The sequence below is a fragment of the Streptomyces sp. NPDC026394 genome (assembly GCF_055567735.1).
On the sequence record NZ_JBVHPX010000018.1, the window covers coordinates 57,672 to 115,342 of the forward strand.

Genomic DNA, 57,671 nt, shown 5'->3' on the forward strand with positions numbered 1-57,671 from the left:
CAACTACGCGACATCCATGTTGCTGCCGCACCTGGCGCGGCGCGACAGCGTCGCCTTGTCGGCCGTGGTCACCACGACGGCGCTGTCCGCGGCCAACGCGAAGCGGAAGTTCGGCTTCGCCGAGGCGACCACCGATCTCGACGCCGTGCTCGGCGACAAGTCGATCGACGCGGTGTTCGTCGTCACCCGGCACAGCTCGCACGCCGAACTGACCCGGAGGGCACTCCTCGCGGGCAAGGCGGTGTTCGTGGAGAAGCCCCTGGCCCTCACCGAGGACGACCTCGCAGGTGTGCTCGCCGCGGTGGAGGAGTCCGGCAACGACCGGCTCCAGGTGGGCTTCAACCGCCGGTTCGCGCCGCTGCTGCGGGAGGCCCGGCAGCGGTTCGGCGCCCGGAGCGGTCCGGCGACCCTGCGCTACCTGGTCAACGCGGGCCGGCTGGAGCACGGCAGTTGGTACCTGCGGCAGGGCACCGAGGGCTCGCGGTTCGCCGGGGAGGGCGGGCACTTCATCGACACGGCGAGCTGGCTGCTCGGGGCCGACCCGGTCTCGGTGTACGCGGTCGCCACGTCCGGCAACCAGGACCTGCAGGCCGTGCTGCGCTACCCGGACGGATCCACGGCCACCATCAGCTACGTCACCACCGGACCGGCCGGCCTCCCCAAGGAGACGCTGGACCTGGTCGCGGACGGCAAGGCGCTGCGGCTCGACGACTTCGTCCGTGCCGCTGTCTACGACGGCCGGCACAAGCGCTGGGTCGGCTCCAGGCTCCCCAAGGCCCGGGACAAGGGGCAGAACGCCGAACTGGCGGCGTTCGTCAAGGCCGTACGGACCGGCGGGCCCATGCCGGTGCCGCTGGAGTCGCTGGTCACCACCACGGCGGCCACCCTCGCCGTACAGGCCGGCCTGGCCGCCGGCGCGCCGGTGACCCTGGCGAGGACACCGTGACCATCAACGCGGGCTGGTACCTGCGCCGTCTCTCCCGGATGGGGCCGCGGGAGGTCGGCGGCCGGGTGGGCGACGCGGTGCGCAGACGGCGGTGGCGTTCGGTACGGCCGGGGCACCCGGGCGTGACCGGCGCCCGGTTCACCGCGGTCCTGCCCGCCGGGACGCTCGCCGCGCTGCCGCCGGACGCCGTGAAACGTCTCCTCGCCGAGGCGGACCGGCTGCTGGCCGGGCACGTCGAGTACTTCGGGGTGGTCCGCGACGACCTGGCCGACCCGGACTGGTGGGGCGACCCGAAGGCCGGGCGCCGGGCACCGGGGGGCTACGCCTTCGACGTGCCGTACCGGGACGAGGAGGTGACCGGGGACATCAAGCAGATCTGGGAGCTGTCCCGGCACCAGTACCTCACCGTGCTCGCCGCCGCCTACGCGGTCACCGGGGACGAGCGGTACGCCGAGCGGGTGGCGGGGCACCTGCGGTCGTGGTGGGCGGCCAACCCGCCGCTGCGGGGCGTGCACTGGATCAGCGGCATCGAGCTGGGCATCCGGCTGATCTCGTGGGTATGGATCCGCCGGCTGCTCCACGGCTGGCCCGGCGCGGCCGGGCTGTTCGAGGACAACCCGGTGGCGCTGCACCAGATCTGGCACCACCAGCGCTGGCTGGCCGCCTTCCCCAGCCGGGGGTCTTCGGCGAACAACCACGTCATCGCCGAGGCTGCCGGGCAGTTCGCGGCGGCCTGCGCGTTCGGGTGGTTCCCCGCCTCGGCGCGTTGGCGCGCGGGCGCGCTGCGGTCGCTGGAGCGGCACCTGCGCGGCAACACCTTCGGCTCCGGTCTCAACCGTGAGCTGGCCACCGAGTATCACGGGCTGGTGCTGGAGCTCGGCCTGGCCGCGGTGGCCGAGGCGGATGCCGCCGGTGTGCCGGTCCCGCCGTCCGTGCGGCTGGTGCTGCTGCGGATGACCGACGCGCTCGCGGCCGTCGTGGACAACCGGCTGCGGCCGCCGCGCCAGGGGGACGCGGACGACGGGCACGGTCTGGTCCTGGACGGCGCGGGCACCGGCCGCTGGGGCTCACTGCTGGCCACCGGGGACGCCGTCTTCGGCCGGCTCGCCTGGTGGCCGGCGGTGACCGGCACCGATGTGCGCACCCCGCTGCTGGCCGCGCTCGTCCGGCCGTACGCGAAGCCGGGAACCGCCCCGGCCGTGGCCCGCCCGGCGAGCCGGCCCGGCCACTTCGCCGACGCGGGCATGACCATCCTGCGCGGTCCGGAGGAGATCTGGTGCCGCTGCGACGGCGGACCGCACGGTTTCCTGTCCATCGCCGCGCACGCCCACGCGGACGCGCTGTCCGTGGAGGTGCGGCACGACGGGGTCGACGTGCTCGCCGACCCGGGGACGTTCTGCTACCACGGGCAGCCCGAGTGGCGGCAGTACTTCCGCTCGACCCTCGCCCACAACACGCTGCAACGGGACGGCCGTGACCAGTCCGTCTCCGGTGGTCCGTTCCTGTGGACCCGGCACGCCCGCAGCCGCGTCCTGGTCGCTGACCCGTCCGGCGCGTCCGGCGGGGGTACGGCCCGCTGGTGCGCCGAGCACGACGGTTACCGGCGTTCCGTGCACCGGCGCCGGGTGGAGCTGACCGCCGCGCGCCGGGAACTGCGCGTGGTGGACGAGGTACGCGGCGATCGCGGGACCGTTCGGCTGGCGTTCCATCTCGGCCCGGAGATCACCGCGGATCTGGCGGGGAACCGGGCGGCGCTCACCTGGACCCGGGACGGCGAGGACCGGTCCGCGGTGCTCGACCTGCCCGGGCGGCTGAGCTGGCGGGCGCATCGCGGCGAGACCGGTCCGCCACTGGGCTGGTACTCCCCCGGCTTCGGGCGCAAGGAACCCAGCACGACGCTGATCGGCACCGGTAGCGCCGACGGCACCGCGGAGTTCACCACCGTGCTCGGGTTCCGCGGCTAGGGGGGCGTGTGGGGATCAAGTGGCGGAATCGGGCATTGCCGGTGGCGGCACTGGCACTGCTGGCCTCCGGCTGCGTCGGCACGCCGGGCGCCGGGTCGAAGCCGGACGTCGCGCCTTCCACGTCCGGGGCCCGGTCGGCCGTGGCCAAGGTGTGCGCCCGGCCCGCTGCCGGGCCGGCGAAGGCACCGGCGGGCGCGGTGACGGTCGATCCCGCGGTGGTCGGCGACCTGGCGGCGAAGACCAGGAGCAACCCACCGGGCACCACGTTCTGGCTCCGGCCGGGCACGCACCGGCTCGATCCGGACCGCTACGCCCAGGTCGTCCCCAAGCAGGGCAACCGCTACCTCGGTGCTCCGGGCGCGGTGCTCGACGGCCGGAAGAAGAACCAGTACGCGTTCAGCGGTACGGCCCGCGACGTCACCGTCCGCCACCTGACCGTGCAGGGTTTCGTCGCGCCGCACGACGAGGGCGTGGTCAACCACGACTCGGCCGACGGGTGGGTGATCGAGCACACGACGATCCAGCGCAACTCCGGCGCCGGACTGATGGCCGGTGCCCGGCAGCGGGTCCGCGCCAACTGCCTGCGGGACAACGGGCAGTACGGCATGAACGCGTACAAGGACGACGGCCCCATCAGCGGCCTGGTGGTCGAGGGCAACGAGATCACGGCCAACAACACCGGTGACTGGGAGCGGCGGCGGCCGGGCTGCGGCTGCACCGGTGGCGTGAAGTTCTGGGCCGTCAACGGTGCCGACGTACGCGGCAACTGGGTGCACGGCAACCACGGAACCGGACTGTGGGCGGACACCAACAACAACGACTTCCGCATCGAGGACAACGTGCTGGAGGCCAACGACGGTGCCGCGCTGATCTACGAGACCAGTTACAACGCGGTCATCCGGAAGAACACGATCCGGCGGAACAACTGGGTCGAGGGCCGGCGGTACGCCGACCGCGGTGACAGCTTCCCGTTCGCGACCGTCTACCTGTCCGAGTCCGGCGGCGAACCGCGCATCACAGCCCGCACCGACAAGATCGAGGTCTACCGGAACGTACTGGAGAACAACTGGTCCGGAATCACCCTGTGGGAGAACGCCGACCGGTTCTGCAACAGCCCGGCCAACACGTCCTCCGGTGACTGTACGTTGCTGGTGCGGCAGGCCGACCGCTGTACGCGTCCGGCGATCGCCACCGCGCCGCTCTACGCCGACTGCCGGTGGAAGACCCAGCGGGTGGACATCCACGACAACCGCTTCGTGCTGGACAAGTCCGTCGTCGGGTGCACGGCGAAGTGCGACCGGATGGCCGTGCTCGCCAACTACGGCACCTACCCGGACTGGTCGCCGTACCAGGGTGAGCGGGTGGCCGAGGCGATCACCCTCAAGCAGCACAACCGCTGGCACGACAACACCTACGTCGGCCCCTGGACCTTCGTCGCCCACGACCCGAGCCGGGTGCTCGACTTCCGGCAGTGGCAGGGCGCTCCCTACGAGCAGGACGCGGGCAGCACCCTCGCCCCAGGGGCCGGTGACTGAGATGGGCGGGGACCTGCGGCACGGTGGGCTGCCGGGCGGTACGGACACGGACAGCACCCGGACCGGCGCCGAAGCGCGCACGGCCGGCCCGCCGAAGGCCGTGGGGGTCGTCTGGGGACTGCTGATCCTCAACACGCTCGGCTCCGCCGGGGCGCAGACCATCATCCCGCTGCCCCGCTCCCTCATCCAGCTCGTCACCATGGGCGCGCTGGTCGCCGCGTTCACGCTGGCGCTCGCGCTCAACCTCCGGCTGCGCATCCGGGCCAGCGCCTTCCTGCTCCTGCTCACCCTGCTCCTCGTACCGAGCGTGCTCTCCAGCCTGCAACTGGAGTCCGGGCTCGGCGCGCTGTTCCGCTGCGCCCGGCTGGCCCTGTTCATCGGCACGCTGTGGCTGCTCAGCCGCTGGTGGGGCGGTCTGACGTTCGTACGGCACCACATCCGCATGTACTTCGCGGTGCTCGGATCGGTCGCCGTCGGCCTGGCCGTCTCGCCGGGCGCGGCCCTGCCCGAACTCTACGGCGGGCGCCTGGTCGGCGCGTTGTGGCCGCTCACCCCGCCGCAGATCGGGCAGTACGCCGCAGTGATCATCGGGCTCACCGTGCTGCTCGTCCTGGGCCGCCGTACCGACCGGGCGAGCGCGGCGGTCGTCATCGTGCCCGCCGGGGCCCTGCTCGCGTTGACCCATACCCGGACGGCCACGCTCGGCCTGCTCGTCGGGCTGACGCTGGCGATCGGCTCACTCGTCCTGACCAGCGCCGCCGCCCGCCGGTTCTTCACCTGGGCGGTGCTGTGCGCCGCGGTGGCGGCGGCGGGGTTCGCCTCCGCGCTACGGACGTGGTTCCTGCGGGGCCAGAGCCAGGAGTACCTGACCAGCCTCACCGGCCGGGCCACGGTCTGGGACGCCCTGCTGGCGGCGCCCCGGACGACCGTGGAGACGCTGTTCGGCGTGGGGCTGGGCGACAAGTCGTTCGGCGGGCTGCCGATCGACAACAGTTGGCTGGCCGTCTACCACGAGCAGGGGCTGACCGGCGTCACCCTGGTGGCGGCGATGATCCTCGTACTGGGCGGCGTCGCGTTGCTGCGACCGCCGTCGCTGCCGAGGGCCTGCGCGATCTTCCTGATCAGCTACTGCGCGATCGCGTCGTACACCGAGGCCGGACTGGGCGACGCCTCGCCGTACCTGCTGCACCTGACCTTGGCCGCCGCGCTGCTGGCGGCGCCTGCCACGGCCACGCCGCTCCCGGCGCCCGAACCCCCCAGACGACATGTCCCGCGGTGGGCCCGGGACCGGAGGTGACCCCGCACATGCACGTTCTCGTGGTGCACAACCGCTACTCCTCGGCGCAGCCGAGCGGGGAGAACAACGTGGTCGACCAGGAGGTGGAGCTGCTGCGCGCGGCGGGCCACCGGGTCGAGGTGTTCGAGCGGCGCAGCGACGACATCGCCGGCCGGTCCCTGCCGGGCAAGGCCGCGGTGCCACTGCTGGTGCCGTGGAACCCGGCGGTGCGCACGGAGCTGGCCGCCCGGCTCCGCGCCGAACGGCCGGACGTGGTGCACGTCCACAACGTCTTCCCGCTGCTGTCCCCCGCGGTGCTGGCCGCCTGCGCCGACGTCGGTGTGCCCGTCGTCGCCACGCTGCACAACTACACCCAGGTCTGCCCGCCCGGCACCTTGCAACGGGACGGCCGGCCGTGCACCGAGTGCGTCGGGGCGGCGCCGCTGCCCGCCGTCCGGCACGGCTGCTACCGCGGTTCCCGGCTGGCGACGGTGCCGCTCGCGGTCAGCCTGTCGGTCAACCGGCGGCGGTGGTGGACCGGCGTGGACCGGTTCTTCTGCATCTCCGCGGCGCAGCGCGACGTCCTGGTGCGGGCCGGCATGCCGGCCGAGCGGCTGGCGGTGAAGCACAATTTCGTGCCGGAGCCGGGCATCCGCCGGTCGGGCGACGGCGAGCAGCTGCTCTACCTCGGCCGGCTCGCGGAGGCCAAGGGCGTGCGGCTGCTCATGGCCGCGTGGGACGAGATCGCCGCGGACGGCGGGGTGGGCGTGCCGCTCGTGATCGCGGGGGCGGGGCCGCTGGAGCGGGAGGTGCGGGCCTGGGCGGCGGGCCGGGACGACGTGCGGTACGCCGGGCTGTACGACCCGGCGCGGTGCCGGCAGGCCGTCGCGCGGTCGGTCGCCGTGGTGGCTCCCTCGACGTGGCTGGAGGCGTTCGGCCTGGTGGTCGTGGAGGCGATGGCGGCCGGGGTCCCGGCGGTCGCCGCCGGTCACGGCGCCTTCGTCGAACTCGTCGAGGACGGGGTGACCGGGCTGCTGCACCGGCCCGGCGAGTCCGCCTCGCTCGCGGACCGCCTGCGCCGGATCACGGCCGAGCGGGCCCGCAACCGGGAGATGGGCCGGGCGGCCCGGGACCGTTACGAGCGGGGCTTCAGCCCGGCCGTCGGTCTTGAGCGCCTGGTGGAGGGGTACCGCACCGCGATCGCGGGTCGGTCGGGCGGCGGGGACGGCCCGCCGCCGGGGAACACAAGCACTGGCTCGCGGTGGGGGCACCGTGCGAGCAGAAATGGGGGCAGTACATGACACGATGCCGACTCTGCGGCTCGGCGGCGCTGGCCAGCGTCGTCGATCTCGGGGCGACCCCGCCGTGCGAGAGTTTTCTCGCCGCGGACCAGTTGGACGAGCCGGAGCCGACGTACCCGCTGCACCTGCGGGTCTGCACCGACTGCTGGCTCGCGCAGATCCCGCCGCTGATCACGCCGGAGGAGACGTTCACGCAGTACGCGTACTTCTCCTCCTACTCGACGTCCTGGGTGGAGCACGCGCGCGCGTTCGTCGCCGACGCCGTAGGGCGGGCGGGTCTCGGCCCGGACGCCTTCGTGGTCGAGGTCGCGAGCAACGACGGGTACCTGCTCAAACACGTGGTGGACCGCGGGATCCGCTGCCTCGGCATCGAGCCGTCGGTGAACGTCGGCGCCGCGGCACGGGAGGCGGGTGTGCCCACCGTCACGGAGTTCCTGGACCCCGCCACCGGCTCGGCCGTCCGCGCCGAGCACGGTCCGGCGGACCTGGTCGTGGCCAACAACGTGTACGCGCACATCCCCGACGTGACCGGGTTCACCCGGGGGCTGCGCGCCCTGGTCGCCGACGACGGCTGGGTCTCCATCGAGGTGCAGCACCTGCTGACCCTGATCGAGCAGAACCAGTACGACACGGTCTACCACGAGCACTTCCAGTACTACACGGTGGCGTCCGCGATCCGGGCGCTGGCGAGCGGCGGACTCGCGCTCGTGGACGTCGAGCTGCTGCCCACGCACGGCGGCTCCATCCGGCTGTGGGCCCGGCCGGAGGGAGCGGCCGGCGAGCCGTCCCGCCAGGTGGCCGACGTGCTGGAGCGGGAGAAGGCCGCCGGACTCCAGGAGCTGTCCGGGTACACCGAGTTCTCCGCCCGGGTGGCCAAGGTGCGCAGGGACCTCCTGCGGTTCCTCGTCGAGGCGGCCGAGCGCGGCGAGACGGTCGTCGGCTACGGCGCCCCGGGCAAGGGCAACACCCTGCTCAACCACTGCGGCATCCGGCCCGACCTGCTCCCGTACACCGTCGACCGCAACCCCTACAAGCACGGCCGCTTCACCCCGGGCACCCGCATCCCGATCCTGCCGCCCGAGCAGATCGCCGCCGACCGCCCGGACTACGTACTCGTCCTGCCCTGGAACCTGCGGGCCGAGCTGACCGAGCAGTTGTCCTTCGTGCACGCCTGGGGCGGCCGGCTGGTCTTTCCCATTCCGGAACTGAGCATCGTCGAGGTCTCGTCGTGAAAGAGGTCGCAGCATGAAGGTCGTACTGTTCTGCGGCGGTTACGGGCTGCGGATGCGCGCCGGCGCGTCCGACGACGTGCCCAAGCCGATGGCGATGGTCGGCCCGCGGCCGCTCATCTGGCATGTCATGCGCTACTACGCGTACTTCGGGCACACGGACTTCATCCTGTGCCTCGGCTACGGGGCCGACCACATCAAGAATTTCTTCCTCACCTACGAGGAGACGGCGTCCAACGACTTCGTGCTGCGCAACGGGCGGGTCGAGCTGTTGTCCACCGACATCGCGGACTGGAACATCACGTTCGTGCAGACCGGCATCGAGTCACCGATCGGGGAACGGCTGCGCCGGGTGCGGCACCACCTGGACGGCGACGAGATGTTCCTCGCCAACTACGCGGACGTGCTCACCGACGCTCCGCTGCCGGAGATGATCGACCGGTTCGCCCGGCGCGACGCCGGCGCGTCGATGATGGTGGTGCCGCCGCAGTCCTCGTTCCACTGCGTGGACCTGGGCGAGGACGGCCTGGTGGGAGGCATCACCGAGGTGAGCGAACTGCCGCTGTGGGAGAACGGCGGCTACTTCGTGCTCCGCCAGGAAGTCTTCGACCACATCCCGGAGAACGGGGACCTGGTCGCCGACGGCTGCGCTCAACTGGCCAAACGGGGACGCCTGGTGGCGCACCGGCACCGCGGCTTCTGGAAGCCCACCGACACCGTGAAGGAGCGGGCCGCGCTCGACGCCGCCTACGCGCGGGGCGATCGCCCGTGGGCCGTGTGGGAGCGGGACAGCGCCGGAGTCCGGGCGTGATCCGGCTCGGGGCCGGGCGCCTGGAGCGGGTCGTCGCGGTGGGCGCGCACTGCGACGACATCGCCATCGGCGCCGGCGGCACACTGCTGACGGTATGTCAGGCGCGGCCGGGTGTCCGCGTCGACGCGCTGGTGCTCTCCGGCGGCGGCAGCGAGCGGGAGCAGGAGGAGCAGGCCGCGCTCGCCGCCTTCTGCCCGGGCGCCGACCTGCGGCTGTCCGTGCTCAAGCTGCCGGACGGCCGGCTGCCCGCGCACTGGGACGAGGCCAAGGCCGCGGTCGAGGAGCTGCGCGGACAGAGCGAGCCGGACCTGGTGCTGGCCCCTCGTACCGAGGACGCCCACCAGGACCACCGCGGCCTGGCCAAGCTGATGACCACCGCGTTCCGCGACCACCTCGTACTCGGCTACGAGATCGCCAAGTGGGACGGCGACCTCGGCCGCCCGGCGGCGTACCAGCCACTGTCGCCGGAGGTCGCCGAAGAGAAGGTGCGGCTGCTCCAGGAGCACTACCCCTCGCAACGGCACCGGCCCTGGTACGACCGGGAGGCCTTCCTCGGGCTGGCGCGGATCCGCGGCATCGAATGCCACGCGCGCTACGCCGAGGCGTTCGCCGTCGCCAAACTCACTCTCGATCTGGGGGACTGAAATTTGCGCGTGCTGCTGACCGGACACCAGGGCTACCTGGGCACCGTGATGGCCCCGGTCCTCGCGGCCGCCGGGCACGAGGTCGTCGGTCTCGACGCCGGCCTGTTCGCCGACTGTGTGCTGGGCCCGCCGCCCGCGGACCCGCCGGGGCACCGGGTGGATCTGCGCGACGTCACGGCCGAACACGTCGCCGGGGCGGACGCCGTGATCCACCTGGCCGCGCTGTCCAACGACCCCTTGGGGTCGCTGGCGCCGGAACTCACCTACGACATCAACCACCATGCGTCCGTACGGCTGGCCCGCCTGGCCCGCGACGCCGGGGTACGCCGCTTCTTGTACGCCTCCACCTGCTCGGTCTACGGTGCCGCCGGCGGCAGCGACCTGGTGACCGAGGACGCCCCGCTGCGCCCGGTCACCCCGTACGCGGAGTCCAAGGTGCGGGTGGAGGACGACCTGCACGCGCTGTCCGACGGCGACTTCAGCCCGGTGTTCATGCGCAATGCCACCGCCTTCGGCCACTCGCCCCGACTGCGGGCCGACATCGTGCTCAACAACCTGGTGGGCCACGCGCTGCTGTCCGGTGAGGTGCTGGTGCTCTCCGACGGCACGCCCTGGCGCCCGCTGGTGCACGCCGCCGACATCGCACGGGCCTTCACGGCCGCGCTGGCCGCGCCCCGGGAGGCGGTGCACGACCGGGCGTTCAACATCGGCAGCGAGACCAACAACGTCACGGTCGCCGAGATCGCCGAGCAGGTCGCCGAGGCGGTGTCCGGCTCGAAGGTGGTGATCACCGGGGAGACCGGTGCCGATCCGCGCTCGTACCGGGTGGACTTCTCCCGGTTCCGCGCCGCGGTGCCCGGCTTCGACTGCGAGTGGACGGTGAAGCAGGGCGCGCTCGAACTCGCCGACGCCTACCGGAAACACGGGCTGACCCGGGAGGACTTCGAGCAACGCTTCACCCGGCTGGCCGTGCTGCGCGCGGCGTCCGACGCCGGTGCCGTCGACGACACCCTGCGGTGGCGCCGATGACCGCAGTCGGTGAGGAGATGCACGCACTGGTGGAGCGGCTGTACCCGCTCTGCCGGAGCATCACCGGCGACGGTGTGCGGGCCACCCTGGAGATCGTCGGCGAGTACGTTCCGCTCCAGGTGCACGAGGTGCCGACCGGGACGCAGGTGCTCGACTGGACGGTACCGCAGGAGTGGAACATCCGGGACGCGTACATCGCCGACAGCACCGGGCGCCGGGTCGTCGACTTCGCGGCGTCCAGCCTGCACGTGCTCGGCTACAGCGTGCCGGTGTCGGCGACCATGCCGCTCGCCGAGCTGCGCGGCCACCTGCACACCCTGCCGGAGCACCCGGCCTGGGTGCCGTACCGCACCAGCTACTACCAGCCGGAGTGGGGGTTCTGCCTGGCCCAGGAGACCTTGGACGCGCTGCCGGACGGCGACTACGAGGTGCGCGTCGACTCCACCCTCACGGACGGCCACCTCACCTACGCCGAGCACGTGGTCCCCGGGCAGGTGCCCGACGAGGTGATCGTCTCCTGCCATGTCTGCCACCCGTCGCTGGCCAACGACAACCTGGCCGGCATCGCGGTGGCGACGTTCCTGGCCCGCGCGCTGGCGCGGGAGACGCCGTACCACACCTACCGGTTCATCTACGCGCCCGGCACCATCGGGGCGATCACCTGGCTGGCCCGCAACGCGGAGCGGATCGACCGCGTGCGGCACGGCCTGGTGCTGGCCTGCGCGGGCGATGTGGGCCACCTGACGTACAAGCAGAGCAGGCGCGGCGACGCGGAGATCGACCGAGTACTGCGGCACGTACTGTCCGCCTCCGAACGTCCGCACCGCATCACCGAATTCACTCCGTACGGTTACGACGAGCGGCAGTACTGCTCCCCCGGATTCGATCTCGGCGTGGGCTCGCTCAGCCGGACCCCGTACGCCGGCTACCCCGAATACCACACCTCGGCGGACAACCCGGACTTCGTCTCCCCGGACGCGATGGCGGACACGCTCGCCGTCTGCCGCGAGGCGTTCTCCGTGCTGGACCGCAACCGCCGGTACGTCAACCTCAGCCCTTACGGCGAACCTCAGTTGGGCCGTCGCGGCCTGTACGACGCGCTCGGCGGCCGCAGCGACACCCAGCAGGCCCAACTGGCCATGCTCTGGGTGCTCAGCCTCTCCGACGGCGCGCACAGTCTGCTGGACGTCGCCGAGCGGTCCGGACTGCCGTTCGACACCGTCGCCACCGCGGCCGATGCCCTGCGCGGCGCCGGACTGATCAAGGCATGACGCCGGTGGCTGCGGAGCGGGAGGAGCGGACCGCCAAGCGGGCCGTCGTCGGCCGGCTGTCCTGGGGGCTGGCCGACCAGGCGGCCTCCAGCATGACCAACTTCGCCGTGGGGATCTACGTGGCGCGCTCGCTGGGGCTGACCGCGTTCGGCGTGTTCAGCCTGGCCTGGGTGACCTACGGCGTGGTGCTCAACGTCTCCCGCGGAGTGGCCACCGACCCGCTCATGGTGCGCTTCAGCGGCGTGCCGGACGCGTCCTGGCGCGCGGCGGTGGCCCGGTCGTCGGGTACCGCGCTCGGCGTCGGTGGCGCCCTCGGCGCGGCGTGTCTGGTGGCCGGGCTGGGGCTGGGCGGCAGTGTGGGGTCCGCCTTCGCCTGCCTCGGCGTCGTCCTGCCGTTGCTGCTGTTGCAGGACGCCTGGCGGTTCGCGTTCTTCGCCGCCGGCGCCGGGCGCAAGGCGTTCGCCAACGACCTCGTCTGGGGTGTCGCGCTCGTGCCGGCCATGGTGGTGGCGGCCCACGTGGGCAGCGTGACCGCCTTCGTGCTCGCCTGGGGCGGGTCCGCCGCGGTCGCCGCGGGGTACGGCTGTTTCCAGTCCGGCATCCGGCCGCGCCCGACCGGAGTGCGCGCATGGCTGGGCGAGCACCGCGACCTCGGCTACCGGTACCTGGTCGAGAACGTCAGCAACAGCGGCGCGAGCCAGCTCCGGGCGTACGGGCTCGGCGCGATCGTCGGGGTCGGTGCGGTGGGGGTGATCCGGGGCGCCGAACTCCTGCTCGGCCCGTTCCTCGCCCTGCTGATGGGGCTGTCGCTGGTCACCGTGGCGGAAGCGGCCCGGGTGCTGCGGCGGGCCCCGCACCGGCTGGGGGCGTTCTGCCTCCTGCTGGGCGGCGGGCAGGCCGTCGCCGCGCTGCTCTGGGGCGGAGCGCTGCTGCTGATGCCGGACCGGTTCGGCGCACTCGTGCTCGGCGGGGTCTGGCACTCCGCCTCCGAGCTGGTCGTGCCGGTCACGCTCGGCGTCGCGGGCGCCGGACTCGGCACCGGCGCGGCGGCCGGGCTGCGCGCACTCGCCGCGGCCCGGCGCAGCCTGCGCAGCCAGCTGATCGCCTCCGCCTGCTACGTCGTCGGCGGGCTCGGCGGAGCGGCCCTGGCCGGCACGGCCGGCTCGGCCTGGGGCGTCGCCGCCGCGACCCTCGGCAGCTCGGCCGTGTGGTGGCTGCAGTTGCGGTCCGCCCTGCGCGAGCGCCGCCACCACCCCCTCCCCGAAGTGAGGACGTCATGACTGCGTTTCGGAGCATTCCCCGGCTGAGCATCGGCCTGCCCGTGTACAACGGCGAGGAGTACCTCGCCGAGTCGCTCGACGCCCTGCTCGGCCAGACCTACGAGGAGTTCGAACTGGTCATCTCCGACAACGCCTCGACCGACGGCACCCAGGACATCTGCCGCGCGTACGCGGCGAAGGACTCGCGCATCCGGTACATCCGGCTGCTGCGGAACGTCGGCGCCGCACCGAACCACAACTACGTGTTCACCCAGTGCCGCGGCGAGCTGTTCAAGTGGGCCTCGCACGACGACCTGTACGCCAGGGACCTGCTGCGCCGCTGTGTGGAGGCGCTGGACGAGCGGCCGGACGTGATCCTCGCGCACTCCGGCCAGGCGGTCATCGACGGCGACGGCAAGGTCAAGGTCCCGTACGAGTACCGGCTCGCCACCGACTCGCCGCGCGCGCCGGAGCGCTTCCGCAGCCTGCTGTTCGAGCCCGGCGGTGACGACTTCTACGGGGTGATGCGCGCCGACGTACTGCGCCGGGTGAAGCCGCACGACAGCTACCACCACGCGGACCGCACGTTCGTCGCCGAGCTCACCCTGCACGGTCCGTTCCACCAGGTGCCGGAGCTGCTGTACTTCCGCCGCGACCACCCCACCCGCGCCGAGCGGGCGAACCCGTCCAAGCGCTCCCGGTGCGTCAACCTGGACCCGCGCCGGGCAGGCCCGCTGCACCCGACGCCCCGGCTGCTCGCCGAGTACGTCTGGGGCTTCGTCACGGCGATCCGGCGGGCGCCGTTGTCCCCGGCCGACCGGCGCGCCTGCTACCGCCACCTGGTCGCCTGGATGACCAGCCGGACCCGGCCCGGAGCCGGCGAACGGGTCGAGGACCGCGCGCCGGCCGGCCCGGGGCCGTCCACCGTCTCCGTGGACGACCTCGTCGCCGGACGTGAAGGGCGACAGACATGAGGTCCACGGGCAACGCCCCGGCACGCGTGGGGGTGTTCGGCCTGCTCGGCTCCGGCAACCTCGGCAACGACGGCTCGCTGGAAGCCGTGCTCGGTTACCTCCGCGCCGAGCGTCCGGAGGCGGTCGTGGACGCGCTGTGCGGCGGTCCGGAGGTCGTCGCGGCCCGGTACGGCATCCCCGCGACGCGGCTGCACCGGTACCGCGGGGAGTACCGGACCGCCTCACGTGCGGGCGCGATCGCGGCGAAGGGCCTGGGCAAACTGGCCGACGCCGTCCGCACCGCTGCCTGGGTCCGCCGGCACGACGTGGTGATCGTGCCGGGCATGGGCGTCCTGGAGGCCACGCTGCCGCTGCGGCCGTGGGGCTTCCCGTACGCATTGTTCCTGCTCTGCGCGTCCGGCAGGCTGTTCGGCACCCGGGTCGCGCTGGTCGGCGTCGGCGCGGCCCCGATCGGCAACCGGGCGACCCGTGCCCTGGTCCGCTGGTCGGCACGGCTTGCCACGTACCGCTCGTACCGGGACAGCCCGTCCCGCGACGCGATGCGGGCGATGGGCGTGGACACCGCGCGCGACGAGGTCCACCCGGACCTCGCCTTCGCCCTGCCGACGCCGCAGGCGGACACGCCCCCGGGCCCTCCGGGGACGGTCTGTGTCGGCGTCATGGCCTTCCACGGCGGCGACGACGACCGCGCCCGCGCCGACGCGATCCACCGGCGCTACCTCGACGGGACAACCCGCTTCGTCCGTACGTTGGTTGCGGAGGGGCGGCCGGTCCGGCTGCTCACCGGCGACGCGTGCGACGCACCGGTGGTCGCCGCGATCCTCGACGCGGTGGACTCGCCGCTGGTCACCGCGGCCGAAGCGGCCTCCCTTTCCGACCTGATGAAAGAGACGGCGGCCGCCGGCACCGTCGTGGCGACCCGGTACCACAACCTGATCTGCGCCTTGAAAACCGGCACGCCGACGCTCGCGCTCAGCTATGCGGCGAAGAGCGACGCGCTCATGGCGCAGATGGGCCTTGCCGCGTACTGCCATCCGGCTCGCGAGGTCGACACCGACCGGCTGCTCGCCCAGTTCCGGGAGCTGGAGCGGCGGTCGGCGGAGCTACGGCAGACCCTCACCGAGCGGAACCTGACCGCTGCTCAACGCCTGGAGCACCATTTCACCGCCTTGACCGCGGCGCTGTTCCCGACGACCGGCCACACGCACCACGACGTCCCCGCCCACGCCCCCGCCCACGCGCAGCAGGAGAACCCATGAAAGCGACCGAAGTCCCGGCGATCGACGGCGCGTACCTCTTCGAGCCGACGCCGTACGCCGACGAGCGCGGCTTCTTCTGCCGTACCTTCGACGCCGACGTGGTCCGCTCGGTGGGCCTCGACCCGGAAGCCTTCGTCCAGGACAGCCTGTCCCGTTCGGCCCGGGGCGTGCTGCGCGGCCTGCATCTGCGCTCCGGCGACGGTGAGGCGAAGCTGGTGCGGTGCTCGTACGGGAGGATCTTCGATGTCGTCGTGGACCTGCGGACGGGCTCCCCGACCTACCGCAACGTGGCGTCCTTCGAGCTGTCCGGCGAGACGCAGGTGACCCTGTACGTCCCGGCGGGGTGTGCGCACGGCTTCCAGGCGTTGTCCGGGACCGCCGACACCGCGTACCGGATCGACCGCCCGCACGATCCGGCCGAAGACGTGACGATCGCGTTCGACGACCCGGAGCTGGCCATTCCGTGGCCGCTCCCGGTCACCTCGATGTCACAGCGGGACCGGGAGGCGCCGAGCCTCGCCAAGGCCCTGTCCCACCAGGAGAGCTGAGGTCGCCGTGGACAGCGAAGAGTTCCCCCTCCCCCTGTCGCGGCTGGCGAACGAGCGGCTGCACGCCATGGTCCCCGGAGGCGCGCACACCTACGCCAAGGGCGACGACCAGTACCCCGAGAACCTGGCGCCGGTCATCAGCCACGGCCAGGGTGCCCACGTGTGGGACATCGACGGCAACCGCTACCTCGAATACGGCTCCGGCCTGCGGTCGGTCAGCCTCGGCCATGCCCACCCCCGCGTGATCGAGGCGGTACGGCGGGAACTGGACCGCGGCAGCAACTTCGTCCGGCCGTCCGTCGTGGAGGTCGAGGCGGCGGAACGCTTCCTGGCCACCGTGCCGACCGCCGAGATGGTGAAGTTCGCGAAGAACGGCTCCGACGCCACCACCGCAGCGGTACGCCTCGCCCGCGCCGTCACCGGGCGCCCGCGGGTGGCCGTCTGCGGCGACCACCCGTTCTTCTCCGTCGACGACTGGTTCATCGGCACCACGCCGATGGCCGCGGGTATTCCGGCGGCGACCACCGACCTCACCGTGGCGTTCCCTTACGGGGACCTGCCCGCCACGGAGGAACTGCTCACCCGCCACCAGGGCGAGGTCGCCTGCCTGATCCTCGAACCCGCCACCCACACCGAGCCCCCGCCCGGGTATCTCAAGGGCCTGCGCGACCTGGCCGACCGGCACGGCTGCGTACTGGTCTTCGACGAGATGATCACCGGCCTGCGCTGGTCCGAGGCGGGCGCCCAGGGCCTGTACGGCGTCGTGCCCGACCTCTCCACGTTCGGCAAGGCGCTGGGCAACGGGTTCGCCGTCTCCGCACTGGCCGGGCGCCGCGATCTGATGGAGCGGGGCGGGCTGCGCCACTCCGGTGACCGGGTGTTCCTGCTGTCCACCACGCACGGCGCGGAGACACACTCCCTGGCGGCCGCGATGGCCGTACTCACCACCTACGTCGAGGAGGGCATCACCGCGCGGCTGCACGCCCTCGGTGAACGGTTGGCCGCCGGGGTCCGCGACGCCGCGGACAGCATGGGAGTCGGCGACCACCTCGTCGTCCGGGGCCGGGCCAGCAACCTGGTCTTCGCCACCCTCGACGGGAACCTGCAGCCGTCACAGCAGTACCGCACCCTGTTCCTGCGCAGACTCATCGCGGGCGGAATCCTCGCCCCGTCGTTCGTGGTGAGCAGCGCGCTGGACGATGCCGACATCGACCGCACCGTCGAGGTGGTGGCCCAGGCATGTGCGGTGTACCGGAAGGCACTGGACGCCGGGGATCCCACCCCCTGGCTGGCCGGCCGACCGGTGAAGCCGGTCTTCCGGCGCTTGGCGTGAGGTCAGGTGACGTGTCGTCAGCTACGCTCCTGGCGATCGGTTTCCGGCCGTCCGAGCGCCCGGCCGGTCGCCCACCCGGTCGGCCGCCCGATCGACCAGCCACGCGGTCGCCGGAATCACCGCCAGCGCGGTGCACCAGCCGCCGAGGACGTCGGTCGGATAATGCGCGCCCAGCGCGACCTGCGCCCAGCCCATGGCGGCGCCGGCAACCACCGCCGCGCCGAGCACCAGTAACGTGCCGCCCGCCCTGCCGAGGCCGAGCCTGCCGGCCGTGAGCAGCGCCACCACGACGGCGAGCGCGGTGACGAAGGCGGTGTGCCCACTCGGGTAGGACAGGTTGTCACCGTGGATGGTGCGTCCCACCAGGAACTTGAGCAGCGTCGCCGTCCCCACGGCGACGCCGGCCCCGGCAACGGCCAACACCGCCGCACGAGGACACCGGAGCAGCAGACAGCCCACCACGGCGACCACCACCAGCGCCACCGCTCCCCCGGGCTCCCCCAGGAAGTCCGTGGCCAGCGCCACGCCCCGCCACGGCGGCCGCACGCTGTCCGCCGTCGGCGGGACGAGCCACCCGTCCACCGTGCCCGGCCGGCTGTGACCGGCGTACAGAACCCCGAACACGACCACCGTCAGCGCGGCGAGAGCCGCGATCGAGCCGAGCCACGCGCGCAGCAACGGGGGCAGCACCGCAGGCACCGGCCGTCCGGTCACACGCTCACCCCGTACGGTCGGCCTGCGGCAGCTCGCACGGTGGCTTGCCGCGTCCGGTAGCTGGTCTTCCGGATCTTTGGCCAACACCGGGTCAGTGTACGTTCCGAGGTGCCGCGGACGGCAGTGTTCTTCCTCCCCGAAGCGGAGCCGTACGGGATGCGACGACGTATCAGCGCATGCCGCGTCAGGCGGTGATGCGTGCCGCTGTGGCGGCCGAGGAGCGCCGCGGGAACACCTGATGTCGCCCCGTACGGCAATGAGAGCTTCACCTTCTTCGCCGCTCACCCCCTTGAAACCAATACAATACAGAGCTGTGCTGTATCGTATTGGTGTGAAGCTTGAAGACGATCCCGAAGAGCACCCCCTCGCCACGTCTGCCCCGCCGACGAGAGCCCCCGGCCGGCCGCGCAGCCGGGAGGCCGACGAGGCGATCCTCGCGGCCGCGCTCGATCTGCTCGTCGAGCGCGGCGTCGGCTGGGCGAGCATCGAGCAGGTGGCGCGCCGCGCCGGAGTCACCCGTGCCACCGTGTACCGGCGCTTCCCGACCCTGACCGAGCTGCTGGTGTGCGCGGTCGAGTGGGAATACCGGGACGTGGATCCCGGCTCGATGGACTGGCCGGACATCGACAGCATGGTCACGGCCTGGGCCGAGCACCTCGGCAGACCCCGCGCACGCAGGCTGATCCGCCGCCTCTACGGCACGGTCGACGACCTCCCCGAACTCCTGCACGCCTACCACAAGGCGCACGGCAGCCACCGTGGCCTCGCGGTGCGTACCACTCTGGAGCGGGCTCGCGCGGCCGGGCAACTCCCTCCGGACAGCGACCCGGAGATCCTTCAGCAGATGCTCAGTGGCGCGGCTCTGCACCACCTTGCCGCGTACCCCGACACCACCGGCGCAGAAGAGGTCAAGTCCTACTTCCTCGCCGTGCTGGGACAGGCCGGGCTGCAGACCGCCCCCGTACCCCGAAGGAGCACCGCACGATGACCGAGACCATGGCATGGCTCGGGCGGGACGCCCGCAGGGCCCGCAAGGAGGGAATGCCTGCCGTCACACGGCGGCAGCGCGACCGGCTGGCCGACATGGTCGCCCACGCCCGGGCCGCCTCCCCGTACTACCGCGGTCTCTACCGCGGCCTGCCCGAGCGGGTCGAGGACCCGGCGCTGCTGCCGGTCACCGACAAGAAGAAGCTGATGGGGCACTTCGACGACTGGGTGGCCGACCGTGCCGTCACGTACGAGAAGGTGCGTGCCTTCAGCGACGACCCCGACCGGATCGGGCAGCGGTTCCGCGGGAAGTACATGGTGGCCACGACCTCGGGCACCAGCGGCCGACGCGGGCTCTTCCTCCTGGACGACCGGTACATGGACGTGGGCGCCGCGCTCACCTCCCGGGCACTCGCCTCGTGGCTGGGCCCCGCCGGGCTCCTCCGGGCAGCCACCCAGGGCGGCCGCTTCGCCCAGCTCGTGGCCACCGGTGGGCACTACGTCGGCTTCGCGGCCTATTCCCGCACGCTCCGAGCGGGCGGATGGCGCAGCAAACTGCTCCGGGCGTTCCCGGTACACACCCCGATGGCGCAGCTGGTGGCCGAACTCAACGAGTACCGCCCCGCCTTCGTCATCGGTTACGCCAGTACGATCATGCTGCTCACCGCCGAGCAGGAAGCCGGCCGCCTGCGCATCAACCCGGTGCTGGTCCAGCCGGCCGGCGAGACGATGAGCACGGACGACACCGCCAGGATCGCCCGCGCCTTCCGCACCACGGTCCGCGCGATGTACAGCGCGACCGAGTGCACCTACCTCAGTCACAGCTGCGCCCACGGCTGGTACCACGTCAACAGTGACTGGGCCGTGCTCGAACCGGTCGACGCCGATCACCGGCCCACCCCGCCCGGCCAGTACTCGCACACCGTACTGATCAGCAACCTCGCCAACCGCGTGCAGCCGTTCCTGCGCTACGACCTCGGTGACAGCGTCATGCTCCGGCCCGACCCGTGCCCGTGCGGCAACCCGCTGCCCGCACTCCGCGTCCAGGGCCGCTCAGGTGACATCCTCACCTTCCCCACCCGAAGCGGCGACCCCGTCCAGCTCGCTCCCCTGGCCTTCGGCACCCTCTTCGACCGCACTCCTGGAGTCGAGCTGTTCCAGGTCGAGCAGACCGCACCGGCAACCCTGCGGGTACGCCTGCTGCCGGCCGCCGACGCCGACCCGGACCGCGTGTGGCAGGCGGCCCACTTGGAACTGACCCGTCTTCTCGCCGACAACGAGCTGGGCCACGTCACGGTCCAGCGCGCCGAAGACCCTCCTCGGCAGACAGCCGGCGGCAAGTACCGCACGGTCATTCCCTTCGACCGGTCGGGCGCTCGCCCCTGACGCGGCAGGGCGACGGCCGGGCGTCTCGGAGCTACGTATTCGGCCCGCCCGGACATCGCTCCCCGGGAAGGGCGTTGCCGTCCAGGAGGAGGTCGAGGTGCTGGCGCAGCCGGGTGAGCTGTTCGGCCAGAGCCGCGGCTGTGGCCGTCTCGCCGGCCGGGGCGCGTGGTGAGGGGAGTTGGGCGAACAGGTCGCGGGCGCTGTCCTCGACGGTCTGCAGCCGGGCGTCCAACTCTGCCAGCACCGGGCTCGCCGCCTCTGGCATCGCCGCCGGCCGCTCACCGCTGCTGCGGCACAAATCCTCGGCCTTCAGCGAACCTTCGGCCTGCAACAGGGCGTTCTGGTCGTGCAGACGCCGGTTGACGCGGTAGAGGTCGACGAAGACGTTGACCTTGGCGCGCAGCGCCCACGGGTCGAACGGCTTGACCATGTAGTCGGAGGCGCCGGCCGCGTAGCCGCGGAAGGCGTGGTGCGGGCCATGGCTCGCGGCCGTCAGGAAGATGATGGGTACGTGGCGGGTACGGGCGCGCCGCTTGATGTGGGCCGCGGTCTCGAAACCGTCCATGCGCGGCATCTGCACGTCCAGCAGTATCAACGCGAACTCCTCGACGAGCAGGGCCTTGAGGGCCTGCTCGCCGGAGGTGGCGCGCACCAGGTCGTAGCCCAGGGGCGCGAGGACGGCCTCCAGGGCCAGCAGGTTCTCCACCCGGTCGTCGACCAGCAGGACGCTGACCGGTCCGGTGCGCTCCGGTCCCGGGGCTGTCCCGGTACGGACGGCCGCGGGTGCGGAGGTCTCCGGATTTGCGGGGGACTCCGGGGGTGCGGAGGTCTCCAGGGGTGCGGAGGGGGCGGGGATCGAGGCCGTGTAGGGCGCTGGGGCCGGGGCAGCCGCAGTACGCCGTCGGGCCGCACTGTGGTGCACGGCGCTGGTGGTTTCTGGCATGGCCGACGCTGCCTTTCCCTGCACTTCCCGAACCGGGGGTTGGTGGTGCCGTAATACTGATATGGCCGCAATGGTGCGGCTGCCGTTCCACGGGGGCTTTTCCCACTGTGTTTCACGGGTTCCCCGCGTGCCACAGCTAAACGGCCACCACACGGCTTCGCGGCCCTGACCGTGGCGCACTGCGGGCTCACGGTGTGAATGTCATGTGAAGTCACTGGTACGGAGCGCGCATCGACTCACGATCGGGTGAAATGCCGTACGGATGTCGCATCGGCCTTGTGCACCCAGGCCGAGCCCTCGGGCCATGCCCATGTGGTGAGCCTCCTCGCCGAGGCAGGCTCGGGTCTGGAATGTGCGGTGGGGGCGTACCGGGAGACCACACCGCTGTGCCTGGCAGCGGCCTGGGGACAAACCGCGGTCGTCAGCGCTCTCCCTGATGCCCGCGTTCAGAGCAGGACGCTCATACCCGCCCTGCCTCTGGAGCCCCCAGGGCCTGACTCACCGGGTCGGCCGACCGGCCCCCGGCCCCTTTCATCTTCGACCGCTTCTCCTACCCCCACGACTACCGGAACCGGGAGTTTCTCCGGCACCGAGCAGTTCGGCCAGAGCCTGCACACGATCACCGGATCCCGCTCGCATACGCGCAGTGGGAGGAGAAGGCGCCGTCCGATGCGCAGGAAGAGCCCAGCACATCGAGCCCTGGCGGTACTTCCCGCCCAAACTGGAGCACAAGCAGAAGTCGCGGCCCTGAGCGCGGCACCGCGTCGCTTCCCTCCTCGGGGCTTCTTCGGGCCTCCTGGACTACCGGTTGCGACATCGCCACCTGCCGGCCCTTCCCGATGGCTGTGCGGACCCGTGCCGTCGGCGAGCACTATCCACCGGCCGTCGCCGAGGGCGCAGGTAACGACGGTCCGGGGTCCCGTGGCGCATTGTGAAACGAAACGACGGACATCACCAGAGCCGCGATCACAAGAGCCACCGGCACGAGGAGGACCACAAGGACTCCGATCAAAACCTTGCTCCCCCACGGGAGCGGTTCCTTCGCCGCCATCGTCTTCTCCCCACTCCTTCTCCCCCGTTCCTTTTCTCCCCTCCTTCTATCTCCTCTTCGCCCCGCGCGCTACGCTCACGCCGCGCTCCGGAGCCCGTCCGGTGTCCACTGTCCTGCCGCTGTGAGCCACTCTGGAGCGAGCTCCGGGAGGTGTGCCGCCAGCGGATCACAGGGCACTGTCAGTGGTGGATGGCAGCATCGGACGCATGACGCATACGACAGCATTCAACTGGCGGCCGTTCCTGCTCAGATGGAGCGGGGAATGGGCGGGTTCCCTGCCCGATGACGCGACACGAAGTGAGGAGGACGAAGCCGCCCGGCAAACGCGATGGCTGGGATTCCCGCCCGCGTCCGAGAAGCGGATCACTGCCATGGAGGAGCGTCTCGGCCGACGGATGCCCCCGTCGTACCGGGAGTTCCTCGCGGTCAGCGACGGATGGCAGCACGCCGGCGGGTTCGTCCGGCTCTTGGCCGGGACCGCGGACGCATGCTGGCACAACAACGAGTCCGGACTCGCTGACATCTTCGAGGAGTACCTGGACGACGATGCCGGACCCGACGAGCGGCGGGAGGCGGACATCTGGCGGCGCGGGCTCCAGCTCGACGTCGAGTCCGACATCACCTACGTCCTGCTGGACCCCGAGGCCGTGGACGAGGACGGTGAGTGGGCCGTGTACACGTGGGCGAGCTGGCGAGCCGCCGCACCCGGACGGTACGCGAACTTCGCCGAATTCATGCAGGCCATGTACCAGGAGTTCCACAGCCTACGGGCGAGCCCGGCCGACAGGGAGCCGGAGTTCGTCAACGACACGACGCGAGAGCTGGACGCCCAGGTGGAGCAAGCCCGGCTGGAGGCGCTGCGCGGCGACTGGGAACGGGCCGAGCACGCGCTGGACGAGGCGAAGAAGTACGGCAGACCGCGGGCCGCCGGGCTGGGAGACCAGATACGCCGCCTTTTCGGGCGGACTTACATGGTGTATTTCGAGGGCTTGGTGATCGACCCACGGTACGCACCCGAGCTCCTGCCCCCGCTGGTCGCCGAACACGCGGCGCACTCGTACAGGGACGACTCCACGTTGCAGTTCCACCTGCGGGGAGCTGGTGACGACGTGGTGTCGCTGGCCCACGCGACGCTGGAGCAGGTGCGCAACGGCACGTACCGGTACGCGGCGGCCGGACCGTTCGGCGCGGCGGTCGAGCGGGCGCGGGAGCTGGCGCGGTGGGGCGACACCGACGGGGCATGGCGGACGCTGACGGACGCTCTGCCGGCCTGGCAGCCGCCGGGACCCGGCCTCCTGGCATCGCTGGGTTGGGTGGCCGACCCCTTGCTCGGTCCCTTGCTGACTCCGGAGCGGGGCCGCGAGCTGCTCTCCACCCCCAGGGGCGGAGAGGCGGGTGAGGCACCGAGCCGGGTGGCCGGCCTCGACCCGGGCGGCCTGGCATGGCTCGCGGACCCGGACGGCCACGAGCCTCACACGTCCTACCGGTTCGTCCCGGTCGAAGCTGTGGAACCGGAGGACCTGCCCGGACGCCTCGCGGACGCGGACGAGGCGACGCTGGACGATCCCATGACCACCGACGAAGCACGCCACCGCTTGCTCAGCGGACAGCGGGAGTTCTCGTCCTAAGACGACAAAGCCCCCGTGGCGGTCGGCCGGGCCGGCCGTGGTTGGAGCTTCGCCTTCGACGGCGGTCCCGCGCCCTTCGACCCGCAGCGATTCATCTCCCCGGCCGCGGCCGCGGCCGCGAGCGCGGGCACCCGCGCGGTCGTCGTGTGGAGCGGCCTGAGAGCCCACCACGGGCAACCGTTCTTCCACCTCTCCGTAGCGCAGGACGGCACCGAGCAGTACGCCTTCACGTACGTGGATGGCGAGACACATCGCACCGGACGGACACCGAGGGCACTGGACCCGGACCGGTTCTTCGCCTCCCGGGAGGAAGCCACCGAGGCGGAGCGGCCGCTGCTGGAGGTCGTGGCCGACGAGTTCGGTGCCCGCCTGCCGCGTCACGCGATCACGAACGGACGGCTGCACACCTTCACCACCCGTTCATGGACACGGCCGCCGGAAAACGGGGAGACCTACGCCGTGATCAGCTTGGGTGGGGGCGCGGGGCACTGACTGGCACAGCCTCCGTAGCCCCTCCGTACCGCCACTGCCCCATTGCCGTCCCATCTCTCTGGCCGCTGTGACCGACACAATGGGCGGTGCGCTGCCGTTCTACGAGAAGACCACGCAGCGGATCAGCAAGCGCACCGCAGACCAGCAGCACGACAAGCAGTGCCCGATGCGGGCCACGCGGTACCAGGATGTCGACGGGGACCGGAAGGACGATCTGATCGTCGGGCCCGGAGCGGCCAGCCCCGATCGCTCCCTCAAGGCCCGGAACGGTGTGATCCGACCTCCGCCCTTCCGCTTCCGGCCGCTTCAGCCACTCACGGCCGTCCCCCCACCCGCCGGCCCCGAAACCTGGGCGCGTCATACCCGTCCGGACAGCATGCGGGCACCGGAACGGGCGCGGCGGACACCCAGTCGGGTACTCCGGGCACCGGCGCGGGCGGCCGAGCCGCCCCATGGCAGGTCAGCGTACTGAGCGGGCGCGAGCAGCCTCTCGGACTCGGGCGCGCTGCCCGCCCACACGGGCTCCGCCCTCGGGCTCTCTCGGCGATACAACGTCTTCAGGGGCGCGTTCGCCTCGCGCCCAGCGCAGACACCTCAGCTCAGAGGCACTTGTGAGGAGACGCAACGTGAAGACATCGCCGACGCCGGCCGGGCGCGCCATGCATTCCCGTACCGCACCGGGCCGTTCGGCGCAGCAGGCCGACGGGTTCCTCGGGGCTCTGTACGAGCGTCACGGGTCGGTCTTGTTGAGGTTCGCGGCCCGGCTGCTGGACGGCGACTGGCACCGTGCGGAGGACATCGTGCAGGAGGTGGCATTCCGTGCTTGGCAACGCGCCGACGAACTCGATCCCACAACGAATGCACTGCGTCCATGGCTGTTCACTGTCGTCCGCAACCTGGTCATCGATGTTCATCGCTCGCGCAAGGCCCGGCCCCCGGAGGCCGATGCCGCGGACATTCCCCTTTCGCCCGTTCCCGACGGAGTCGACCGTACGCTGACCCGGCAGGTGGTGGTCGCAGCCATGCGGGAGCTGGCACCGTGCCATCGCGAGGTCCTGGTCCACGTGTACTACATGGGCCGCAGCCTGCCCCAGACGGCGAGGCTGCTGGGGGTGCCGCCAGGCACGGTCAAGTCGCGCATGTACCACGCGACACGTGCACTCCGCGAGGGGCTCAACAGCCGTGGGCTGACAGCGGCGTGACCACTCATGTCCCCACGTCACCAGGTTCTGCTCGCCCGCCCGGCCGCTTCACGGCTCCGCCGCCGTGTGCCGCCGTACTTCCCGTACACCGCCGTACGCTGCTCCGCATGCCGTCATCAGACGCGCAGGACCTGCGGGCCCAGCAGGGAGTAACGGTGTGCCTCGCTCTGCGGCAGCCGGGTGTCGGTGACGATGGCCTCGAAGTCCGCCGCCTCGGCGAAGCGGCACAGGCTCACCGCGCCGAACTTGGTGTACACGCCCGAGAAGATCCGGCGTCGGGACGCTCGTACCGCCTGCTGCTTGACCTGACTGACCGCCGGGTCAGGGGTGGTGAGGCCGTACTCCCGGGAGATGCCGTTGGCGCCGATGTATGCCAGGTCGACGACGAATTCGGACAGCATGCCCGCCGTCCAGTGGTCAGCCGTGGCCACGGTGCCACCCCGCACCCGGCCGCCCAGGAGCACCACCGTGACGTGGTCCCTGGCGGCCAGCAACGCCGCGGTGGCCAACGAGGCCGTGATCGCGGTGAGCGGACGGTCGGCAGGCAGTGCCGCAGCGATGAGCTGAGGCGTGTACCCCTCGTCGATGAAGACGCTCTCCGCATCACCGAACAGCGCCGCCGCGGCCTCCGCGATCCGCAACTTCTCCGGCAGGTGCATGGTGGTCCGGAACGCCAGGGTGGACTCGTAACCCGCGCTCTCCACCGGATACGCGCCCCCGTGCGTACGCCGCACCAGTCCGTGCTCCTCCAGCACGCGCAGATCCCGCCGTACGGTCTCCTTGGCCGCACCCAGGTCCGCGGCGAGCTTGCCGACCTCCACCGATCCCCCCTGGCGAGCGGCCTCCACGATGCGGCGCCGGCGCTCCTCGGCCTCCACTGCACACCCACCCCGATCCCGGATGCCGGCGACACGGCGGTGATCATCCATCCCGGCTGATCAACCGCCGTTCAGCGACCGCCATTCATCACGCCCGCACGGTCCTCGGTACCCTTTCTTACCGCCGCCCGGGCCGAGTGGCCAAGCCCGGCACATCACACCACGCATCGTGACCGCGCTACCTCGATCCCGTCCGGCCAGGACTTCTGCTCAGCACCATGCACCATTTCGACATGCCGCTGCACGGCGCTGACGTGGAGAATTCGGCAGGACTGCTCGCGGTCGCCCCGGCCCTGGCCGAGAGGAATTCTCCCCCTCCCGACAGGCATTCACCCGGGGCGCAGACGCTTGCGCAGATTGCCTCATGTCGGGAGTAGGCCCCGGACGACCGCCGGCAGCTACCGCTTGGCACTCGCGTCCCACTGACCGTTTTCAACAGTGCGCGGCATAACGGATGCACCCGGGCGGGGTATGGCTGCTATCCCACTGGTGCTGCACGATCAACAACACTCCGCCGGCCAGGAGAGCCACCAACAGGTGCGCGATCGCCATCCAGCGGGCACGGAATACACCCGCGAGAGCCGCCATGACGAATGCGGCAATCAGCAGCACCTGCACCCGCCCGATGTGCGCGAGAGCAGCCGCGTCAATCCGGTCCTGCTTGCCTTGCGCTGCCCATACCTCCAGGCCGAGGCCGAGCATCCAGTCCAATACGAGCCACGCGGTCTCCAGGAGGAACAGCGGGATCGCAATGGCCAGATCCACGCCCCAATGTGCCGGCTGCGCCCAGGGGCGCCAGCGCTTCGGTTTCGGAGCGATGTTCGTCATGGCCGCAGGGTGCCGAGCCTGACCGTGCGTGTGCATGAGTACGCGTACTCAACTGTGGCCTCAAACTGAGCTGAGCCTCGATGGCGACTCCAAATCGGGCCACTGAGCCGCTTCGCTCGGCAGCGCGCGTCGGTCGCCATGGCAGTCGGGGCCATGAGTCCCCTGAGCGAGCCGCGCCGCTGAGTTTCCGGCCGGACGCATCTCCATCTGACCCGGCCCTCCGCCGACCGACAATGCAGCCCAACCGCCCCGACTTGACGCAGTAGTGAAGTGGCCGGACCGAACTCTTCTCCAGCGCAAGCTCTCATCGGATGATCGGTCCTATGGCGCTCCTCTCCTCCCCCGTCCGGCTATGGCTGCTCCCCAATGCCGCCCTGCTCCTCGCGATGACGATCTGGGGCGCGCTGCGCTATCCACACCTACCGGGGCGGATACCGGAGCACATCGGGGACGGTGGAGTGGATGCCTGGACGGACAAGTCGATCGGCAGCGCGTTCTTGCTGGTCTTCGTGTACGTAGGTGTGACGGTGCTGATGGCCGGCTCCGCAGAGCTGACGTTGCGGCAGACACCACGTGATGAGCTGGCGAACACCGATGCCACGCCGTTCGCTGCCGCCCGGGTGACGTCCCTGACGAACAGGCCAGGCAGCCGAGCCTCGGCACGCCGGCTCGCACGCGCCCTGCTACTGCTCAACACCTGCACAGGCATCTCTCTTCTTGTGGGCTGCGGAATACTTTGGCGTGCCACGCCGGACCCGAACCTGCCGGCATGGCTCCTTCCGGCGATGATCCTGCCGTTCCTCGCCGGTACAGCGGTGACGATCGCTGCGGCGGTGAAGGACCGGAAGCGGTGAATCAACGCGGGCGGACGCGGACGCCGGGTCGGCCGCATCACAGTCGTCACATCGGCGCGGGACGTCCGCTGGGCCCAGACAGTGACTCAGCCTGAGTGACGACAACTTGCCGCCGGCCGTGTGAGGCATCCTTCGTGTGGCCCACACCGTGGCGTACCGCCAGCACGGAAGTGGCGCTGGGACAACGATGTTTTCGGCAGGCTCCATGCCGTGGTCCTGGCCGGCGGTGTCGTCCCGCTGGAAACGGGAAGCGGAACATCGCTCTCCGGAGCCGTCCGGGCAGAAGGGCTCTCCCGGCGAAGACGGAACCGACGCCCAACAGACAGCCTCCGAAGCGGCGCGGCCTGAGGACAGCCAGCCGATCTTGTTCTCATCGGCCAGTCTGCTGTGCCCGCGGCGAAAAAGAAGCCCAGCAGGCAGACCGTGCTGATCAAGGCGTACCACCATCGAGGAACCACCGGTCACCTCTGCATGCGCTGTGAGGTGGCCGCGACCGCCTGCCATTTCGGACGTTGGCAGCGAAGATCGTGTTTGGCCCTCGTCCGCCGTGCTTCCCCTGCTGAGCCCGGCCATGCCGGCGGGCGCGTTCTCGGTGGTGGGCTGTCCACCCGTCGTCCGTTTCGCGCGCTGACCGAACCTCCGCCCGTGACATCTTCATGCAACGATGGGCACGCCTGTCCGCCTACCGCTCGGGGAGTGCCGCCTGTGACCAACCGTAGAGTCCCGCGCGCCTCAAGCGCCCACTCCCCCGCCGCCGTGGTGCTCGGCGGCGGCCTCACCGGCATGCTGGCCGCCGCCGTCCTGGCGGATCACGCCGAGGTTCAGATCGTCGAACGCGACCTGCTGGCCACAGCCCCCCGCTCCCCGCTCCCCGCAAGGGCCTGCTTCAAGCCCAGCACGCACACCTGCTGTGGTCCGGCGGCGCCCGCACCGTCGAAAGCCTGCTACCCGGCATCACACAGCGATGGCTGGCGGCGGGCGCCCGCCGCATCCCTCTGCCCACCGGGCTGGTGTCTCTCACCGCGGCGGGCTGGCTGCGCCGGTGGCCCGAAATGCAGTACTTGATTGCCTGTTCCCGCGACCTGCTCGACTGGGGCGTACGCCGGCAAGTCCTGGCGCACCCGCGCATCCACGTACTGTCCGGCACCGAACCCGTCGGGCTGTCCGGCAGCGCCGACCACGTCACCGGTGCCGAGGTGCGCGACACGGCCACCCGGGACGTACGTCAGCTCGATGCCGACCCGATGATCGATGCCACCGGCCGTGGCTCCGCAGCGGCCGCCTGGTGGGCCGCACTCGGCCTGCCGCCCGTGCCGGAGGAGCACGTGGACTCCGGCCTGGCCTACGCCACCCGTGTCTTCCGCGCTCCCGCCGGTACGGCGCACTGGCCCATCGTCCACGTCCAGTCCGACGCGCGCCTGCCCGTCCCCGGCCAGACGGCGCCCCTCGTTCCCATCGAAGGCGCGCGCTGGCTGGTGACTCCGTCCGGCACCTGCGGTGGCCAGCCGACCAGAGAAGCCAGTGCCTTCCTGCCGTTCGCCCGCAGCGTCCGGCACCCCGTCGTGGCCGACCTCATCGCCGACGCCGAACCGCTCACCGACGTCCGTCTCTCCCGCGGCGGGCCCCGCCGTTTCATGGTCCAGTAGCACGAGGAAGTGCCATGTCTCCACATTCCGCACCCGTCCTGGTCATCGGCGCCACCGGCAGGCAGGGCGGGGCCACCGCCCGCGCACTGCTCGCGGAAGGCGTTCCCGTCCGCGCCCTGGTGCGCGACCCAACCGCCGACCGGGCCAAGGCCGTCGAAGCAATCGGCGTCGAACTGGTCACCGGCGACCTTCACGACCGCGACTCCGTGATCCGGGCCGCAGAGGGCGCTCGCGCCGTTTTCTCCGTGCAGATGCCCGGCATCACCTCGGAAGGCTTCGATTTCGAGGGGGAGGTGGCTCAGGGCGTCAACCTCATCGAGGGCGCGAAAGCCGCCGGAGTGCCACAGTTCGTGCACACATCTGTCAGCGGCGCCGGTCGGCACACCAGGACTCCCGGCTGGTCCGAAGGCCGCTGGGCTTCGATGGAACCCACCCTGGGCGCCAAGAGCGCGATCCAGGACCGGGTCCGTACGGCAGACTTCCGCCATTGGACGCTTCTCAAGCCGGGATTTTTCATGGAGAACTTCCTCCCGTCCATGGCGTTTCTGTTTCCGCGAGGCATAGAGGGCGGCCTGGTGAGCGTCCTGAACCCCGGGACGAGGCTGTCCCTGGCCGCAGTGGACGACATCGGCAGGGCCGCCGCCGCGGCCATCACCGCGCCGGAGCGGTTCGACGGGGTCGAACTGGAGTTGGCGAGCGACCACCTGTCGATGACGGAGATCGCCGAGGTCATCTCCCGCGCTCTGGGGACGCACCTGTCCGCGCCAGAAATGACCGAGGACGAAGCCATCGCCGCCGGGATGCCCGCGATGGGCGCCAGCCACGAGTGGCTGAACGTGGCCGGCCAGCCGGCCCGCCCGCAGTACGCGAGGGACCTCGGCATCCCGCTCACCAGCTTCGAGGAATGGGCGCAGAAACACCTGCGGCCCACCGCCTGAGCGTCCACACAATTCGGGGCGATTCCGCCAGCGCCACCGCACAGGAGACACTCGGCGGCCGTACGCATAAAGAGTGACCAGAAATCATCTCGGCTGCCACCATCAGCCACGAAAACGGACCGACACAACGCACAACACACCACGGCGCGTCACTGAAATACTCGAACAGCCGCACAGCACGGATCCGCCACCGTCGTAGGCTGAGATTCCGTGCGTGAGGACAGGAGGCCGAAAGTGGCCGATACGGTGTTGGCTGAGGTGATGGCCGAGCTGGCCGCGCTTGAAGACCCCAGAACGCGCGCCGTGAACGAGAAGTACGGTGACGATCACGGTGTGAACCTCGGTAAACTGCGCGCACTCGCGAAGCGGCTCAAGACGCAGCAGGAACTGGCCTGCCGGCTCTGGGAGACGGGTGACACCGCAGCAAAGATGCTGGCCACCCTGATCTGCCGACCGAAGGCGTTCGGCCGTGACGAGTTGGACGTCATGTTGCGCTCAGCGCGCACACCCAAGGTGCACGACTGGCTCGTGAACTATGTGGTGAAGAGGAATCCGTATGCAGAAGAGCTGCGCCTGGCCTGGTCCACCGATCCTGATCCCGTGGTCGCGAGTGCCGGCTGGGCGCTGACCTCCGAACGCGTGGCGAAGAAGCCCGAGGACCTCGACCTCACGGAACTGCTCGACACCATCGAGGCGAAGATGAAGGACGCCCCCGCTCGCCTGCAGTGGGCGATGAACCAATGCCTGGCCCAGATCGGAATCGAGCACGCCGAGCACCGCTCCCGCGCCATCGACATCGGCGAGCGCCTGCAGGTTCTCAAGGACTACCCGACTTCGCCCGGCTGCACGTCCCCGTTCGCGCCCGTCTGGATCACCGAGATGGTGCGACGCAAGGAGCGTACGTAGGAATTCCGCGAGTACGTTCACGCCGCTCCTGCCTCAAGATCCGGCACCTGGTACACACCGCAGCCGGAGGCCCATTCAGAGGCCCACGGGGAACGCGCGGCCAGGTGGGGGGCGGCGAATGCTGCATTCCCACTTGCGCGGCATGGTTCAGCCGTGGACACCCCACCCCGTGTCAGGACTTTGACATGACGTTGACGCACACCTAGCGTGACCCATGTCAGATGCCTGACATCAAAGGAACGAGTGACGCCATGCCGAAGTCCCCCATCGAGGGCCCCGAGGGCTACTCACTCACCGCACACGGAGGCTGACCGTGCCGACCGTCTCCCTCATCCCCACCGGCCCCTTCTCGCTCGCCTCCAGCGTGCGGTTCCTGATGAGCTTCACGCCCGCGAGCTACAACCACGCACCGGACGGCATCCTCCGCCTGGCCTTCCCCGCCGACGACGCGACATCGGTGCTCGCGGCCACCGTCCGACGGGAGAGGGGAGCAGACGGCGTGCCGGGCGCAGTGCAGGCCGAACTCACTGTCCAATCCGGCGCTCCGGCCCCGGAGAAGCCGGCCGCCGCCGGGCCTGCGATCGACACGGCCGGGCGTGTCCAACTCGCCCGTATCCTCTCCCTCGATGTCGACGGCTCCGGATTCCCGGCTCTTGGCGAGGATCCCGTGATGGCCGGGTTCATGGCGGACTACCCGGGGCTGCGCCCGGTGTGCTTCCACTCGCCTTACGAAGCCGCCGCCTGGGCCGTCATCGGGAACCGGATCCGCAAGTCCCAGGCAGCCGCCGTCAAGGCCCGCATCGCCCGTGAATACGGCCAGCGCATCCATGTCGCAGGCCAAATTCTGCATGCCTTCCCCACGCCCACCGTCCTGCGCGCCATCCCCCACGTTCCCGGCCTGACCAGCCTCAAGGTCCAGCGGCTGCACGCGCTGGCCGAAGCAGCCCTCGGCGGGCAACTCGACGCCACCCGTTTGCGCGGCCTGCCTGCCGACCACGCCCTCGCCGAACTACGCGCTCTGCCAGGCATCGGCCCCTTCTCCGCCGAGCTCATCCTCATCCGGGGAGCCGGCCACCCCGACGTCTTCCCCCGCCACGAACCTCGGGTCCACCAAGCCATCGCCGCCGCATACGGACTCTCCGCAGTATCAGCCGCCGACATCGCCCAACTGTCCAAGGTTGCCGATCGGTGGAAGCCCTACCGCAGTTGGGCAGCCTTCCTGCTGCGCGTCCGGCTCGGAGACGCGCTCCCGCGGGGCGTCGCGCCCCAGCAGCGTTCAAGGCACATCGCCCCACCAGACGTTCGCGAGCCCACTGAGCGGCACGCCAGGCTTCGGTCCGCTTCGCAGCTGATGCTCGGGCAGTGAGCAAGGCGCGCCACGCACAACCGGTTCGGACCACGGACAACGAACCTCATCGTGAAAGGACGGGAGGATGGCGTGGGAGGACAGCCCACGTAACAAGTCGGTTCGAGACAGCGGGCGGGCATGCTCTGATCGTGAGGGGCATGGCCGATCGGGCGGTCCTGGCGCATCCGTTGCTCACGGGCATCTCGGCGGGACACCTGGCGCGTCTGGTGGAGGAACTGGCCCATGTGTGGGCTGGTGGGGCCCGGAGCGCCGTACGCGGCGGTGCTGACCCGTTGTCGGATCGAGGGGACGTACGGCGCTGCCGGCCCTCTGCGAACTCGTCCAGGCCCTGGACGCCGCGGGTGTCGGCTCAACCTCCGAGGTCTGCTCCGGCACCGTCCACGGCTTCACGCCGTCCGGCACCGACGCCTTCAGCCTGCCGCGTCGCAGCGCCATGGGGCTGCCCGTTGCCCCCGGCCAGCGCACCTTCACCCACAACTGAATGCCGGTGACCAGTACGGCCTGTCGCGAAAATGTGCGCGCAGGTGGTTCGGCCGTAGTACTCCTTGGGAGTTGCAGGAAGCCAACTGTTGCCACTGGGAGTCTTTCGATGGCCGTTCGCCGTGTCGTACCCAACGTCCAGTCAGTAGCTGTGCAGGAAAGCCGGGACTTCTACGGCCTGCTCGGGTTCGAGGAGGTCATGAATCACGGCTGGATCATGACCCTCGCCTCCCCCACCGACCCCACCGCCCAGGTCAGCTTCATGGCCGAGGACCAGACCGCGCCCGTCACCCCGGACATGAGCGTCGAGGTCGATGACGTGGACGCGGCCTACGCACTGATGCGGGAGCGCGGTGCGGAGATCGTGCATCCCCTGCAGGACGAGGAGTGGGGTGTTCGGCGGTTCTTCGTCCGCGATCCCAACGGCCGAGTGGTGAATGTGCTGGGCCACCGCTGACACCGTCTCGGAGGCGCCGCTGGTCGCAGTCACTTTTCGGGAGCTGCGGCCGGCGACGGCGGCTCCGGGTGGAGGACGTTGGGGAAGGCCCTCTGACATCGCGATGGGCATCGCGATGGGCTCGGTTGCCGAACCGAGGGCCCGAGGCCATGAGCCGTGACAGCCGCGGCAGCTCATCGGACCCCCGGGCCACAGCACGCCCCCACAACCCTGTATGACTTATCCCTACCTAATGCAGTTCAACGGGGAAGGACCCATCATGCCCGTCATACCCGCTATGCCCACCCCCAGCAGACGCACCCTGCTGGCCGCCGCGACGGCCACCGCCGCGACGCCCTTTCTCACCGGGCTCACCACGCAGAACGCCTACGCCGCGCCGGCCGCCGCGAGCAAGGACCACTGGCTGACCAACACCGCCCTGTACGCGGACCCCTCCGTCGTAGAGGGCACGGACTACGCCCGTCGCTACCGCCGCCACGCGATGCTCGACGACGACCGCGGCCGGCGCCACGACTTCGCCAGGTCGGTGATCCTCGCCCCGCACGGCGGCGGCATCGAGACCGGCACCTCCGAGCTGTGCCTCGCCATCGCCGGGTACCGCCCCAAGGACCTCGCACCCACCCCGGCCCAAGGCCCGGTCTACGACTACTGGATGTTCGAAGGCATCCTCAAGAAGGACAACGGCAAGCTCCACGTCACCTCCACCAACTGCGACGACCACGTCGCCCGCTCGCTGTGCGCCGGGAGCCTGAACGCCCTGAGCCTGCACGGCTGCAAGCCCGAACAGGCCGGGCTTCCGGCCGGCACACCGGCCGTCCTCGTCGGCGGTCTCCACACCACGCTGCGGTCGTACCTGATCGCCGAGTTCAAGGCGGTGGGCATCCGCGCCCAGGACGCCACCGGCATCCCCGCCCTCTCGGGCACCGACCCGGACAACATCGTCAACCGTACGATGCTCGGCAAGGGCGCCCAGCTGGAGATCACCACCTCGCTGCGCGCGTCGATGTTCCAGGACAACTCCGCCACCGGTCGCCAGAAGGAGCAGACGGACATCTTCCGGAACTTCGTCAGCGCCGCCCGCACCGCCCTACAGCGCCTGGAAGCGGGCCAGAAGATCCTGTAGGCCCCGCACGCGCCCCGCTACGGCCGGCCCCTGCCCCGGGCGGCGCCCCACGCCCCGCTACGCCTCCTCCCACTCCGACTCCGAGTCCTCCGGGCGGTGCTCGGCGCTCGACAGGCGGGACGTCCCGGACGTCCGCTCCTGCTCCGCGCCTTCCTCCGTCTGCTCCAGGACCCGGCCGCGGAACTCGTAGCCCCGGGGCGCCGCTGCGGCCGCCACCTGCTGGAGGGCGGGGCCGGTCAGCCAGTCGGGCGCCCGCCAGCGGAACATCTCGCGGTGCGAGCCGGACGCCACCACGCGGTAGCCGTACTCCGCACCGAACGTGGCATTGGCCGCGTCGAACGCCATCTCGCAGGCGCCGCACGCCTTCTTGACGCCGCCCATCGACACGTCCTTGATCTGGCCCTCGCCCAGCGGCCACGGGTTCTTCCGCCAGTACGCGATCTGCTCGCCGAGCAGCGTCATCTCACCGTGTACGGAAGCTTCCTTCTTGTCGTGCACGGGGCCGCCGTTCCAGGTGCCCCGCGACGACCGCAGCGCCTCCGTGGTGCCCGGAAGGTCCGTGTCGTCCCGGTGCGCCGCTTCGTAGTCCCCGGAGCGCGCCGCGCGCAGCTTGATCTGGTCCTTGCGGCGGCGTGGGTCGTCCGACAGCGGCGCGGCCGGGTCCATGGCGGCGTCCACCGAAGCGAGCCCGTCGTTCTGTTTCGCCTCGGACAGCTTCTTCTGTCCCGAGTTGGAGGAGTACCGCAGTCCCTCGCCGGGGACATGCGCGACCGCCACGTGCGGCGTCTTCCGGGCGTTCGGTGCGTGCGCCTCCCGTGCCAGCCGGTCCTGCATCCGCAGGTTCGCCGACCTGGTGCCCTCCTCGCTCGGCTTCACCTGCCGGTAGCGCGGCCCGTCGTACTCCTTGTGGCCCGTGTGATCCTTGTCGTCCGCCGCCCGCTGCACCTGTGGCGCCTCGGCCTCGGTCGTCGCCTGCGGTCCGGGTGCCGCCTCGACCACCGGCGGGGCCTGCGCCATCACCCGGGCAGCGTTCTCCTCGGCCTCGCGCTCGAAGCGGTCGCCGGGGTCCGACACCCGCAGCCCCGTGCCGTTGTCGGTGCCCGCCACCGGGCCCTGCCGCTGTTGGATCACATGCGTCAGTTCGTGCGCCAGGGTGTGCCTGTCGCCGCCGCCCTCACCGAGGACGACATGGTTGCCCGAGGTGTACGCGCGGGCCCCGATCTCCCCGGCCGAACGCCGCGCCGCCGCGTCCCGGTGCACCCGTACATCGGAGAAGTCGGCGCCCAGCCTCGCCTCCATCTCCTGCCGCAGCGGGCCCTCCAGCGGGCTGCCGGCCCCCCGCAGCACCTCGTGGACGGCCGACCGCTGCACCGTGTCCTGCTGCACCGTGTCCTGCTGCACCGCGTCCTGACGTTCGGGCTGGTGGCCGCACCCGGGGCCGTGCGTGTGTCGCTCCTGCTCCATTGCTCGGAGTACGGCGGCGTTGCCTGCGGCACGCTGCAACGCCAGCAGCGCCGCGGTCCCGGAACCGGCGGCGGCCGGCCTGCCGGACCCCGGTCCGGCGCTCTGTGGGCGCCGGACCGGGGTCCGCCGCCGGCTCTCCGCCGACGACCGCTCCGGCTCGTGTGCGTGCATGGCTTCCTCATTCCGTACGACTCGCCGCCTCCGCCGGGCACGGTGCCACGCCCAGCGCCCGGCGGGAAGGGACGGAAGGGCAGCCCCGGGGGCAGCTCTGAGGGCAGCTCCGAGGAGGCGGTTCGCGCGGGATTTCCCGAGCACCACGGCCAGGGCTGCCCTGCTGCGAAACCGCGGACTCGCAGCCCCGCCAGGCATCCCCACCGGCTCGCACGCAAGAAGCGCAAGAAGACAGACATGAGGTACCCAGCCCGGGAAGGCACCTCCCCCAGCACGTGCGTGGGCCCCCGGTCGTGCTTGAGTTCCAGTGATCGGGGGTCCACGCCGTCTCTACCTCTGCCTGCCGCTCACGCCCGACGCAGCGCCGAGCGGCCCGCGAAGCGCGCCGATTCGCCCAGCTCCTCCTCGATGCGGATCAGTTGGTTGTACTTCGCCGTGCGGTCGGAGCGGGAGAGCGAGCCGGTCTTGATCTGACCGCAGCCGGTCGCCACCGCCAGGTCCGCGATGGTGGTGTCCTCGGTCTCGCCCGAGCGGTGCGACATGACGGCCGTCCAGCCCGCCTGGTGGGCCGTGGCCACCGCGGACAGCGCCTCGGTCAGGGTTCCGATCTGGTTGACCTTGACCAGGATCGAGTTGCCGGCACCGGTGCGGATACCTTCGCGCAGCAGCGTCTCGTTGGTGCAGAACACGTCGTCGCCGGTGAGCTGGCAGCGGTCGCCGACGCGGGCGGTCAGCTCGCGCCAGCCGTCCAGGTCGTTCTCCGCCATCGGGTCCTCGATGGAGACGACCGGGTAGGTGTCGATGAGCCTGGCCAGGTAGTCGGCCTGTTCGGAGGGGGTACGGCGCACCCCTTCGCCCGCGTAGTCGTACACCCCGTCGCGGAAGAACTCCGACGACGCCGGGTCCATGACCAGGCCGATGTCCGTGCCGGGCCGGTAGCCGGTGCGCTCGATGGCGGTCATCACGAAGTCGAGCGCCTCCTCGGCAGTGCGCAGTGCGGGCGCGAAGCCGCCCTCGTCGCCGACGCCCGTGGAGTGCCCGGCGGCCAAGAGGTCGCGGCGCAGGGTGTGGAAGATCTCGCTGCCCATGCGGACGGCTTCGGCGAAGGTGTCCGCGCCCACCGGCGCGATCATGAACTCCTGGAAGTCCAGCGGATTGTCGGCATGGGCACCGCCGTTGACGATGTTCATCATCGGCAGCGGCAGGAGGCGGGCACCGGCGCCGCCGAGGTAGCGGTAGAGGGGCTGGCGGTGCGCCGCCGCGGCGGCCTTGGCGGCGGCGAGGGAGACGCCGAGTATCGCGTTGGCCCCGAGCCGGGACTTCGTGGTGGTGCCGTCGAGGGCGACCAGCGCGGCGTCGAGACCCGCCTGGTCCGCCGCGTCCCGGCCGCGTACGGATGCCGCGATCTCCCCGTTGACGTGGGCCACCGCGCGGTCGACACCCTTGCCGTGCCAGCGCGCGGAGTCTCCGTCGCGCAGTTCCACGGCCTCCCGGGCGCCGGTGGAGGCGCCGGAGGGGACAGCCGCGCGCCCCAGGGACCCGTCCGTCAGGACGACGTCGACCTCGACCGTGGGGTTGCCCCGGCTGTCGATGACGCGGCGCGCGGTGACGGTCTCGATGGCGGCGTTGACGCGTCCGGCTGCGTACGCGGACATGGGAGGTCCTTCCCGTTGTCGTGTGCCGTGGCCCCGGCTGCGGCAACGTTGGCGCTGAGCCCGACAAGGAAAAACCATACAGCAATGCTGCTCAGTTTACCTGAGCAGCTTGGCTGTGCAGTTTTGCTGTGCAGCATTGCTGTAGAGTGGTGCCGCGTAGCGCTGCCGTGCAGGTCAGGTGCGCGGCTTTGCTGGTCAACGAGGTAAAGTGCCCTATGCCCACCCCGGAAGCCGCCGCTGTCGCCGCCGAACTGCGTACCGCGATGAGCAAGCTCACCCGACGCGTCAAGCACGAGGACCGCATCCCCCTCGGGCAGATCGCCGTGCTCGGCACTCTCGACCGCGAGGGCGCCATGACCACCAGCGACCTCGCCGCCGATCAGCGCGTACGCCCCCAGTCGATGGCCCGGGCGGTCGGGCTGCTCATGGAACAGAACCTGATCACGCGCCGGGCGCACCCCACGGACGGCCGCAAGTCACTGGTCGAGCTGTCGGACGAGGGCCGGGCCGCGCTCGAAGCGGAACGCGGCCGCAGGGCAGGCTGGCTCGCGCAGGCCATCGAGGCTGAACTCACAGACGAGGAACGGGCGTTGCTGTCACGCAGCGCCGCGCTGCTGGAGCGGCTCGCCACACGCTAGACGAGCCATTCCCCTGTGGATCAGTGATCGTGGTCCTGACGAGATCGGCGCGTCTCGCCGCAGGCCCTGTGCGTGTGTGTAGGGGCGTGCGCGTGAGGAGGGTGGCAAGTATCGGCCATACCCGTACGTACCTCCTCACGGCAACCGTCGCATGACTTACGGTACTGCCCCAAGCGTCTCCTGGAAGCCCACGGGCAGCATGCCCCACTCGGCAGCCACCGGACGCGTGCCAGTCCTCATGCGCACACTTCCTCCGATCCGAGCCGTTCGAGCTGTCCGAGATCCGAGCCACCTCTCCGGCGCCGCCGCGCGACAGCCGACAGGCCGAGTTCGGCCGTCCGACCGCCCGGCCGACTGGCCGCCGTCCCGCGACGCCTCACGTGCGCTGAAGGTCCTCCGCAGCGTGGAGCAGAAAGGGAACCGGAACTGCGGACAACCAGCCTGGCGCACCGGATCACCGGCGCCACCTCGCTCGCCGCGCGGGCCGCCCCCGGTGCCTTCGCGGCCCACGCACTGCTGACGCTCGTCACGGGCGCGGCGCCGGTGGCCACGGCATGGCTGATGAAACTCGTCGTTGACAACCTCGTCCAGCGCGGGCCGCTGAGCACGCTGCTCGGCCTCGTGTCGGGACTGGCCGCAGTCGGCGTCGCTACGGCGATGCTTCCCCAATTCGTCCAGTACTTGCGAGGTGAACTGGACCGCAAGGTCGGCCTGTTGACGCAGGAACGGCTGTTCACCGCCACCGGCTCCTTCATCGGGCTGGGCCGCTTCGAGGACCCGCGCTTCCTCGACCGCCTGCGGCTCGCCCAGCCATCCGTCGGCATGAATCCGAACGACGTCGTGGCCGGGGTGCTGAGTGTGGTGCGCTCGGCCCTCACCTTGACCGGCTTTCTCGGCTCGCTCTTCCTGTTGGGCCCGGTCATGGCCGTACTGCTCCTGCTCTCGGGCCTTCTGGTACTGGCCGCCGAGTTCTCGCTGTCGCGGCGGCGGGCGCGCATGATCTGGGAGGTCGGGCCGGTCGAACGGCGCGAATTCTTCTACAACGACCTGCTGTCCAGCGTGGCAGCGGCGAAGGAGATACGGCTCTTCGGCAGCGGCGGGTTCCTGCGCGCACGGATGCTGACCGAGCGGCGTACCGCCAACGCGGCCAAGCGGGCGATGGACCGCCGCGACATCACCGTCCAGGCCGGACTGGCGACGCTGGCCGCGGCCGTGTCCGGTGCAGGGCTGGTGTGGGCGGTCGTCGCGGCCCAGCGCGGGGCACTGTCGGTCGGTGACGTCACGGTTTTCGTGGCGGCGGTCGGCGGTACGCAGGGCGCGCTGGCGACGATCGCGGGCGAGCTGGCCCGCTCCCACCAGGCACTGGAACTCTTCGACCACTACCTCGCCGTCACCACCGCCCGCCCCGACCTGCCCGTCGCCGCCGAACCGCGCCCTCTGCCGGTACTGCGCCGCGGCATCACCCTGCAGGACGTATGGTTCCGCTACTCCCCCGGCCACCCCTGGGTGCTCCAGGGCGTCACCCTGCACATTCCGCACGGGAAGGCGCTGGCACTGGTGGGCCTCAACGGCGCCGGCAAGTCCACGCTGGTGAAGTTGCTGTGCCGGTTCTACGACCCGACGCGCGGCGCGATCCTATGGGACGGAGTGGACATCCGCGAGACCGACGCGGCGGAACTGCGGCAGCGGATCGGGGCGGTGTTCCAGGACTACATGCACTACGACATGACGGCAGCCGAGAACATCGCCCTCGGCGACCTCACGGCGCTCCACGACACACCACGCCTGCGAGCGGCCGCCGTACGGGCGGGAATCCACGCCGCGATCAGCAAGCTGCCACGGGGGTACGACACGTTGTTGTCGCGGACCTTCTTCATGACGTCGGACTCGGGGCCAGGGCCGGGGCCGGGACCGGATTCAGAGCCAGGGCATGACTCCGGGCCGGATTCAGAAACGCTTCCGCAAGCGCCTTCGCAACGGGACACAAGCCCAGCCGCTCCGGACTCCGGCGTCGAATTCTCCGGCGGCCAGCGGCAGCGACTCGCTCTGGCACGCGCCTTTCTCCGCGACCGCTGCGAACTGATGATCCTCGACGAGCCCTCGGCGGGCCTCGACGCCGCGGCGGAGCACGAGATCCACGTCTCTCTACGCCGGCACCGCCAGGGCCGGACGAGCCTGCTCATCTCCCACCGCCTGGGCGCGGTACGAGACGCCGACCTCATCGTCGTCCTGTCCGATGGGCAGATCGTGGAACAAGGCAACCACGCCGCCCTGCTGGCTTCCGACGGCGCGTACGCCCGCTTGTTCGCTCTCCAGGCAGCCGGCTACCGCGACGAACCTCAGGACCCACCTGCTCCGCTACGCCCGCTACGCACCGAAGCCGACACCGGCACCGGCGTCGAGCCCCTCCCCTCCACACCGACAGGAGACCGATGACCGCCGGACTCCTCTTCGTACTCGGCGCGGCCTCCACGGCCGTCCTGCTGCGCCGCGCGCTGGTGTCGGTGACGGTACGCGGTACGAGCATGGAGCCCGCCTACCACGACGGTGACCGGGTCGTGGCGCTGCGCGGCCGCGCCCCGGCCGCGGGCCACGTGATCGTCCTGGAACGGCCCGGGCCCGGTCGCCTGTGGTCGCGGCCGCCGCTGCCGCCGTGGGCGGGAGCCGCCGCGGTGTCCGGCCGGCAGTGGATGATCAAACGTGTGCGCGCGGCGCCGGGAGACATCCTTACGCCCCAGGACGCCGCCGGGTTCCCCCTGCTGCGACCGGGCCTCGTACCCTCCGGCCACCTCGTGCTCCTCGGTGACAACCACCGTTCCAGCCTCGACTCCCGACAGGTGGGCTACTTTCCCACCAGCCGCGTTCTCGGCATCGCCCTCCTCGCCCGACCGGGGCAGGCAGCGACGGCACCAGCAACGGGCAGCAACCACGGAGCCAGCCCAAGGGTGTGAAGGCTGCCCCTCATGCCGGTAGCCACGGCTCCCGAATGCGGTACACCCTCGGTACACCCACCGAAGACCGTCCGAAGACCGACCGAAGTCCGTCAGCCTGCGTCGCGCTTGCCTTTCCTGACACCCATCCCCTTGGCCAGGAAAACGGTACGCATCGCCGGGAGCATTCCCCTGCCTCCGTTGCCCTTGTCGGCGGAAGCGGCGGGGCCGCCGCGGGTCTCCTCGGCGGCGACGAGGGCGTATGCGCGGGCGAGGTCCTTCAGGGCCTTGCAGGATCGTCCCCTGCGTTTGGCCTTGCTGATGGCAGTGGCCTCGCCGGCGATGGCTTTGAGGAGTTTCTTGCGGGCCAAGATCGCGGGCGCCTGGGGAGCCGCGGCCGGCACGCCGCCCGCTTCGGCCGCCCCAGACGGACGGCCGACGCCGATACCGACGCTTTCGTCGGCCTGTTCCGTGAGCGGCTTGTCCTTGGCCCCGGTCTTCTTCTTGGTCATACTGGTTCCTGTTCTTTTCACCTGGCGGTGCTCGACTCGTCGCCTGTCCCGTCCTGCTCGGCCGTGCGGCGGGCGCGGAGTACTGCCCTGTCGGCACCGCCGCCTGAGCGAAGGGGCGTCAACTACGTCGTCCACTGAGGGGCGACCGTACGGCTTCGGCACAACACCGCTCGTCGATTCAGCGGGCGCCGCCGAGAGAGAAGCGTCGATTACGGGGAGAAATGCGTGGCGATCCGGTCGGTCACGGTCGCGTCGCCGCCAACTGGAACACGGCTCGGACGCGCTCTCCGTACCTTCGAAATCGCTAACGCCATCAGCAGTTTCCCCATACACAGGGGCTCTTATGCATTCTTGCGCATTCCGTCCCCACCGGAATCGAGCTCCGTCGCCTGGGACGCGCCTCTCAGGTCTGCCTCGGCCGGAGCAATCCGAACAACACACCTAGGAATTCTTGTTTGAATCACGGTCCGTACGAGTCGAACGCAGCACGTCCGCCGGGGCACGACGCTGAGCGCCGGCCCCCGCGGTTCGCCCCCGGGAGCGTTCGCGCAGGCGCAGGACACCGAGGGCGATAAGGCCCTAGAAGCACGCTCTCAAGGGCGTTGAAGACCAAGGTGCCGATCATGCCGGGTTGCCGGGTACCGAAGGCATCTCAGCGCTAGAAGACGGCACAGACCACAAAAAGGCGAACAGCTTGGTCAGACGCGCGACACGACGCCGGTCCGAAGTCCTGGACGGCGCGGCGCTCCGCGCTCGTCCGGTCCAGGCCCGCCGGCGCGAACGCCTCTGCGGCATCGCTCAGCCCGTCCCGTGCCTCGGTCAGCGGATCGGCCTTGGCCGCACGCGGTCCGGTCAGGGCCTTGGCGAGTTCCGCGACCTAGTGGTCGATCAAAGGCCCGGAGCAGCGCTTCTCTCAGAAAGCCGAGACCACGCGGCCGGCGGGGCTGATCGGCCCCGCACCGGCCGACGGAAGCCTTACCCGCTGGCTGAGCTCTGCGATTCCAGCGGCCCTCGCGCCGCCGACGCCTGGGGCTCCGGGGCCGCCGATGGCTGGGGCTTCGGGACCACCGGTGACTGAGGCTCCGGGGCGGTGACCGACGGCTCCCTCGGTACGAGGCCCTGTTCCACAGCCATCTCCTTGGCCACCCGCGGAGCGGTCCAGAGAGTCGGAAGCATGATGAAGCCGACGGGCACGGCCGTCACGACGATGAAGGACTGCAGCGCGGTGATACCGCCGTCCCCGACAAGGATCAGCACGGCCGCCGCAGCCCCCATGAGCAGAGCCCAGAAGGCACGTACCGCACGGGTGGGTTCGCCGGTCTTCGTCCCGGCGGCAGCGATGCTGTACGACATCGAGTCGGTGGTGGTCACCACGAAGGTGATGGTCAGCAGGAGCAGCGCCACCGCGACGACGGCACCCATCGGAAGCTGCTCGGCCATGGAGATGACCGCGGCGTCCATACCGACGGCCTTGAGTGGGCCGGAGATGGTCCCGGGGTTCTGCTGTTCGAGGAAGATGCCGGTGCCGCCGAAGACGGTGAACCAGAACATGGTGGCCAGCGGCGGAATGATCGCGGTGGAGACGACGAGGTCGCGCACGGTACGGCCCTTGGAGATACGTGCCACGAAGATCGACATCAAAGGTCCGTAGCCCAGGAACCAACCGAAGAAGAAGACCGTCCAGGAACCGAGCCACGCGTGATCGCCCCGGTTGAGGGCCAGCGGCACGAAGTCCTTCGCGTACTGGCCGAGCCCGCCGAGGAAGGAGTCGAGCACGAAACCGAGGGAGCCGAGTACGACGAAGACGGCCATCAGGGCGACGGCGAGCCAGATGTTGGCCCTGCTGAAGAACTGGATGCCGCGGTCGATGCCACTGGCGACGGACAGTACGGCGACGACGGTCAGCAGGACGATGACGCCGAGCTGTACGGGGTACCCACCGGAGATGCCGAACACCTCGGAGAGGCCGTAGGAGACCTGAAGCCCGAGGAACCCGATCGGCCCGACGGTTCCGGCCACCACGGCGATGACGCAGACGATGTCGACGGCGGCGCCCAGCCGGGAATGCCGGATGCGCTCACCGAGCAACGGGTACAGCAGGGTCCTCGGGCGCAGCGGCATGCCGCGCTCCTGGCCCCGGATCATCACGATCGAGGCGAGAGTCCCCAGGACGGCCCAGGCGAGGAAGCCCCAGTGCGCGAAGCTCTGGGAAAGCGCCGCGTCGGCCGCCTGCTGGGTACCGCTCTCGACACCTTCGTAGAAGGGAGGTGTCTCGACGTAGTGCTGTACGGGCTCGCCCGCCGCGAAGAAGACCCCGCCGCCCGCGAGCAACGTCGACATGATCATCGCGACCCACTGGAACCTGCCGTACTCCGGGCGCGCCCCGGCGCCGCCCAGCCGCACCTTCCCGTACCGGGAGAAGCCCAGCCACAGCGCGACACCGAACGTCGCCAGCAGCAGCACCTGCCACAGCGGGCCGAACCAGCGCGCGACGAAGGTGAAGACTGCGTTGACGGCGTCGCCCGTGGCCGTGGGCGCGATCAACGCGGCCAGGACGAACGCGATGAGCAGCCCGCCACTGACAGCGAGCACCGGTATGTCGGTGCGCCTAGGCTCTCTGGATGGCGGCGCGGCCGTCGTATGGCACGCGTCGTCACCATCCGTGGTCGGCTCCGTCCGGGTGGGGACGGCCGCGCTGGTGGCGGTTCGGGCGTGGGGAGTCGGCATGAGGTTCCTTGCTGGCGGGGTCATTCGCACCCGGGGCATGACGCACCGCAAGGACGCACGCGCTCACGAGACGCAGGACCGCTCGGTGCGCGGGTCAACAGGGAAGGCTGCTATCCACGAGGCGATGCGGTCAAATTCGGGAGAGTCGTCCCAAAGGGGCCGGTGCCTTGATGGTGGGGGTTTTCGCGTCGGGAGGGGTGCCGTGGTTGACGAAGATCACCCTTGAGCTGTGAGGCGGGTACGGCCCGTGAGGTACGTTCGGCCCGTGAGCCTCGTCACGTGCCCGCGGTCAGCTGTATCGCCGGGAGCCGGTTCGGCTCGGACCGAACCGGACCGACCCGGACCGACCCGGACTGGCTCGGACCGAACCGGACCGACCCGGACCGACCCGGACTGGCTCGGACCGGCCCGGACGGGTCCGACCCGTCGGTCAGCGGCTGTCGATGGCTACGAGGTGAAGGAGCGGCGCCGCCGGCGGGCGCACGGGCTACGGGCTACGGGCTACGGGCTACGGGCTACGGGCTACGGGCTACGGGCTACGGGCTACGGGCTACGGGCGGATTATCGCCGCCCAACCAAGCAGCACGCCGCTCTATGCCTTGCCCGTCGCCGCCCCAGGTTCCACACCGCGAAAGGCCCGCACGGCACCCGGATGCCACTGCCCCCGATCCGACGGCAGCACTTCAGCCGACCACCCCAGAGACTGCGCCACCCCGACGGCGTGCTCCGCGCCCACTCCGCGGAAGAACCGCACGGGAAGAACGACCGACACCTCCCGCTGCTTCCCTTCCGAGGGGTGGCCGACGTAGAGCGCCTGGTTGTTCTCCGCCTTCCGCAGGCGTCCCCGCAACCTGTCATCCGCGTACGAACGCCAGACTTCAGGGTCACGCGACCACTCAGCCTTCAGCCGGGACCAGCTCAACAACCCGCGAACCGGATTGAACCAGCTCTTGGGCGGATTCAGCCCCGCTGAAGCCAGCGCGACCACCGCGCACAGCGCCAGCGACGTCGCGGCCCAGAGAGGCAGATACACCCACTGCGCAACGTATTGGACAAGCAGGCTCGCCCTGCCCCGCCGACGGCTGGTACCCACAGGTTTGGTCATCCGCACACTTCCATACTGTGCTGCGCCCGAAAGTCCCGCCCAGCACACTCCCGTTCCGGGCCACTCCGGCAGACTCCCGACATTGACGCGCAGGGAACGATTACGTCAGTTCGTCTCCAGGATCTCCCGCCCGGCCGCCACCCGGGCATTCAGGCGCTGCACCCACCAGTTGTCAGCATCCTGCAGATAGCGTGCCGTCCTCGCCCCTGGGGCTGTTTCGATCGTGTGCATCAAGCCTGACGCCAGTCCGTAGCACCCATCGGGCCCGAACGCCGTTGCCAGCATCTGCGCCTCTTCGTCGGTGACTGGAGGGATGATGCTCTCAAGGAGGCGCTCCGCCTTTTCAATCTCCTCCTGCGAGGCGTCCTCCGACGGCATTCCCTCGTTGACCAATTCCTCAACTTCCCTACGGGCAGTCAATGCTCTTTCCCCTCCCCAGCTCGCGAAAACGTCAGCAACCGTACTGGTTGAGGCGTGCACCTGTCCGGTCAGCCGGGCGAGACCATTGACCACCCACCAGGGAACCCACCTCACGACACGCTCTAGCCGGAATCCCTGAAGGCTCAGGTTCTGAGCGGCTGCCCCGCGGTCGGCCAGGCGCGGTCGTCCACCGTCAGGAAGGGCTCGTTCAGCACGGCGGCCGGGGTGGTGCCGGTGAACTCCAGGACGTCCCGATGCAGATGCGACTGGTCACAGTAGCCGCCGTCCGCCGCCACTCGGGCTGCGCCTTCGCCCGCGACCAGGCGGTGCGCGGCGTGGTCGAAGCGGATCAGCTTCGCGGCGCTCTTCGGCGGCATGCCGATCTGCGAGCGGAACCGTGTCCATAGGCGCTTGCGGCTCCAGCCGAGTTCGGCCGCCAGGCGGTCGACCCGGACGAGGCCCTGGCTGCCCACGATCCGCCGCCAGGCCCGGGCCACCTCCGGGTCCGCCGGCGACCACGCCGCCAGTCGGCGTGCGAGCAGGGCGTCCGTGAACGCGAATCGGGCCTCCCACGTGGGGATCGCGGCCAGTTGTTCGCGGATCCGTGATGCCTCCCCGCCCCACAGGTCGTCGAGAGGCACCAGCGAACCTGCCAGTTCAGCCGGACCGGCGCCCAGCACCGCGCCGGCGACCACCGGGGACAGACGCACCTGCACGCACTCGGCATCTCCGCCCCACGCCCGAAGCCCGCCCCCTGAGCCGGCCCCCGGCCCGGCGACGAAGCTTCCCCGATGCCGCTGCCCGGCGCCGTCCTCCACGGTGGAAGGGCTCGTCCCGAACTCCAGGATGAGCATCACCGCCGGATGCGGAATCACCCGCAGGCCTTCGACCGGCACGCCGGGGACCCGGAATCCGGCCATGTCGACGCCGGCCACCCGGCTGGGCCGCTGCGGACGTGCGACGTCCCATACAGCGGGATCATCACGTTCACTCGTGGTGCACCCCATCTCCCGATGCTACGCGGGCATGGACGGAACATTTGTCCAATCCGCCGGTACGCACCGGCGCCGACAGTGGTCTCATGACTCCTCCCGACCACCTTCACGAAAACGGCGACGTTCGTGCCACCGGCGACGTACGCGCCCGTGCCGACGAGGAATTGTTCCTCAGCCTGGAGCACGGCGATCTCCACGTCCACCAGGACGGCCCCCGCGACGCCCCGGCACTCCTCCTCATCCATGGATCAGCCGCTTCGATCCGCTCATGGGACGCGCTGGTTCCGCTGCTGACCCCGCTCCACCGCGTCATCCGGATCGATCTGCCGGGCCACGGCCGCTCGGCCGAACCGACCGACGGCGAGTACGCGGTACCCGAGCAGGGGCGCAGGATCGGTACGGCACTGGACCGGCTGGGCGTCCGGCGCGCCACCGTCGTCGGCCACTCCAGCGGAGGCTACGCCGCCACCACGCTCGCCGAGCAACGCCCTGACCTGGTGACCGCGCTCGTACTCATCAGCACGGGCCCCAGCATGGACGCCTTCATCGCACCGGGGTCCACCGCGTTCGACCCTGCACAGTGGCCACCGACCGACGATCAGGTCCGCCAGTTCGCCAGCACCGTTTTCCGCTCTGGTTACCACGTGCCACAAGTACTCATCGACGAACTGCGCGGCATGTCCTACCGTGCGCTCACCGCAGCAACGCAGGCATCCACCGCCTACCTGACCGAGCGGCCGCTCCCGGATCGGCTGACCGCCCTCGGCAAACCGCTACAAGTGATATTCGGCGACCAGGACCGCAGGTGGCGGCCTTCGTCCGCGATCGACTACCGCGTCGTCCCCGGCGCAGAAGTCGAGTTGCTGCCCGGCTGCGGACACTCGCCCATCCTGGAGGAACCGCTGCGGACCGCCGCACTTCTCCTCTCGTTCGTCAAACTCCACACTCCTCCATCAGGCGGGGCTGTCTGAGGTTTCCACGCGACACGACAGGTCGGCGCATGCTGCCCGCAGCATGCGCGTCCCAGCTTCACTTCGCGGCAGACGCGTGCCCCCAGGCCGTCGCCGGTGCGCGCCACAGTCGCCGACGCAACGGTCCGCCGCCGCTCCGGTACGCCACGGAGCTACGAATGCTGCTCGCCGGCCAGTGGCTGGTCCAGAACACGTTGTCGGTCCAGTCCGTGGCGCAACGCCTCGGCTACACCTCCCAGGCCGCCTTCAGCCGCGCCTTCAAACGCGTCACCGGCCGGCCGCAGGGCTCCAGCAGGGCCGCCCGCGCTCAAACACCGCTCTCACGGACTGCTGGTGAGGGGAACTGACGCAAGGGGCATGCGGTGCGTGCCGTTCCTGTCGCTGGCCACGGCAACGAACCGGTCGTCTTCGGCGGCAGGTCGGTGAAGATCGCGACCAGGGGCTGCGGTTTTCCGGGTCCGGCCTTGAACCAGGCGTTCTCGCTCTGTTCCTCGGCTTCGGCGCCCTTTCCCGTGCATTGCCGGCGGTGAGGGGGATCTTCCGGTCGGCCAGGAGGCCGAAGGAGGTTCCGTACCGCTGGTGGTGCTGTGGGGCAGGGGCCGACCTGGGGTGGGTGGTCCTGAACGGTGAAGGTGAGGGTGACGGGTGTGGCGGACGTACCCTGCATGCTGGGACCTCGAAGCACGGGGGGCCGAGGCCGTCCATGCCGGAGAAGCCGAGCAAGGACTCGTCCAGCACCACACCACCCGTGACGCCGGCTGTCAGTTGCTTCTTCCGGGGGCCCAGCGGCATCTCGACCCTGAGCGCGGGCTGCTCAACCGTGCCGGTGATGCAGGTCATCAGCAGCACACGTCTTGCGGAAGCGGCTTCGCTCCTTTCTTCTCGTTCGGCAACGGCAACACGCCCGGCGTCCCGAAAATGGTCAGCAGCTTCCAGGGTCTTCTCGAACCCCAGCGGGCAACTGACCGCACCGTTCGGTGCCGGCTTCAGCTCCGCGTGCTGAAGTTTGTAGTCCCAGCCCTCGGACAGCTTCCGGAACCGACACCGCGTCGCCCTGCCCATGGAGGCGTCGCGCCGGCACCGGCCGGACGGGCCGGGCGTCCGCAACCGTTCCCTCGCGGGCAAAGAGGCCGATGCGCCAGTCTGGTCCCCCCGGCGACGCCAGAATGACCGGGGAGCCGGACCAGGCACCGTTGGCTACCGCTCCGGCACGTATGTCCCGCAACGCAGGTATCGGAGTCGTCCAGAACAGGAGGTGGACCGGCCCGTTCACGGATGCGCGGACACGTCACCCCCGGTGACGGCGCGCACCGCTCCCCGGGCCTCACCCCAGGCCAGACCGTTGATGCGCTCCTTGCCGCCGGCGGAGTCCGCGACGTACCGCCGGCAGGGAACGGATCTCTCGTCGAAGGAGGGCCCCTCGTGGTCCCGCTCACGTTCCACGGCTACGACGACAGCGAACCGGGGAGGGCCTGTGCCCCTGTGAAGCGGTACGTCCGCCTCGTCTTCGCCTGGTCACCCCGTACGTCACCGGCCGGAGGTGCCCGATGACTGCCGCCTATCTCCGGTACCCGCACCTGCACGGTGACCTGGTCACGTGCACGGCGGAGGACGATGTCTGGATCGCACCGCTCGACGGCGGCCGGGCCTGGCGGCTGAGTGCCGACAATCGTCCTGTCACCCGTCCGCGGATATCCCCTGAGGGAACCCACATCGCCTGGGCCTCGACCCGCAACGGCGCGCCCGAGGTGCTCGCGGCGTCGATCGAGGGCGGGCCGGCCGCCCAACTCACCTACTGGGGCAGCCGGGTCACGGTGTGCGGCTGGACACCGGGCGGCGACGTCGTCGCCATCAGCGCGCACGGGCAGCCCTCTTGGTGCCGCAGATGGGCCCATGCCGTGCCGCTCGACGCCGGGCCGGCCCGCAGGCTGCCCTACGGTCCGGTCGGGGACGTGGCCCACGGGCCCGTCGGTCAAGTGCTGCTGCGCTCCGCCGGGTTCGGCGGGGACGCCTCGTCGTGGAAGCGCTACCGGGGCGGCACGGCGGGCAAACTGTGGATCGATCTTGCGGGCGACGGCGAGTTCGTACGTTGTCACCAAGACTTGGCCGGGAACCTCGAATACCCCCTCTGGGCCGGGGAGCGCATCGCCTTCCTCTCCGACCACGAGGGGACCGGCGCGCTGTACTCTTCACGCCCGGACGGCACGGACCTGCGCCGGCACACCCCGCTCGGCGGGTTCTACGCCCGCCACGCCGCGACCGACGGTACCCGCGTCGTCTACATGTCCGCCGGCGACCTGTGGCTGCTGGAGGATCTCGACGGGGCCGAGCCCAGGCTCCTGGACATCCGGCTCGGCGGCCAGCGCACCGACCTCACACCTCGCCCCGTCACCACCGAGCACAACCTCACCGCGGTGTCCCCCGACCACACCGGGCGCGGCAGCGCCGTCACCGTCCGCGGGACCATTCACTGGATCACCCACCGCGACGGCCCGGCCCGCGCGCTCGCCGCACAGCCCGGCGTACGGGCCCGGCTGCCCCAGACCTTCCGCCTGGACGGTGAGGAGCACGTGGTGTGGGTGTCGGATGCCGACGGCGAGGATGCCCTGGAGGTCGCGCCCGCCGGCGGCATGGCGGACAGCGTGACGCCGCGCCGCCTGGGCAGCGGGGAACTGGGCCGGGTACTCGACCTCACCGTCGCCCCTGACGGCAGCCATGCCGCTGTCTGTGCGCATGACGGGCGCGTCCTGCTGCTGGAGCTGGCGTCCGGGCACATACGGGAGCTCGACCGCAGCGAGCACGGCGCGGTCACCGGGCCGGTCTTCTCGCCGGACTCGTCCTGGCTCGCCTGGTCCCACCCCGGCCCCGTGCCGCTACGGCATCTCAAGCTCGCCAACACCTCCGACCTGATGGTCTGTGACGCGACGCCGCTACGTTTCCGGGACTTCTCCCCCGCCTTCACGCTCGACGGCAAACACCTCGCCTTCCTCTCCGAACGTTCCTTCGACCCGGTCTACGACGCACACGTCTTCGACCTCGCCTTCGTCGGCGCGTGCCGCCCGCATCTGATCACCCTGGCCGCGACCACTCCGTCGCCCTTCGGCCCGCAGCGCGCCGGCCGCGCCGTCGAGGCCGAGAAGAAGAACGCGGCGGAGGGGGACGGCGCGCCGCCCGTCACCGCTGTCGACCTCGAAGGGCTCAGCGACCGGATCATTCCCTTCCCCGTGGAGGCCGCCCGGTATTCCGCGCTCCGTGCGGCCACGGACGGCCTTCTCTGGCTGCGCCATCCGGTGCGCGGGGTGCTCGGCGCGGCCCGGGCCACCCCCGATGCCGCCGATCCGAAGAGCACCCTGGAGCGGTACGACTTCGAGAAACAGAAACGCGAGGAACTCGGTTCCGACATCGACTCCTTCGCGGTCACCGGCGACGGCAAGCGACTGCTGCTGCGCTCGGACGGCACACTGCGCCTCGTACCGGCCGACCGCCGCCCCTCGAAGGAGGAGAGCGACACCAACATCACCGTCGACCTCGCCCGTGTCCGGCACACCCTCGCCCCGGCCGCCGAATGGCGCCAGATGTACGACGAGGCGGGCCGGTTGATGCGCGACAACTTCTGGCGCCCCGACCTCGGCGGCAACGACTGGACCGCCGTCCTGGACCGCTACCGCCCGCTGCTGGAGCGCATCGCCACCCACGACGACCTCATCGACCTCCTCTGGGAGGTCCAGGGCGAACTAGGCACCTCGCACGCCTATGTCTCCCCGACCGGCGGTTACAACAAAGCCACCCGGCAGGGGTTGCTGGGCGCCGACCTCTCCCGCCACGAGGACGGTGCCTGGCGCATCGACCGCGTCCTGCCTTCCGAGACCTCCGACCCCGACGCCCGGTCCCCCCTGGCCGCGCCCGGTGTCGCCGTGCGCGCGGGCGACGCGGTCGTCGCCGTCGGCGGCAGGCCCGTCGATCCCACCACCGGGCCGGGCCCGCTCCTGGTCGGCTCCGCGGGACAGCCCGTCGAACTGACGGTCCGCCCGGCGGGCGGCGGTGGCCTTCGCCACGCCGTCGTCATCCCGGTCGCCGACGAAAGGCCGCTGCGCTACCACGCCTGGGTCGCCGACCGGCGGGCCCACGTCCACGAGGCATCCGGCGGCCGGCTCGGCTACCTCCACGTCCCCGACATGGTCGGCTCGGGCTGGGCCCAGCTCCATCGCGATCTGCGGGTCGAAGTCGCCCGCGAGGGGCTGGTGTTGGACGTACGGGAGAACAGCGGCGGCCACACCTCTCAACTCGTCGTCGAGAAACTGGCCCGCCGCGTCATCGGCTGGACACTGCCGCGCGGAGCCCAGCCGTACAGCTATCCGCGTGACGCCCCGCGCGGTCCGATCGTCGCCGTCGCCAACGAATTCTCCGGATCCGACGGCGACATCGTGAACGCCGTCATCAAGGCGCTCGGCATCGGCCCGGTCGTCGGCACCCGCACCTGGGGCGGCGTCATCGGCATCGACTCGCGTTACCACCTCGTCGACGGCACCCTGGTCACGCAGCCCAAGTACGCCTCCTGGTTCGAAGGGCACGAGTGGGGCGTCGAGAACTACGGCGTCGAACCGGACGTCGAGGTCCCCCAGACCCCGCAGGACCACGCCGCGGGACGCGACCCCCAGCTCGACGAGGCGATCAGGATCACCCTGGCTGCGCTGCGCGGGAACCCGGCGAAATCTCCGCCCTCGCTGCCTTCACTGCCCCCGCTGCCGGACCGCCCCTGACAGGGCTTCGGTCCGTCGCCCGCACCGTACGGGGCCGCGACGCGAGGTGTCGGCCGGGCGGCCGCAAGGCGTGCTTTTGAAGACCAGGAGGCGGGGTTCGGGTGCGGAACGTCCAGCAGGCCGCGGGGCATTGGTATGGACCTGAGTCGGTACGACTCGGGCACCCTGTCCCGGTATACGGGCGCCGCACCCGGCAGTAACGCCCGCCCCGCCCTTCCCACCTGCCTCTACCAGTTTTGCCGTGCCACATTCCCGGGCCCCGAAGGAGATCATCGGGTTCACACGACGGCGACTTTAGCCGCCGTTTACACGTGCCTGGTGGACACGCGCGAGCACTGTGTAAGAATTGTCGACGCACATCTCACCTCCCCACGTGGACATGCGCGAAGACGAAAAAACCCTGTGTGCAAACGCGGCCCAGCGGGTGGCAATACTTCCCGGACGGCTGTTCTGTTCCACCAGCTCCCAGGTGAAGGGTTGTTATGAACGACATGAACCGCGGGTTTCCCACGGCCGGCGTTCGCCATTCTCCCGTCATCCCGTCGGCCTGCGATCCGGCAGAGCGGACGATGCGGAACATCTTCGGCGCACTTTATGCCAGCGACTCCTGGAAGCTGTTTCCCGGCGGCGACGGCAAGCACGAGAACCTGTCACGTTCGGGCAGCGGATCCGACCTCGTACAGACCGCATCCCTCCGTCGGGCACTTCCCGAGCTGATCTCGCAGCTCGGCGTCCGCAGCTTCCTCGACATGCCGTGCGGGGACTTCTACTGGATGTCCCAGGTGGAACTGGGGGTGGATTCGTACCTCGGCGCCGACATCGTTCCTGAAGTCGTAGAAGAGAATGAACGGAAGTTCGGACGGCCGGGCCGTGGTTTCCGCGTGCTCGACATCACGCGCAGCCGGATTCCCCAGGTCGACATGATTTTTTCCCGGGACTGTCTGGTGCACTTCAGCAATGCCGATGTACGGGCGGCGCTGCAGAACGTCAAACGCAGCCGCTCCACCTACTTCGCGACGACCACCTTCACCGGCCGGACCGGTAACGCCGACGACATCGAAACCGGCGGCTGGCGCTCCCTCAACCTGTGCCGGGCGCCGTTCTCGCTCCCCGCTCCCCTGCACCTCATCGACGAGAACTGCACAGAGGTCTACGAGTCGGAGAAAGACGGAGCAAGGATCGAGCATCGCTTCGCCGACAAATCGATCGGTGTCTGGCGGACCGCCGACCTGCAGGTCCTCCCGGCCACGGGAGGTCTGTAAGCATTACCGGTACGGGATGTCACGACAGTAACCAGAGGCCCGGAGTCCATGAACGTACGCTCATGTGATGCGCGAATGGCCGGAATACTCGTAGTCGACGAGAGGTACTTCCCGGAGAGCGAGCTGGAGCCGGCGCAGGTCGGAGCCACCTCGTTCGCCCGCTCCGCACTGCGCTGCCTGCGGAACGCCGGGCTCTCCGCCGGGGTGATCCTCTACAAACGGGATGAAGAACTGACGGAGCCCCAGGTCGCTCTCGTACACCGGTCGGCCTTCCGCTGCGCCACGCTCCTCTTCCACTTCGACATGGACGCAGCCGCCGTGAGCCGCGCTGTCGCCGAAGCGGCGCATGTTCGTGCTCCAGCACTCACGACTGCAACGGGAATACCTGGTCAGCCGAGGCGTCGACGAACGACGGATCCGCGCGGTGCGGCCGCCGACAACGCCGTCCACGGTGCCGGAGCCGCTCCGGGACGGTCGGCTGAGATCGTTCGTCGAGGACGCCGAGCTGCTCGTCTTCACCGCCGTCGCACGGCTGGACTACTTCAAGAACGTCGAACTCCTCATCAGCGGCTGCGTCCAAGCGCGCAAGCGAGGGGGCCCCTGCGGTTTCTGATCGCCGGGGACAGCCCTGATGACGCCGTCGCGCGCGAGGCGCTGCGTGCTCGCGTACCGAGGGAGCGCCGCGCGGAATTCCTAACAATCGGAAAACTCTCCAAGACACAGCTCCACGCCCTGTTCAGCCTGGCACGGCCCGACGGAATCTTCGTCTGCTCCTCACAGTACGAGACGTGGGGCATCACGCCGCTCGAAGCCGCACTCTCGGGTGTCTGCACCTTGATGCCCGAAACCGACAAGGTGGAGGCAGACAGGTTCTTTCCGGTCGCGCACCGATTTCCGCCCAGCAGCGACGGCCTGGCCGAGGCGATCGAGTTCCTGTACGCGGGCTCTTCGGGCGCCCAGCACCTCGGCGAAGAACTGCGGGAGCACGTCGCGGCCGAGGTCTCCGAGGAGAACTTCCAACGGGACACGCTCAGCGCCCGGGCCCACTTCTCACGAGTCGCCCGGCAGACGGACAGGTGAGTCCGGACTCCGGACCGGTGGAGCGCGTATCGCCGCCGCCTGTGCCCGACGGCGGCGACCGTTCGCCGCGGCCTGCCGACCGACTGGGGTGAACGGGCCCTGAACGCTCCACGTGAGGACATGCGATCAAGGTACCGGCCGAGTAACCCGGTGCCGGAACCGTAGGCGCCAGGCCGCGGCCCCGCCACGGGCGCCGGCGGTTCATGGTCCTGCGTGCCGGGTCCGAGGCACCAGGGAGCCGCCTCACACCGGACCGGCCGTCACCATTGCGTCGGCGTGGCCGCGCCTCCTATATTCTGAACATGTTCGCTGAACACGTTCAGCCAACCCGCGCTGAACAGAAACGACGTACCGCTGCCCGCATCACCGACGCTGCCGCGCGACTCTTCACCGAGCAGGGCTTCCAGGGCACGACGGTGCGCCAGATCGCCGCCGCGGCGGGGGTTTCCGTAGGGGCGGTCATGGCGGTCGGGGACAAGGAGTCGCTGCTGAGCCTGGTCTACGACCGGGCCATCGCCGCCCGTGTCCCCGCGCCGCCGACGGCGGGGTCCACCACTTCCGCGGTCGACTACCTGTCCCACTACTTCGCCCCCTTCCTCGACCTGTTCACCGAGAACGAGGAGCTGGCGCGCGCCTACTTCCGGGCCCTGACCCGCGGACGCCCCGAGAACGCGGCCAACGCGGCCCTCGGCACACTGCGCACGCTGACCGAGAGCAACCTGACCACCGCGATGGTGAACGCGGGCACGCAGGACGCGCACGCGCGACTCGGCGCGCAGGTCATGTTCGCCAGCTACCTGGGTGAGCTGATGCTCCTCGCCGCGGGAACCACCGATCCCCGGCAAACGGCTTCCAGAATCCGGGCCACCGCCGAATTCATCACCTCGCAAGGCAGGAACTGAGCGATGACTCTCTCCGAACTCCCCTCCCCGGTCTGGCCGATCCTGGTCCTCCTCGTGATCCAGGCCGGCGACACCCTGATGATGGTCCGTCCACCGAAGTTCATAGTCGACTGCCTGGAAGGCGTAGGGTTCCCGCGTGACTGGTGGTGGGTGCTGATCACTGCCAAAGCGGCCTCGGTCGCAGGGCTCGTCGTGGGGCTCCGGGTGCCGGGTGTCGCCATGACGACCACCGCGGCGATCGTGGTCTACTTCCTCGCGGCCGGCGCATCCCATGTGCGCGCCAGAGCCCTCAACTCCACCTTCTGGGTCAACTGTCTCGGCATGTTCCTGCTGTCCCTGGCCGTACTCGTGGTGAGCTTCGTGCGCTGGTGACGCGCGGCACGTCGGCTGTGGAACCGCTCGGAGTTCATCGGCAAGAACCGTCGGCCGGGGTTCCGGCCGACGGTCTGAGGGGTGCATGGGGCGCGGGCCGGTACGGTCCGGGCCCAGTCCGGCCTCTAGTGGAACAGGCGGTCTCCGCTGTTGGCCATCCGGTGGGAGCCGCTGTGACGGTTCACCCAGTCACGGATGAGGTTGATGGCGTTGGCGCACTGCCAGCTGTTGTCGTACTCGCGCTCTCCGGTGAAGGCGGCGTAGCCCGCGATGATGCCGTCCACCCGTGCGTCGCCCAGCAGTTTGTCGACGTACCACGGGTCGTTGTAGGTGGCCGTCCAGGAAAGGGTGGCCGCGAGCTGTCCGGCGGCGCGGTCGGCGGCGCCCTTCTTCAGTTCGGCGCACGTGTTCCACGTGGCTTCCGTGCAGTTGCCGAATCCGTTGGT

General features: G+C 70.5%; 50 protein-coding genes and 1 pseudogene (2 of these 51 cut by a window edge). 37 read left to right on the forward strand and 14 right to left on the reverse strand.

From position 1 onward, the window contains the following. The 15 genes in view from ACZ4QV_RS31395 to ACZ4QV_RS31465 are tightly spaced (at most 13 nt apart) and all read left to right on the forward strand, a layout consistent with a single transcriptional unit that may run on beyond the window. On the forward strand, positions 1-946 hold the final stretch of the coding sequence (locus ACZ4QV_RS31395; protein WP_361635079.1) for a bi-domain-containing oxidoreductase. It extends 1,244 nt beyond the left edge of the window; the window shows 946 of its 2,190 coding nt (coding positions 1,245-2,190); its start codon lies off the left edge, out of view; the stop codon is at positions 944-946. Further along, positions 943-2,910, forward strand: coding sequence for a heparinase II/III family protein (locus ACZ4QV_RS31400; protein WP_361635076.1), 1,968 nt, complete (start codon positions 943-945; stop codon positions 2,908-2,910). Before ACZ4QV_RS31395 ends, ACZ4QV_RS31400 begins: the two co-directional genes overlap by 4 nt. Positions 2,911-2,918: 8 nt before the next feature. Then, positions 2,919-4,445 carry a right-handed parallel beta-helix repeat-containing protein gene (locus ACZ4QV_RS31405; protein WP_361586992.1) on the forward strand — a complete coding sequence of 509 codons (1,527 nt, stop codon included), beginning with the start codon at positions 2,919-2,921 and terminating at the stop codon, positions 4,443-4,445. Between the two features lies 1 nt (position 4,446). Further along, a complete protein-coding gene (locus ACZ4QV_RS31410; protein ID WP_361635169.1) occupies positions 4,447-5,742 on the forward strand; it encodes an O-antigen ligase domain-containing protein in 1,296 nt (431 codons plus the stop codon). Positions 5,743-5,750: 8 nt separating this feature from the next. Beyond that, on the forward strand, positions 5,751-7,022 hold the full coding sequence (locus tag ACZ4QV_RS31415) for a glycosyltransferase (RefSeq protein WP_361586995.1): 1,272 nt from the start codon (positions 5,751-5,753) through the stop codon (positions 7,020-7,022). Next, a complete protein-coding gene (locus ACZ4QV_RS31420; RefSeq protein ID WP_361154734.1) occupies positions 7,019-8,254 on the forward strand; it encodes a class I SAM-dependent methyltransferase in 1,236 nt (411 codons plus the stop codon). Before ACZ4QV_RS31415 ends, ACZ4QV_RS31420 begins: the two co-directional genes overlap by 4 nt. Before the next feature lie 13 nt (positions 8,255-8,267). Next, positions 8,268-9,062, forward strand: a complete 795-nt coding sequence (locus ACZ4QV_RS31425) for a sugar phosphate nucleotidyltransferase (RefSeq protein ID WP_361154735.1) — start codon at positions 8,268-8,270, stop codon at positions 9,060-9,062. Next, entirely contained in the window at positions 9,059-9,706 is a 648-nt protein-coding gene (locus ACZ4QV_RS31430; protein ID WP_361635072.1) for a PIG-L deacetylase family protein, read from the forward strand. Before ACZ4QV_RS31425 ends, ACZ4QV_RS31430 begins: the two co-directional genes overlap by 4 nt. A 3-nt stretch (positions 9,707-9,709) precedes the next feature. Further along, positions 9,710-10,735, forward strand: a complete 1,026-nt coding sequence (locus tag ACZ4QV_RS31435; RefSeq protein ID WP_361154739.1) for an NAD-dependent epimerase/dehydratase family protein — start codon at positions 9,710-9,712, stop codon at positions 10,733-10,735. Next, positions 10,732-12,006: a DUF4910 domain-containing protein gene (locus ACZ4QV_RS31440; protein ID WP_361154740.1), complete on the forward strand. Its 1,275-nt coding sequence runs from the start codon at positions 10,732-10,734 to the stop codon at positions 12,004-12,006. Before ACZ4QV_RS31435 ends, ACZ4QV_RS31440 begins: the two co-directional genes overlap by 4 nt. Next, positions 12,003-13,286, forward strand: coding sequence for a hypothetical protein (locus ACZ4QV_RS31445; RefSeq protein ID WP_467763712.1), 1,284 nt, complete (start codon positions 12,003-12,005; stop codon positions 13,284-13,286). Before ACZ4QV_RS31440 ends, ACZ4QV_RS31445 begins: the two co-directional genes overlap by 4 nt. Beyond that, entirely contained in the window at positions 13,283-14,239 is a 957-nt protein-coding gene (locus tag ACZ4QV_RS31450; protein ID WP_361587011.1) for a glycosyltransferase family 2 protein, read from the forward strand. The genes ACZ4QV_RS31445 and ACZ4QV_RS31450 overlap by 4 nt, the downstream gene beginning before the upstream one ends. After that, on the forward strand, positions 14,236-15,498 hold the full coding sequence (locus tag ACZ4QV_RS31455) for a polysaccharide pyruvyl transferase family protein (RefSeq protein ID WP_361587014.1): 1,263 nt from the start codon (positions 14,236-14,238) through the stop codon (positions 15,496-15,498). Before ACZ4QV_RS31450 ends, ACZ4QV_RS31455 begins: the two co-directional genes overlap by 4 nt. Next, a complete protein-coding gene (gene rfbC, locus ACZ4QV_RS31460) occupies positions 15,495-16,046 on the forward strand; it encodes a dTDP-4-dehydrorhamnose 3,5-epimerase (RefSeq protein ID WP_361154747.1) in 552 nt (183 codons plus the stop codon). Before ACZ4QV_RS31455 ends, rfbC begins: the two co-directional genes overlap by 4 nt. A gap of 7 nt (positions 16,047-16,053) precedes the next feature. Next, complete coding sequence (locus tag ACZ4QV_RS31465; RefSeq protein WP_361635065.1) at positions 16,054-17,379, forward strand: glutamate-1-semialdehyde 2,1-aminomutase; 1,326 nt, start codon at positions 16,054-16,056, stop codon at positions 17,377-17,379. A gap of 21 nt (positions 17,380-17,400) precedes the next feature. On the opposite strand, the gene ACZ4QV_RS31470 is transcribed toward ACZ4QV_RS31465, so the two are convergent. Beyond that, on the reverse strand, positions 17,401-18,093 hold the full coding sequence (locus ACZ4QV_RS31470; protein WP_361154749.1) for a phosphatase PAP2 family protein: 693 nt from the start codon (positions 18,091-18,093) through the stop codon (positions 17,401-17,403). A gap of 331 nt (positions 18,094-18,424) precedes the next feature. Between ACZ4QV_RS31470 and ACZ4QV_RS31475 the strand changes: the two genes are divergently transcribed. Further along, positions 18,425-19,081, forward strand: coding sequence for a TetR/AcrR family transcriptional regulator (locus ACZ4QV_RS31475; RefSeq protein WP_361154751.1), 657 nt, complete (start codon positions 18,425-18,427; stop codon positions 19,079-19,081). Continuing rightward, on the forward strand, positions 19,078-20,466 hold the full coding sequence (locus tag ACZ4QV_RS31480) for a phenylacetate--CoA ligase family protein (protein WP_361154752.1): 1,389 nt from the start codon (positions 19,078-19,080) through the stop codon (positions 20,464-20,466). Before ACZ4QV_RS31475 ends, ACZ4QV_RS31480 begins: the two co-directional genes overlap by 4 nt. 31 nt (positions 20,467-20,497) lie before the next feature. Here ACZ4QV_RS31480 and ACZ4QV_RS31485 read toward each other — a convergent pair whose 3' ends face one another. Then, on the reverse strand, positions 20,498-21,190 hold the full coding sequence (locus ACZ4QV_RS31485) for a response regulator (protein ID WP_467763757.1): 693 nt from the start codon (positions 21,188-21,190) through the stop codon (positions 20,498-20,500). 1,476 nt (positions 21,191-22,666) lie between these two features. Here ACZ4QV_RS31485 and ACZ4QV_RS31490 point away from each other — a divergent pair. Both ACZ4QV_RS31490 and ACZ4QV_RS31495 read left to right on the forward strand, forming a co-directional pair. Then, a pseudogene (locus tag ACZ4QV_RS31490) lies at positions 22,667-24,580 on the forward strand (SMI1/KNR4 family protein). Positions 24,581-25,239: 659 nt separating this feature from the next. Next, complete coding sequence (locus ACZ4QV_RS31495) at positions 25,240-25,782, forward strand: sigma-70 family RNA polymerase sigma factor (protein ID WP_361154959.1); 543 nt, start codon at positions 25,240-25,242, stop codon at positions 25,780-25,782. Between the two features lie 116 nt (positions 25,783-25,898). On the opposite strand, the gene ACZ4QV_RS31500 is transcribed toward ACZ4QV_RS31495, so the two are convergent. Both ACZ4QV_RS31500 and ACZ4QV_RS31505 read right to left on the reverse strand, forming a co-directional pair. Further along, positions 25,899-26,660, reverse strand: a complete 762-nt coding sequence (locus ACZ4QV_RS31500; protein ID WP_361154754.1) for a DeoR/GlpR family DNA-binding transcription regulator — start codon at positions 26,658-26,660, stop codon at positions 25,899-25,901. Positions 26,661-27,092: 432 nt separating this feature from the next. Then, complete coding sequence (locus ACZ4QV_RS31505) at positions 27,093-27,488, reverse strand: DUF6234 family protein (RefSeq protein ID WP_361154756.1); 396 nt, start codon at positions 27,486-27,488, stop codon at positions 27,093-27,095. A 323-nt stretch (positions 27,489-27,811) separates the two neighbouring features. Between ACZ4QV_RS31505 and ACZ4QV_RS31510 the strand changes: the two genes are divergently transcribed. The 7 genes from ACZ4QV_RS31510 (at position 27,812) to ACZ4QV_RS31540 (ending at position 35,261) form a co-directional block, all read left to right on the forward strand. Next, on the forward strand, positions 27,812-28,342 hold the full coding sequence (locus tag ACZ4QV_RS31510) for a DUF1648 domain-containing protein (RefSeq protein WP_361154757.1): 531 nt from the start codon (positions 27,812-27,814) through the stop codon (positions 28,340-28,342). A gap of 1,052 nt (positions 28,343-29,394) precedes the next feature. Then, the gene (locus ACZ4QV_RS31515; protein WP_467763713.1) at positions 29,395-29,988 is read left to right on the forward strand and encodes a hypothetical protein; all 594 of its coding nucleotides are present in this window, start codon (positions 29,395-29,397) and stop codon (positions 29,986-29,988) included. Positions 29,989-30,002: 14 nt separating this feature from the next. Next, a complete protein-coding gene (locus ACZ4QV_RS31520; RefSeq protein WP_467763714.1) occupies positions 30,003-30,926 on the forward strand; it encodes an NmrA family NAD(P)-binding protein in 924 nt (307 codons plus the stop codon). 261 nt (positions 30,927-31,187) lie between these two features. After that, the gene (locus ACZ4QV_RS31525) at positions 31,188-31,832 is read left to right on the forward strand and encodes a DNA alkylation repair protein (RefSeq protein WP_361635166.1); all 645 of its coding nucleotides are present in this window, start codon (positions 31,188-31,190) and stop codon (positions 31,830-31,832) included. A 313-nt stretch (positions 31,833-32,145) separates the two neighbouring features. Beyond that, positions 32,146-33,198, forward strand: coding sequence for a DNA-3-methyladenine glycosylase family protein (locus ACZ4QV_RS31530; RefSeq protein ID WP_467763715.1), 1,053 nt, complete (start codon positions 32,146-32,148; stop codon positions 33,196-33,198). A gap of 592 nt (positions 33,199-33,790) precedes the next feature. Next, positions 33,791-34,138 (forward strand): VOC family protein, encoded by a 348-nt coding sequence (locus ACZ4QV_RS31535; RefSeq protein WP_361587039.1) that lies wholly within the window; start codon positions 33,791-33,793, stop codon positions 34,136-34,138. A 259-nt stretch (positions 34,139-34,397) separates the two neighbouring features. Then, entirely contained in the window at positions 34,398-35,261 is an 864-nt protein-coding gene (locus ACZ4QV_RS31540) for a poly-gamma-glutamate hydrolase family protein (RefSeq protein WP_467763716.1), read from the forward strand. A 57-nt stretch (positions 35,262-35,318) separates the two neighbouring features. Here ACZ4QV_RS31540 and ACZ4QV_RS31545 read toward each other — a convergent pair whose 3' ends face one another. Both ACZ4QV_RS31545 and eno read right to left on the reverse strand, forming a co-directional pair. Then, positions 35,319-36,896: an eCIS core domain-containing protein gene (locus ACZ4QV_RS31545; protein WP_467763717.1), complete on the reverse strand. Its 1,578-nt coding sequence runs from the start codon at positions 36,894-36,896 to the stop codon at positions 35,319-35,321. Positions 36,897-37,243: 347 nt separating this feature from the next. Continuing rightward, a complete protein-coding gene (gene eno, locus ACZ4QV_RS31550) occupies positions 37,244-38,551 on the reverse strand; it encodes a phosphopyruvate hydratase (RefSeq protein WP_467763718.1) in 1,308 nt (435 codons plus the stop codon). Positions 38,552-38,766: 215 nt separating this feature from the next. Between eno and ACZ4QV_RS31555 the strand changes: the two genes are divergently transcribed. From ACZ4QV_RS31555 to ACZ4QV_RS31565, 3 genes are all read left to right on the forward strand, one after another. After that, on the forward strand, positions 38,767-39,189 hold the full coding sequence (locus ACZ4QV_RS31555) for a MarR family winged helix-turn-helix transcriptional regulator (protein ID WP_361154770.1): 423 nt from the start codon (positions 38,767-38,769) through the stop codon (positions 39,187-39,189). Positions 39,190-39,750: 561 nt separating this feature from the next. Continuing rightward, the gene (locus ACZ4QV_RS31560) at positions 39,751-41,625 is read left to right on the forward strand and encodes an ABC transporter ATP-binding protein (RefSeq protein ID WP_361619922.1); all 1,875 of its coding nucleotides are present in this window, start codon (positions 39,751-39,753) and stop codon (positions 41,623-41,625) included. Then, positions 41,622-42,140, forward strand: coding sequence for a S26 family signal peptidase (locus ACZ4QV_RS31565; protein ID WP_361154772.1), 519 nt, complete (start codon positions 41,622-41,624; stop codon positions 42,138-42,140). Before ACZ4QV_RS31560 ends, ACZ4QV_RS31565 begins: the two co-directional genes overlap by 4 nt. Before the next feature lie 92 nt (positions 42,141-42,232). Here ACZ4QV_RS31565 and ACZ4QV_RS31570 read toward each other — a convergent pair whose 3' ends face one another. The 5 genes from ACZ4QV_RS31570 to ACZ4QV_RS31590 form a co-directional block, all read right to left on the reverse strand. Beyond that, complete coding sequence (locus tag ACZ4QV_RS31570; protein ID WP_467763719.1) at positions 42,233-42,631, reverse strand: hypothetical protein; 399 nt, start codon at positions 42,629-42,631, stop codon at positions 42,233-42,235. Between the two features lie 975 nt (positions 42,632-43,606). Beyond that, positions 43,607-45,223: a BCCT family transporter gene (locus tag ACZ4QV_RS31575; RefSeq protein ID WP_467763720.1), complete on the reverse strand. Its 1,617-nt coding sequence runs from the start codon at positions 45,221-45,223 to the stop codon at positions 43,607-43,609. Positions 45,224-45,950: 727 nt separating this feature from the next. Beyond that, the gene (locus ACZ4QV_RS31580; protein ID WP_361587060.1) at positions 45,951-46,391 is read right to left on the reverse strand and encodes a hypothetical protein; all 441 of its coding nucleotides are present in this window, start codon (positions 46,389-46,391) and stop codon (positions 45,951-45,953) included. A 177-nt stretch (positions 46,392-46,568) separates the two neighbouring features. Next, positions 46,569-46,976: a hypothetical protein gene (locus ACZ4QV_RS31585; RefSeq protein ID WP_361587063.1), complete on the reverse strand. Its 408-nt coding sequence runs from the start codon at positions 46,974-46,976 to the stop codon at positions 46,569-46,571. Positions 46,977-47,026: 50 nt separating this feature from the next. Further along, a complete protein-coding gene (locus ACZ4QV_RS31590; RefSeq protein ID WP_361154780.1) occupies positions 47,027-47,890 on the reverse strand; it encodes a helix-turn-helix domain-containing protein in 864 nt (287 codons plus the stop codon). 74 nt (positions 47,891-47,964) lie between these two features. Between ACZ4QV_RS31590 and ACZ4QV_RS31595 the strand changes: the two genes are divergently transcribed. Both ACZ4QV_RS31595 and ACZ4QV_RS31600 read left to right on the forward strand, forming a co-directional pair. Beyond that, the gene (locus ACZ4QV_RS31595) at positions 47,965-48,849 is read left to right on the forward strand and encodes an alpha/beta fold hydrolase (RefSeq protein ID WP_467763721.1); all 885 of its coding nucleotides are present in this window, start codon (positions 47,965-47,967) and stop codon (positions 48,847-48,849) included. A gap of 29 nt (positions 48,850-48,878) precedes the next feature. Continuing rightward, positions 48,879-49,196 (forward strand): helix-turn-helix domain-containing protein, encoded by a 318-nt coding sequence (locus tag ACZ4QV_RS31600; protein WP_361635032.1) that lies wholly within the window; start codon positions 48,879-48,881, stop codon positions 49,194-49,196. A gap of 922 nt (positions 49,197-50,118) precedes the next feature. Here ACZ4QV_RS31600 and ACZ4QV_RS31605 read toward each other — a convergent pair. Further along, on the reverse strand, positions 50,119-50,292 hold the full coding sequence (locus ACZ4QV_RS31605; protein ID WP_361154782.1) for a hypothetical protein: 174 nt from the start codon (positions 50,290-50,292) through the stop codon (positions 50,119-50,121). A 104-nt stretch (positions 50,293-50,396) separates the two neighbouring features. Here ACZ4QV_RS31605 and ACZ4QV_RS31610 point away from each other — a divergent pair, with 104 nt between their 5' ends. Continuing rightward, entirely contained in the window at positions 50,397-53,609 is a 3,213-nt protein-coding gene (locus tag ACZ4QV_RS31610) for a S41 family peptidase (RefSeq protein ID WP_467763722.1), read from the forward strand. Positions 53,610-54,091: 482 nt separating this feature from the next. Then, entirely contained in the window at positions 54,092-54,871 is a 780-nt protein-coding gene (locus tag ACZ4QV_RS31615) for a class I SAM-dependent methyltransferase (RefSeq protein ID WP_467763723.1), read from the forward strand. Positions 54,872-54,931: 60 nt separating this feature from the next. On the opposite strand, the gene ACZ4QV_RS31620 is transcribed toward ACZ4QV_RS31615, so the two are convergent. Then, the gene (locus tag ACZ4QV_RS31620) at positions 54,932-55,219 is read right to left on the reverse strand and encodes a hypothetical protein (RefSeq protein ID WP_361154785.1); all 288 of its coding nucleotides are present in this window, start codon (positions 55,217-55,219) and stop codon (positions 54,932-54,934) included. On the opposite strand from ACZ4QV_RS31620, the gene ACZ4QV_RS31625 reads away from it, so the two are divergent. The 4 genes from ACZ4QV_RS31625 (at position 55,218) to ACZ4QV_RS31640 (ending at position 57,225) form a co-directional block, all read left to right on the forward strand. Continuing rightward, positions 55,218-55,484 carry a glycosyltransferase family protein gene (locus tag ACZ4QV_RS31625; RefSeq protein WP_361154787.1) on the forward strand — a complete coding sequence of 89 codons (267 nt, stop codon included), beginning with the start codon at positions 55,218-55,220 and terminating at the stop codon, positions 55,482-55,484. The genes ACZ4QV_RS31620 and ACZ4QV_RS31625 overlap by 2 nt on opposite strands. A gap of 224 nt (positions 55,485-55,708) precedes the next feature. Continuing rightward, entirely contained in the window at positions 55,709-55,951 is a 243-nt protein-coding gene (locus ACZ4QV_RS31630; RefSeq protein ID WP_467763724.1) for a hypothetical protein, read from the forward strand. A 302-nt stretch (positions 55,952-56,253) separates the two neighbouring features. Next, positions 56,254-56,853, forward strand: a complete 600-nt coding sequence (locus ACZ4QV_RS31635; protein WP_361587081.1) for a TetR/AcrR family transcriptional regulator — start codon at positions 56,254-56,256, stop codon at positions 56,851-56,853. A 3-nt stretch (positions 56,854-56,856) separates the two neighbouring features. Then, entirely contained in the window at positions 56,857-57,225 is a 369-nt protein-coding gene (locus tag ACZ4QV_RS31640) for a DoxX family protein (protein ID WP_361154790.1), read from the forward strand. Positions 57,226-57,350: 125 nt separating this feature from the next. On the opposite strand, the gene ACZ4QV_RS31645 is transcribed toward ACZ4QV_RS31640, so the two are convergent. Beyond that, positions 57,351-57,671: the 3' portion of a PI-PLC domain-containing protein gene (locus ACZ4QV_RS31645; protein ID WP_361154791.1), read on the reverse strand. It continues 669 nt past the right edge of the window; 321 of the gene's 990 nt are visible here — the last part of the coding sequence; its start codon lies beyond the right edge, outside the window; the stop codon is at positions 57,351-57,353.

Bases quoted from the DNA above. Each gene is read 5' to 3' on its own strand.
- ACZ4QV_RS31410 (WP_361635169.1), top strand. From the start codon at position 4,447: ATGGGCGGGGACCTGCGGCACGGTGGGCTGCCGGGCGGTACGGACACG.
- ACZ4QV_RS31415 (WP_361586995.1), top strand. From the start codon at position 5,751: ATGCACGTTCTCGTGGTGCACAACCGCTACTCCTCGGCGCAGCCGAGC.
- ACZ4QV_RS31420 (WP_361154734.1), top strand. From the start codon at position 7,019: ATGACACGATGCCGACTCTGCGGCTCGGCGGCGCTGGCCAGCGTCGTC.
- ACZ4QV_RS31425 (WP_361154735.1), top strand. From the start codon at position 8,268: ATGAAGGTCGTACTGTTCTGCGGCGGTTACGGGCTGCGGATGCGCGCC.
- ACZ4QV_RS31440 (WP_361154740.1), top strand. From the start codon at position 10,732: ATGACCGCAGTCGGTGAGGAGATGCACGCACTGGTGGAGCGGCTGTAC.
- ACZ4QV_RS31445 (WP_467763712.1), top strand. From the start codon at position 12,003: ATGACGCCGGTGGCTGCGGAGCGGGAGGAGCGGACCGCCAAGCGGGCC.
- ACZ4QV_RS31450 (WP_361587011.1), top strand. From the start codon at position 13,283: ATGACTGCGTTTCGGAGCATTCCCCGGCTGAGCATCGGCCTGCCCGTG.
- ACZ4QV_RS31455 (WP_361587014.1), top strand. From the start codon at position 14,236: ATGAGGTCCACGGGCAACGCCCCGGCACGCGTGGGGGTGTTCGGCCTG.
- rfbC (WP_361154747.1), top strand. From the start codon at position 15,495: ATGAAAGCGACCGAAGTCCCGGCGATCGACGGCGCGTACCTCTTCGAG.
- ACZ4QV_RS31480 (WP_361154752.1), top strand. From the start codon at position 19,078: ATGACCGAGACCATGGCATGGCTCGGGCGGGACGCCCGCAGGGCCCGC.
- ACZ4QV_RS31495 (WP_361154959.1), top strand. From the start codon at position 25,240: ATGCATTCCCGTACCGCACCGGGCCGTTCGGCGCAGCAGGCCGACGGG.
- ACZ4QV_RS31505 (WP_361154756.1), bottom strand. From the start codon at position 27,488: ATGACGAACATCGCTCCGAAACCGAAGCGCTGGCGCCCCTGGGCGCAG.
- ACZ4QV_RS31510 (WP_361154757.1), top strand. From the start codon at position 27,812: ATGGCGCTCCTCTCCTCCCCCGTCCGGCTATGGCTGCTCCCCAATGCC.
- ACZ4QV_RS31515 (WP_467763713.1), top strand. From the start codon at position 29,395: ATGCAGTACTTGATTGCCTGTTCCCGCGACCTGCTCGACTGGGGCGTA.
- ACZ4QV_RS31520 (WP_467763714.1), top strand. From the start codon at position 30,003: ATGTCTCCACATTCCGCACCCGTCCTGGTCATCGGCGCCACCGGCAGG.
- ACZ4QV_RS31525 (WP_361635166.1), top strand. From the start codon at position 31,188: ATGGCCGAGCTGGCCGCGCTTGAAGACCCCAGAACGCGCGCCGTGAAC.
- ACZ4QV_RS31535 (WP_361587039.1), top strand. From the start codon at position 33,791: ATGGCCGTTCGCCGTGTCGTACCCAACGTCCAGTCAGTAGCTGTGCAG.
- ACZ4QV_RS31540 (WP_467763716.1), top strand. From the start codon at position 34,398: ATGCCCGTCATACCCGCTATGCCCACCCCCAGCAGACGCACCCTGCTG.
- ACZ4QV_RS31545 (WP_467763717.1), bottom strand. From the start codon at position 36,896: ATGCACGCACACGAGCCGGAGCGGTCGTCGGCGGAGAGCCGGCGGCGG.
- eno (WP_467763718.1), bottom strand. From the start codon at position 38,551: ATGTCCGCGTACGCAGCCGGACGCGTCAACGCCGCCATCGAGACCGTC.
- ACZ4QV_RS31555 (WP_361154770.1), top strand. From the start codon at position 38,767: ATGCCCACCCCGGAAGCCGCCGCTGTCGCCGCCGAACTGCGTACCGCG.
- ACZ4QV_RS31560 (WP_361619922.1), top strand. From the start codon at position 39,751: ATGAAACTCGTCGTTGACAACCTCGTCCAGCGCGGGCCGCTGAGCACG.
- ACZ4QV_RS31565 (WP_361154772.1), top strand. From the start codon at position 41,622: ATGACCGCCGGACTCCTCTTCGTACTCGGCGCGGCCTCCACGGCCGTC.
- ACZ4QV_RS31570 (WP_467763719.1), bottom strand. From the start codon at position 42,631: ATGACCAAGAAGAAGACCGGGGCCAAGGACAAGCCGCTCACGGAACAG.
- ACZ4QV_RS31590 (WP_361154780.1), bottom strand. From the start codon at position 47,890: ATGGGGTGCACCACGAGTGAACGTGATGATCCCGCTGTATGGGACGTC.
- ACZ4QV_RS31595 (WP_467763721.1), top strand. From the start codon at position 47,965: ATGACTCCTCCCGACCACCTTCACGAAAACGGCGACGTTCGTGCCACC.
- ACZ4QV_RS31600 (WP_361635032.1), top strand. From the start codon at position 48,879: ATGCTGCCCGCAGCATGCGCGTCCCAGCTTCACTTCGCGGCAGACGCG.
- ACZ4QV_RS31610 (WP_467763722.1), top strand. From the start codon at position 50,397: ATGACTGCCGCCTATCTCCGGTACCCGCACCTGCACGGTGACCTGGTC.
- ACZ4QV_RS31615 (WP_467763723.1), top strand. From the start codon at position 54,092: ATGAACGACATGAACCGCGGGTTTCCCACGGCCGGCGTTCGCCATTCT.
- ACZ4QV_RS31625 (WP_361154787.1), top strand. From the start codon at position 55,218: ATGTTCGTGCTCCAGCACTCACGACTGCAACGGGAATACCTGGTCAGC.
- ACZ4QV_RS31620 (WP_361154785.1), bottom strand. From the start codon at position 55,219: ATGCGCCGCTTCGGCGACAGCGCGGCTCACGGCGGCTGCGTCCATGTC.
- ACZ4QV_RS31630 (WP_467763724.1), top strand. From the start codon at position 55,709: ATGCCCGAAACCGACAAGGTGGAGGCAGACAGGTTCTTTCCGGTCGCG.
- ACZ4QV_RS31635 (WP_361587081.1), top strand. From the start codon at position 56,254: ATGTTCGCTGAACACGTTCAGCCAACCCGCGCTGAACAGAAACGACGT.
- ACZ4QV_RS31640 (WP_361154790.1), top strand. From the start codon at position 56,857: ATGACTCTCTCCGAACTCCCCTCCCCGGTCTGGCCGATCCTGGTCCTC.